This window comes from Streptomyces sp. NBC_01341 (genome assembly GCF_035946055.1).
In the GTDB taxonomy this organism is placed as follows: Bacteria; Actinomycetota; Actinomycetes; order Streptomycetales; family Streptomycetaceae; genus Streptomyces.
The window spans coordinates 6171058-6227888 of the sequence record NZ_CP108364.1 but is presented as its reverse complement, the minus strand read 5'-3'; the positions used below and the strand labels follow the sequence as shown (position 1 = coordinate 6227888).

The following is a 56831-nucleotide window of genomic DNA, read 5'->3' as shown; positions in this document are numbered from 1 at the left end:
CGGCGCTCCTCGCGAGGGTCCCCGTCCGGGCCGCGGTGGCCGCCGCGGGCAACCCGGTTCCGGAACGGATTTAGACGTTGAAGTGAAAGGCCGGTAGTGTACGCCTTTGGCCTGCCCGGAGGACCGTTACTGCGTGTGGAAGAAGTCAAACCGTTGGGTGACAACTTCGGCCAGACGTGACAATCCGGGCACCGTTGGGTAAGCAACCCAGACAAAGGCAGCGCACGACGGGCGACGCATGACCGGCAACGGGAATCTTTACCGCCGACCGGACGTTGACCGGATGACGACGACAGCGACTTCTGTCCTGTGGGCGACAAGCCCGGGAGGCACGATTCATGAGTGAGCGAGCTCTCCGCGGCACGCGACTCGTGGTTACCAGCTACGAGACGGACCGCGGCATCGATCTGGCCCCGCGCCAGGCGGTGGAGTACGCATGCCAGAACGGACATCGTTTTGAGATGCCGTTCTCGGTAGAGGCGGAAATTCCGCCGGAGTGGGAGTGCAAGGCGTGCGGCGCCACGGCACTCCTGGTGGACGGGGATGGCCCCGAGGAGAAGAAGGGCAAGCCTGCGCGTACGCACTGGGACATGCTCATGGAGCGGCGCACCCGCGAGGAGCTGGAGGAGGTGCTGGCCGAGAGGCTGGCCGTCCTGCGCTCCGGCGCCATGAACATCGCCGTGCACCCGCGTGACAGCAGGAAGTCTGCCTGACCGCGAGAACACCGCACAGCCACAAGAGCCGCGGGCCGTGACACAGAACATGTGTCACGGCCCGCGGCTCTTCGTCTCTCCGGAGCGGCTCAGCGGCTCAGCGGCTCAGCGGCTCAGCGGCTCAGCGGCTCAGCGGCTCAGCGGCTCAGCGGCTCAGCGGCTCAGCGGCTCAGCGGCTCAGCGGCGGACGGTCCGCGTCCGGCCCGTCGTCGGGGCGCGGGCCGCCGGTCGCCCCGTCCTCACGGATGACCTCGCCCTGCACCACCTTGCCGTCGGGACGGTGGATGCGGGCCTGCTGGAAGGCGTCGGAGAAGCCTCCCGGGGCCACCGTGCGCATGCGGCGCTCCAGCGAGCGCTCCGCGTAGCGGCCGAGCACGGCGCGGACCGGGGGCAGCAGGAGCAGGAGCCCCGCCGCGTCGGAGATTACTCCGGGGATCATCAGGAGCAGCCCTCCCAGCATCAGCGGGCCGTTGCCCTTGCTCCCCGTCCGGCCGGCGGGCACGTCGGCGGCGCCGGGTTGTCCGGGCATCTGCTGGAGCGTCTCGGTGAGGTTGCGGAAGGCCCGCCGGCCCGCCCTCTTGATCACCACGGCGCCGAGCACCGCTCCGGCGACCAGGATCAGCAGCACGATGAAGCCGTTCGTCGCACCCGCCACCAGGATCAGCAGCCAGATCTCCAGCACGATCCAGGCGGCGACGCCCAGCGGCAGGAGGGTACGGGCGCGTGAGCGCCGTGGACGGTTCGGAGGCGGTGTGCCGGTCGTCATGACCCCAGTGTGCCTGTACGGGCGTGCAAGCGGCGTAAGGGGGTGATCTTGAGGGCTGCGGCGGCGCGGGCCGGAGCCCTCAGGGCGTCTTGCGTCCCAGGACCTTGTTGGCCCGGCCGGTGATGCCCCAGCCGGTGACCCGCCACAGCGCTTCCACGAGGATGTCCCTGCTCATCTTGGAGTCGCCGATCTCGCGTTCCATGAAGGTGATCGGCACCTCGACGACGTGGTACCCGGCCTCGACGGCGCGCCGGGCGAGGTCGACCTGGAAGCAGTAGCCCTGCGAGGCGACCTCGTCCAGGCCCAGGCCGTCCAGCGTCGGCGTACGGAAGGCGCGGTAGCCGCCGGTGACGTCGCGCACCGAGAGGCCCAGCAGCATGCGGGAGTAGAGGCTGCCGCCGCGCGAGATCATCTCGCGGTGCCGCGGCCAGTTGACCACCCGTCCGCCGGGCACCCAGCGCGAGCCGAGGACCAGGTCGGCCCCCTTGAGTGCGGTCAGGAGGCGGGGCAGTTCCTCCGGCTGGTGGGAACCGTCCGCGTCCATCTCGACCAGGACGCCGTAGTCGTGCTCCGAGCCCCAGCGGAAGCCGGCGAGGTAGGCGGCGCCGAGCCCCTCCTTGCCCTTGCGGTGCAGGACGTGCACATGACTGTCGTCGGCCGCGAGCTCGTCGGCGGCCTTTCCCGTGCCGTCGGGGCTGTTGTCGTCGGCGACGAGGATGTCCGCTTCCGGGACGGCGGCACGCACCCGGGCGACGATGAGCTTGATGTTCTCGGCCTCGTTGTAGGTCGGAATGATCACCAAGACTCTGCCGAGCGGGCCGAACTGCCTCTGACCGCCGTCGTTCACTACTGCCCCTTAAAGTCCGTACGCAGGTGCACACCATATCCAGCGCGCGGGGGGCGTCACTCCGACGCGGTCACGGGGGTGGCGTGCGGCGTGCGGACAGATGCGTGGAACTGCGGACAGAAGATGCGGACGGGAGAACAGCACTGCGGATCGGGGCCCGGTGTCCTTCGGGCCGACCTGGGACCCGCTGGCTGCGGGTCGACCGAAAGCCGTTGTCTACTGAACCTCCGGGCCCCACCCGGGTCGCACCTGCCGTCCGGACCGAAACCTTCCCTCGCCCCCGAGGCGCGGGCGCTGAACCTGGCTGTCAGTGGTGGTGCGCCGGTGCGGCACACCACCTCATGACCCAGCGGCGTTCGACGACTGCGTGGAGGTTTGACCGGTCGGACGTCCAGTGGTGGACCCGGCCGAACCTACCGGCCTGTGGGCGCTTTCTGTCAACAGCCGCCCGACCTGCGTTTTCTTCCGAAAACCCCTGGTCAGTGGCGCGGGCTCACGGGCCGCGGCGGACTACCCGCGCCATCGATCGGCGGTACGAAATCCCAGGACGTCACTCGTTCGGCCTTACGTAGACCGTGTGTCCGAACACCACCGTGCGGAGACAGACCGGGAGCTCGGCCCCGGGCGTGAGATCGGGCAGGCCGGGGGTGCCGGAGCGGGGGTCGGTCGACCAGCGGGCGACCCGGTCGTCGGGGGCCTGGACCAGCAGTTCACCGGTACGCCAGACGGCGTAGTCGGCCGGGGCTCCCGGCACGAGCACACCCGCGTCGTCGCGTCCGACGGCACGCCACCCTCCCCGGGTGTGTGCGGTGAAGCCGGCGCGTACGGAGATCCGGTGCTCCGGCGTGCGGTGGTGTGCCGCGGCCCGCACGGTCCCCCAGGGGTCCAGGGGGGTGACAGGGCTGTCCGAGCCGAAGGCGAGGGGCACGCCGGCGCGCAGCATCGCCGCGTACGGGTTGAGGGTCCCGGCGCGCTGGGCGCCCAGGCGTCCGGCGTACATCCCGTCGGTGCCTCCCCACGCCGCGTCGAAGGCGGGCTGCACCGAGGCGGTGAGGCCCAGTTCGGCGAAGGCGGCGATGGTCTGCGGGGTCAGCATCTCCGCGTGCTCGACGCGGTGCCGTGCGGCCCTGACGCGGGCGAGCCCGAGGGTCTCGGAGGCGGCCCGGACCCCTTCCACGACCGCGGTGACCGCCGCGTCGCCGATGGCGTGGAACCCGGCCTGCAGCCCCGCCTCCGTGCACGCCGCCACGTGTGCGGCGATACCGGCGGCGTCGAGCCGGCCGGTGCCGGTGTGCGGGGCATCGGCGTACGGCTCGTGCAGCAGGGCCGTGTGCGAGCCGAGCGAACCGTCGACGAAGAGGTCACCGGCAGCGCCCACGGCACCGAGCTCACGGACGCGAAGGGCGCCCTTCGCGTCCTCGATCCGCTCGGCCCAGTAGCCGAACACCCGGGGTCCGGGCTGCTCGGCTGCGAGCTCGAGCAGCCCGGTGAAGTCGTCCTCGTCCGAGATGTCGGGGCCGGCGCACTCGTGCACGGTGCCGATCCCCAGCGACGCGGCATGAGCCAGGGCGGCCCGCTGGGCCTCCCTGCGCTGCGCGGGCGTGACGGCGCCGTGGGCCGCCGCGCGGACGGCGTGGTGGGCGTCGCCGGTCAGGGGCGCCTCGGGGTGGTACCCGGGCATCGAGGTGACACCGGGGACGAGGTCGAGGAGCGCCGTGCTCACGACGGCGGAGTGGACGTCCACGCGGGGCAGGTAGAGGGCGCGTCCGCCTGCCGCCTCGTCGAGTTCGGCGCGGGACGGGGGCCGCTGCTCGGGCCAGCGCGCCGCGTCCCACCCGTGACCCAGGATCACCCGGTCCCCCGCGTGACTGCTCGCGAAGGCGCGGACCAGCCCGAGGGCTTCGGTGAGTGCGCGGGCGCCGGAGAGGTCCAGCCCCGTGAGGGCGAGTCCGGTCGACGTGGTGTGGACGTGGGAGTCGGTGAAGGCCGGGGTGACCAGCGCCCCTTCCAGGTCGATCACCTCGTCGACGCCGCTCGCGAAGGCGTCGGCGGCCCCCTCGGAACCGACCCAGGCGACATGGCCGCGTTCGACGACCATCGCAGTGGCGAACGGGTCGGCGGGGCTGTGGACGTCTCCACCGCGCAGAAGCACGGTGCGGTGTTCGCTCTGGGGGGCGGTGCTCTCGGTCATGGGACCAGTCTCGCGCCTGCCGGAAGCGGTGCCGCCCGCGCCCCCTCCCCCGAGCGGCCCGGCGGCCGGGAGGGGACCCCTTCCAGGCGGTCCCGGACAGCGGGGACCGGGGGGCCGGGCCCCTCCGGCACGACTCAGATGCGCGGCGGACGCGCCTCGTACGGGGTGGAGAGGACGACGGTCGTACGGGTGGAGACGCCGGCCAGCGTACGGATACGCGTGAGCAGGTGCTCCAGCTCCAGGGGGGCGGAGACCCGCACCTTGAGGATGTAGTTCTCGTCCCCCGCGACGCTGTGGCACGCCTCGAGCTCCGGCACACCAGCGAGCCGTTCGGCGATGTCGTCGGGAGCGCTCGGGTCGAAGGGTTTCACCGAGATGAACGCGGTGAGGGGCAGGCCGAGCGCTTCGGCGTCGACGACCGCGGCGTAGCCGCGGATCACCCCGCGCTGCTCCAGCCTGCGGACACGCTGATGAACGGCCGAGGTGGACAGGCCCGTGGCCTTGCCCAGGTCGGTGTAGCTCATCCGCCCGTCCTTGACGAGCAACTCCACGATCTGACGGTCCAGCTCCTCCATGCGGATCAACCTATGGCCCCGAGTCCCTCCAAGCACAGCCACAGGCGGCCCGGAAGGGCTCGTTCGAGGAGCATGTGACGAATGCCACAAGTTTGCGGGTGAGTGGCGGCCTGGCTCGCGATTACGGCAGACGCGCGGGGGGAAGTGCTTGCTGTGGCCGAGGCCGTGGCGCCTGGCCGGTCCATCTGAGGGGGAAGATCCCATGCAGAGCCTGAAGCTCACCGGACGTATCGAACCGGATCCCGACGAGTACGCCGCACGTGACGAGGACAGCGCTCCCGACGCGTACGACACATTCGAGATGTACCGGGTCGTCTGCCCGGACTGTGCCCAGCCGATCGCCCTGCTGGCGGACGAGGACGTGCTTCCCGAGCACGCCCTGTGCCCCTCACCGTGGAACCCCTTCGTCCTCACCGTGTGTCCCGGGACGAACCGTGACGCCTCCCTCGCACGCCCCGCCGACGAGTCCCTCGAGGTCCAGGAGCAGGAGACGGCGCTGCTGCTGACGCTCCCCCAGGGGCTGGACTGGCGGATGCAGCCCTTCTCGCACGCCGGAGGTCCGGGCTCGCGGCCGGTGCGGTACGTGCCGCTGACCCGGCGTCACGCCGCCTGACAACCGACGCCACCCAGGGCCGGACGCACCACGACGGTCTCCGTCGGCGTGGTGCGTCCGGCCTTCGCCCCGTGACGGGCGCGGCACCCGAGGAACGGGCGCGCGATTCGGCGGGACAGTGACCCGGTGCCCGTGACGGCGTTGGTTCTGTATGACCACGCTGCGTCCAACGGCAGGCCCCGTACGTCGCCGTCTCGCCCCACCGGCGACCGGAGAATCGGTTCCGCAGGCCGGAGCCCTGTCCCGCGAGTCCGCGCGGCAGCCCGTGCCGCACCCCGCAGATCCGCCCATCTACCGCGCGATGCTGCGCCACTGGGAGAGCTCCGGCCGGACGCTGCCGGGGCGCCATGACCAGGAGTGGTACCGGATCATGACGGCCCCCCTCTGGTCGGACCGGCTCAGCGCGTCTCGGAACCCGCGAGGTGACGGGCGATGACCATGCGCTGGATCTGGTTGGTGCCCTCCACGATCTGCAGCACCTTGGCCTCGCGCATGAGGCGCTCGACGGGGAAGTCCAGCGTGTAGCCGTATCCTCCGAGCACCTGCACGGCATCGGTGGTCACCCGCATGGCCGCGTCGGTGCAGAACAGCTTCGCCATCGCCGCCTGCCGGGAGAAGGGCAGCCCCGCGTCGCGGAGGCGCGCCGCCTCCAGGTACAGCGCCCGCCCCGCCTCGATCTGCGTGGCCATGTCGGCGAGCATGAAGCGCAGCCCCTGGAAGTCCGCGACGGGCCGCCCGAACTGGTGGCGCCCGGTGGCGTATCCGACGGCCTCGTCCAGGGCCGCCTGGGCGACGCCGACGGCGCATGCGGCGATCCCCAGGCGCCCCGAGTCGAGGGCGGACAGAGCGATGGCGAAACCCTGGCCCTCCTCCCCGATCCGACGGTCGTCGGAGATCCTCACTCCGTCGAAGTGCATCTGGGCCGTGGGCGAGCCCTTCATGCCCATCTTCTTCTCGGGCAGGGCCGCGTCGAGGCCGGCGGCGTCGCCGGGGACCAGGAAGGCGGTGATGCCGCGCGGGCCCTCCACGCCGGTCCGGGCCAGCACGGTGTAGAAGTCGGCCACGCCGCCGTGCGTGATCCAGGCCTTGGTCCCGGTGAGCACCCAGCCGTCGGCGTCGCGCACGGCCTTCGTGCGGAGCGAGGCCGCGTCGGAGCCCGAGGAGGGCTCGGAGAGGCAGTAGGCACCGAGCAGTCCGCCCGCGAGCATCGCCGGGAGGTGGGCCGCCCGTTGCTCGTCGGTGCCGAATCCGGCGAGTGCGTGACAGGCCAGCGAGTGGACGCTGACGCCGAGGCCGACGGTCAGCCTTGCCGCCGCCAACTCCTCCAGCGCCTGGAGGTAGACCTCGTAGGGCTGGTCGCCGCCGCCGTGCGCGGAGTCGTAGGGAAGCCCGAGCAGTCCGGCCTCCGACAGCAGGGTGAAGACCTCGCGCGGGAAGACTCCCGCCTCCTCCTCGCCGGCCGCCCGGGGAGCGATCTCCTTCGACACGATGTCGCGGACGAGCTCGATGAGCTGCCGGGACTCCTCGGTGGGCAGTCGGCGTTCCACGGGCTGCGGGGCACGGTCGGACATGACGGCGCTCTCCTCCCTGTCGGGGGTTACGACGGTCGCGCGCGCGGGGTGTGAGCGGCTCCGCCGGACGGTCCCGGGCGATGCCCGGAAATCTACGGCTCCCCAGCCGATCCTGCCTTCCCGGATCACGGGAGGCGCTGGCCAGCGGCTGTGGCGCGTCGAGTATGCCCGATCGGAGCGCGTCCGTCACCGGGGGCCTGCGGCCTTGATCAGCGAAATTGGTCCGAACCATTGACCCAACTGGTCTAGTCCTCCTACGGTCTTCCTCACCGCCTCATCGCGTCCATGCCAAAAGCAGTGGACCAGCGGGCATCCCCACGTCCTCCCCCACGAGGAGTCACAATGAACGGACTTCACCGCCCCCGCGCACGCCTCCGGGCGCTCGCCGTACGCGTCTGCACCGCCGCGCTCGGAGCCGCCCTTCTCGGCGTCGCCGGCACAGCCCCCGCAGGCGCGTCTCCCACCTCCACCGCACCCGCCGCCGATGCGGCCCCCACCGCTGCCGGGGACAAGGTGGTCGGATACTTCACCAACTGGGGTGTCTACGACCGCAATTACCACGTCAAGAACATCGAGACCTCCGGTTCGGCCGACCGGCTCACCCACATCAACTACGCCTTCGGCAACGTCCAGGGCGGCAAGTGCACCATCGGCGACAGCTACGCCGACTACGAGAAGGCCTACACGGCGGACCAGTCAGTCGACGGCGTGGCGGACACCTGGGACCAGGAACTGCGCGGCAACTTCAACCAGCTGCGCAAACTGAAGAAGCTCCACCCCGGCCTGAAGGTCATCTGGTCCTTCGGCGGCTGGAGCTGGTCGGGCGGCTTCGGCGAGGCGGCACAGAATCCGGCCGCCTTCGCGGAGTCCTGCCACGGCCTGGTCGAGGACCCGCGCTGGGCCGACGTCTTCGACGGGATCGACATCGACTGGGAGTACCCGAACGCCTGCGGCCTGACCTGCGACACCAGCGGCCGTGACGCCTACGGCACCCTCCTGTCGGCGCTTCGCACGGAGTTCGGCGGCGACAGCCTGATCACTTCGGCGATCACGGCCGACGGCTCCGACGGCGGCAAGATCGACGCGGTGGACTACGCCGGCGCGGCCAAGTACCTCGACTGGTACAACCCGATGACGTACGACTTCTTCGGGGCCTTCGCGGCGCAGGGCCCGACGGCGCCGCACTCACCGCTGACCTCCTACCAGGGCATCCCGACAGAGGGCTTCCACACGGACGCCGCCATCTCCAAGCTCAGGGAACTGGGCGTGCCCGCCGAGAAGCTGCTGCTGGGCATCGGCTTCTACGGGCGCGGCTGGACCGGTGTCACGCAGTCCGAACCGGGCGGCACGGCGACCGGGGCCGCCCCGGGGACGTACGAGGAGGGCATCGAGGACTACAAGGTCCTGAAGAACAGCTGCCCCGCCACCGGCACGGTCGCGGGCACGGCGTACGCCCACTGCGGCACGAACTGGTGGAGCTACGACACCCCGGCCACCATCGGCACGAAGATGGAGTACAAGGCCGAACAGGGCCTGGGAGGGACCTTCTTCTGGGAGCTCAGCGGCGACACGGCCGACGGTGAGCTCATCAAGGCCATCAACTAGCCCCGACGGGGTACACGCACAGCAGGGCGGGTCAGGGGTGGGGTGCCGGGCGGGCACCCCACCCCACCCGTCATGAAGGCCGCAGCAGGTCGCGCCACGCGTGCCCGGCCCGCTCCCTGGCCCCGGCGGTTCCGGTCGGCGCGACCCGTTCACCTCACGTTCTCGCCCCCCTCACCCAAGAGCCGTGCCGTAGTCGCACACCGGCGCGATTCGAGGCCATACGATGCGCCTGCGGAGCGCGCACGGGGAACACGGGGGGAGGCGCGATGGCCGGGAGACCGCATGCCGGGATGTCCGGTGAGACGGTGCCGGAAAGAGTCCGGGGCGCCCTGCCCAAGGGCGTGGAGCTGTACCACCTGAAGCCGGACGGCAGCATCGAACTGGCGGACCGTGAGGGCAGCCGGCCCCTGGGAGCCGAGCGGGCGCTGCTCCGCTTCATCGACGACGGACAGTTCGCCCACTACCTGATAGGCGACGCGGGCACATCGCCCGAGCGCCCTTCGAACGCCACCGTCAAGCTCGGCGTCGTGGGGCCGCGCAGTGCCTTCACCCCGCACGCCCATGGCGGGGAGCACTTCGTCCTCAGCCTTGGTCACGCCGCGTGCGGCCTCCACGACGAGCACCGCGACCGCGTCACCGAAGTCCCCCTGGCGCCGGGGATGCTGATACGCATCCCCGAGATGATGCCCCACTCCTTCGCCAACCGGGGCACCGATCCGCTGACGATCCTCGCGGCCAACTCCGGATACGGGATCGACCACGAGGACTACGCCGTGACCGCCGAGGAGGCGGAGCGCCGCGCCGACGGCGGGACGACGGCGGCGGGCGGACTCACCGTGCCGACCGCCGCCGAGTACCGCGCCCTCGCCACCGCCCTGCGCGGCATCGAGCACATGCAGCGGGAACGGGGCATCCCCGGCACCACGGTCCGCGAGCGCCTGGCGGCCCGGCTGCGCCGCGTCGCGACGGCACTGGAGGTCCACCGGTGATCTGCCCGCACTGCGCGAAGAACCTGCTCCGGAAGGAGCGCACCGGCAACACCTGCTCCCACTGCCGGCGTACGTACGCGCTCGATCCCAAGACCAACTCCCTGGGCCTCCACGATCTGCGTGTACGGAGGGTCGCGGCCAAGGTGACGGCGGAGGGGAGCATCGCGGTGACGGCGGACCAGCTGTGGTACGCGCTGTCGCGTTCGCGCCTCAGGAAAGCCGGTTACACGCCGGGCTGTGCGGGAGCGGCCCTCGGATTCGGCCTGTTCACCGGGTTCTTCGGCCTGGGCTTCGAGAGCGCCTTCGTCCTGGCCGTCGCCGGCGGACTGCTCCTCGTGGGCGCGGCGTTCACGGTGGCCTGGGCGGTCGGGGTCGACCGGGGGTTCCCGGCGATGCCCCGCGCCGCGTTCGAGCCGCAGGCGCTGCGGCACTGGCGGTCGCGGTACGGCGGGCTGCCGCCGGGGATCATCGACGCCGCGCGTGCCCCGGCCGGGGACGACGGTGCGTCCGCCGCTGCTTCGCCGGGCACGGCCGTACTCCTGTGTCCCGACCCCGCCGTCAGGGTGTTTCTGGCCGCGTCGGGTCTGCCCGCCCGCTTCGGTGTCCTGCTGGCCGACGACCTGGACGCGGTCCGCGCCCTGCCGGGGGACGGGCCGGTGATCGTGCTCCGGGACGCGGACGCCTGGGGGGAGTTCTTCGTCCGGGACGTACGCGCGGCCCTGGACCGGCGCCGGGTCGTCGACGCGGGGCTGCCCGTCCGTTCCGTCGTCGCCCGTGCCGGCGCGGTGCCGTACCGCGACCGCGGCTCGGTGCCGGACCGGCGGACGATGGCACGCCTGACCGACTCCGGGGACTTCACCGGGCGGGAGCTGAAGTGGATGGGCCGGGGCTGGCGGTTCCCGCTCGTCGCGCTGCCGCCCGCCCGGCTGCTCGCCGTCTTCACCCGCGTCGCCGGACAGGCCGCCCGGACGGCGGACCCGGAGCACGCCCGTGCCTCCGGCGTGGGGTTCATGACCTGGCCAGGTCCGGAGTCCCCGGGCGCCGGGGGGCCGGGATGATCACACGGCCTCCCCGCGGAGGCGGCGCCTCCACCGGTCCGCTCACCCGGCCGGCAGCACGGCTCCTGGACGCCGCGATCACCCGGGCCGCGGCCCGTGCGGCGGGCCCCGGCGGACTCCGGTTCACAGAACGGCAGCTCTACTACGAGACCTGCCGGGTGCTGAGCCCGACGACCCTGCTCACCCGCCCTCCGCGGACTTCGGCCCCTCACCTCCGGCTGCCCGTCTTCACGCGCGCACTGGACGCGCGGGGCAGGGAGTCGGTACCCGGCCTGCTGCCAACGCCGCCGGACGTCCCGCCCCGGCTCCCGGCCGCGCGGGAGGACTCCGAGAGCGACCTCCACGCCTACGGGCTGCCCCGTCTCCTGGTCTGCCAGGACCGTTCCATCGCCCGCATGCTGCTCTCCAACCACGTCCATGTGGAGGCTGCCTGTCCCGTGATCGCGGCGGACGACGCCCCGTCTCTCGATCCGCGCGTCGTCGCGGCTCTGGAACGTGCCGAGGGCGCGACGGTCCACGTGCTGCACGACGCGAGTCCGGAGGGCGTCGGGCTGCCGGCCCGTATCAGGTCCGTGCTCGGGCCCGTGCCCGGGGTACGGGTCGCGTCGATCGGTCTCGCCCCGCGTCACGCGGCGGCGCTGCGCCTTCCCTCGGGCCGGGGTCCCGCGCCGGACCCCGGCCGTATGGTCCGGCCGCCCTCACTCAGACCCCGGGAGGCTGCCTGGCTGCTGCGCGGACGGTTCGCAGAGGCAGCCGCTGTGCCACCGCCGCGCCTGGTCCGCACGGTGCTGCGGCTCACCCGGGGGCCCCGGCCCCCGCGCACCTCGGTGTGGACGGACCTGCGCGGACTGCGCACCGCCGGCTTCCTCAGCTGGCCCGCATCGTGATCCACCGCCACCGCGCCCCTGCCGGGAGCGCCCTGACACGTTCCCGCGCGCGCAGACCCACGAGACCGCACCTGCCCGGCACACCGGAGGACCGCCCACGATGATCCGCCCCCGAGAGATCGGCTACTCCGACGAACTGCTCGCCGACGGCAGCGTCCACCGGCGCTACGAGGACGGCAGGCAGGAGTGGCGGCACCGCGAGGGCTCCTCGCGCCGCCTGGTCCGCTGGCACGACAGCACGAACGCCTCCGGCACCGACGAACTGCTCGGCGAACGCATCATCAAGCGGGCGCTCGCCGACGGCACGGTGACGTACGGGAAGGACATCGGATACGGGCGCACCCTGTGGGGCCGCGGCGAGACCCTGATGGTGAACCGGACGTCGTTCGGCGGTCGGGCGGGTGCGGTGCTCGCCGGGCTCGGTGTGGCCACCTTCGCGATCACGGCCGCCCACCTGCCGCCGCTGAGCATGAGCCCGGAGGAGGAGGAGGCCCTGCGGCAGCAGAGCCAGTCGTCCTCCTCCGGCGGCGACTCCGGCGGGGATCCGGGTACGGGCGACTGGGACGCGGGCTGGCACGACGACGACGAGGCATGGAGCGACGACGACTTCGGCTGAGCCACCGGCGAGGCCGCCGGGGCGGCGGGCGAAACGTACGTGACAGCGATCGACAAGGAGAGGAGCGGCACGTGGCGCGCTTCTGCGTCTGCCTGGCCCCGACGACTCGACAGGCCTGTGATCACGTCGAGGCGATGGGGGTTGCCGCCGCTGCGGCCGGTGTCCCCGGGGCCGGGCTCGGGCTGGTCGCCGGCGAGACGGGCCGGGCCGGGGGGCCGTTCACCGCCCATGGTCTGAGCGCGATGGGCGAGGTCACCCTCCACAACCGCCCGGTCCTCCAGGCGGCGCTGCGAGCCGAGGGAGCGCCGGCTCCCGCTCACTGTTCCGACGGCGAACTGCTCCTGCGCTGCTGGGCGCGGCTCGGTGAGGCGGGCGTGGCACTCGCGGAGGGCATGTTCGCGCTCGCCGTGCTCGAGGGTGCCGGCCTGGTCCTCGTACGCGACCACGTGGGCGCCAGGACGGTCTTCTACGCCCGCGCGGCGGGTGCCTGGGCGGCCTCGACCTCGTTGCGGACGCTGCGGCACTGGCCGGCGCTCGGCACCTCGATGAATCTCGCGGCGGTCCGGTCCTTCCTGACCTTCGCCTACCTGCCCGGCGAGGAGACGCTGCTCAGAGGCGTACGAGAAGTGCTGCCCGGACGCGTACTGCGCCTGGCTCCCGACGGCGGGGTCACCGAGTCGGTGTTCTGGGAACCCCGCGAACACCTCGGGCAGGAGGGGCCGCAGGACCCCACGCCGCACGTCCTGGCCCTCCGGTCGCACCTGGAGGCGGCGACGGCGATCAGACTCCCCGAGGCGGAGCCGGCCGCGGTCCTGCTGTCCGGCGGTGTGGACAGCTCCCTCGTCACCGCCTTGGCCGCCAAACTCCACAGCCATCCGGTGCACACGTACTCGATCAGTTTCGGCGACGGACTGCCCAACGAGCTGGGCTACTCGGGCCTGGTCGCCGCGCACTGCCACACCCGGCACCGGGTCCTCAGCGTGTCCGGCGAGGCCGTCGCCTCGCGGCTCGCGGAGGCGGCCGCCCTGCTGGACAGCCCGGTCGGCGACCCGTTGACGGTGCCGAACCTGATGCTGGCCGAGGCGGTGGCCGCGGACGGCGCGTCGGTGGTGCTCAACGGGGAGGGCGGGGACCCGGTGTTCGGCGGGCCCAAGAACCTCCCGATGCTGGTGCAGGAGATGCACCGTGAGACGGGTGCACCGTGGGACGAGGACCGGGCGACGGCGTATCTGCGCGCGTACCGCAAGTGCTGGACGGACCTCCCCGGACTGCTGACCGCGCGGGCCCTGGACGCACTGCGCGACGAACCGGTCCCGCAGCGGTTCGTCGAGCCCTACCTGACGCCCGGTCCCGGAAGCCCGCACCGCATGGACGGACTGCTCAACCAGCTCCTGCACTGCAATCTGCGGACCAAGGGCGCCCACCACATCCTGACGAAGGTGGAACGTCTGACCGCGTCCCAGGGCATCGAGGGCCGGTCCCCGCTCTTCGACCGCCGGGTGATCGACCACGCGTTCGCGACGCCGCCCGAGTACAAACTCCGCGGCGCGGCGGAGAAGTGGATCCTCAAGGAGGCGGTGCGCGATCTCCTGCCGGGCACGGTGGTCGACCGCCCCAAGAGCGGGATGCGGGTGCCGGTGCAGCAGTGGCTGGCGGGTCCGCTGCGCGATCTGGCCGGGGACCTGCTTCTGAGCGGGCAGTCGGCCGGCCGCGGCCTCTTCCGGCCCGCCACCATCCGTACGTGGATGAAGGGCGAGGGCACGCTCCTGCCGCGGCAGGGGGGCAAGTTGTGGCTGGTACTGACCCTGGAACTCTGGCTGCGGTCGTACGGACTGTGAGCGGCGCGGTGCGTGGGAAGCAGCGGGAAACGACGAACGGAGAGCGACGATGAAGACCCGACTCGACGACCCGCGCACGGGCCTGCCCCGCGGGACGGCCCTCCTGTCACGCGAACCGGAGGTCGGGGCCGCCGTGGCGGCAGGCCGCGCGGCGCTCGGGGCGTGGAGTTCCCTGACCCCGCGGGAGCGGGCCGGCCGGCTGGACCGGCTGGCGGCCCTGATCGAGCAGGACAGCGCTCGCTACGTCGCCCGGGAGCGCGCCGGGACCGGTAAGCCGGACGCGGAGACGGCCGGCGAGCTGGCGCAGGTGGCGGACCTGTTCCGCTTCTACGCGACGGCTGCGCGCGCCAGGACGGCCCCCGCCGCGGGCGCTCTGGTGGCCGGGCACGAGAGCTGGGTGCGCTGGGAGCCCATGGGCGTGGTCGGTGTGGTCGTGCCCTGGAACTACCCGTTGATGATGGCCGCCTGGCGCTGCGCCCCCGCCCTCGCCGCAGGCAACACGGTGGTCGTGAAGCCCGCCGAGACCACTCCGGACAGTGTGGAACTCCTGGCGGAGCACGCCGCCCTGGCCCTGGGCGAAGGCGTCCTCCAGTCACTTCCCGGGGACCGTCTGACGGGCCGGCTGCTGGTCGGGTCACCTGTGGACATGGTCGCCTTCACGGGCAGCGGCCGGGCGGGCCTGGACGTGACGGCACGGGCGGGGACGCGCCGGACCAGCCTGGAGCTGGGAGGCAACGCGCCGGCCCTCGTCCTCCCGGACGCTCCCGGGGACACGTTCGCGTCGCTCGCCGGGGCGGCGACGTACAACGCGGGACAGAGCTGCGCGGCCCCGGCCCGGGTCATCACCCTCACCGAGAACTACGAGGCGACGGTCACCGGGCTGGCCGCGGCGATGGGGGCGCGGCTGGCCGGCCGCGACTTCGGGCCGCTGAACAACCCGGAGCAGGCGGCCCGTTACGACGCCCTGGTCGCGGCCTCGGCGGCGAAGCGGCGGCAGGCGGCGGGGACCTCGGTCGGGCCGGGCGAGGAGGGCGGCCACTGGCGGCCGGCCCTGGTCCTGGCGGACCTGCCGGAGGACGACCCGGCCGTCGTCGAGGAGGTCTTCGGCCCGCTCCTCACGGTCCAGCACGCCCCGACGGTCGACGCCGCGCTGCGCCTCGCGAACAGCGTCCCCCAGGCCCTGGCGGCCAGTGCCTGGACGACGGACCTCGGTACGGGCCTCGATGTCGCGGGGCGTCTGGACGCGGGCGAGGTCTGGCTCAACTGCCATCTGGTGCAGACGGCGGAGCTCCCCCACGGGGGCCGTGGCTCGTCCGGCCACGGAACGGACCTGAGCGCCCTGGCCCTCCAGGAGTACCAGCGGCCCAAGACGGTGACCGTCCGCCTGCCGCCGCGCGCGGGAGAGGTGTCCCGGTAGGCGCCGGCGATATCCCAGGGAGCCTCCGAGGGCGGCGAGGCGAGAGGGCCGGAAAGAGGTCCTGGGGTCTTTCGTCTGGATCAGGCTGCATCGGGGGCCCAGCGTGATCCGAACGAGAGGCCCTAGAGGGGCGTGGCGGCCTTCAGGATGAAGAACAGGGTGACGGCCGCGTTCGCCGACGCAAGGGCGGAGAACGCCGCACCGGCCGCCGCACCCCACACGGCCAGCCCCACGGTCGTGGACAGCGGGGGCAACGCCCGGGCACAGGGCGCCGGGCCGAGCAGCGCCGCCACCCGGCGCGGGACGGGCCCGGGGGCCGCCAGCGCCGCGAACGGGGAGAGCGGGGCGCCCGGGGACAACAGGGCGGCCTTGCCGATCGCCCGGGCCACGCTGCGCCGGTCCCCCACCGCGAGCGCCGCCTCCTCGTCGGCCCAGCGCTCGCTCGTGTAGCCGACCGCCGTCCGCAGCGGGCACAGGAACGGGTTCGCGCGCGCGGCCAGTCGCACCGTCAGCAGGAAGCGGTGGTGCGCCCCGGCCAGGTGTGCCCGCTCGTGGGCGAACAGCGCGCGCCGCTCGGCCGCGCCGAGGGCGGCGAGCATGCCGGTGGTGACGACGACCCTGCCACGCGGCCCGCCGGGGAGGGCGTACGCGTACGGCGTCACGTCGGGCAGGAGTGCCACCTGCCTCGGCGGCAGCCCCGCCAGCGCGAGATGCGCCCGTCGGCGCACCAGGAAGTGGCGCGCGGCCGTCCAGCCGCAGGAGACGAACACGGCGAGCAGCAGCGGAATGGCAACCCTCCCTGCGATTTCGTCGTACGGCACGGCCTCCCGCACCTCGGGGTCGGACCACCCGTCGGGCAGGGGATTGCCGGGCAGTTGCGCGGTTCCGACCACCACCATCAGGACGAGTGACAGCGTGCTGCACACGGCGAGGACGGACGCGACACCCGAGAGGAGCCAGGTCGCGGTGCGCGGGTGCAGGTGCTGCTCGGCCAGGCGTGCGACCGGCCAGGCGCTCAGGGGCAGCACCATAGGCAGGAAGACGAAGATGCCCATGCCGTCAGTCTTCCCCTTCGTCGGCCGCCGCTGCGAGCAGATCCCTGAGCAGCCGCTCGTCGCCCGGGGGCAGCGCGGTCACGAAACTCGCCAGCACCGCCTCGCGGTCCGCCTCCGCGTCGAGCACCTTGCGCATGCGCAGGGCGGCCAGACCCGACTCGTCCGCGGTGGCGGTCCACGCGAAGGAACGGCCCGAACGCTCGCGCTCCACAACGCCCTTGACGTGGAGCCGGGTGAGGATGGTGATGACCGTCGTGTAGGCGAGACCGCCGCCGAGACGCTCCTGGACCCAGCCGGCGTTCACGGGGTGCGGGGCGCGTCGCAGCTCCGCCAGCACCTGGCTCTCGAGCTCTCCCTGCCCCCTGCGGCGGGGCTGCCGAGCGGCACCGCCCTGGTTCTGGCCGGTCATGCCGTCTCCCTCCTGCCGCGGTGCCCGGAGATGCCCGGCGCCTGGGCCGCTCATCGTACTGAGATGCGACCGGTAGTCCGCACGGTGTCCGGACCACGCCCGTCCGGCCACGGGTGGCGATGCCCCCGGTCCGGCAGGAGGAACAATGTGGGCACCGGGGATCGGAAGGCGGCCGGGCGGGCGACATCTACAGGTTCGTGGATGCGCCGCACCGGGCCGCGCGAGAATGCGTCGGGGCGCATGGGTCACATGCACGCCCATGACCGGAGGGGAAGCGCATGCAAGGGGCACAGGGGCGGGGGCGCCGTGGGCGCGGCGGGGGCCGCGGGCCGGTCCGCCTCACACGGCGCGGGAAGTATCTCGCCTGGACCGCCGCCGTCCTGGCCGTGCTGCTGGCCGGTGCCGGCGGCGCCGGGGCGTGGATCTACCGGAGCCTGGACGCGAACATCCACGCCGGCGACATCGACGGCAAGATCGGCGGGGACCGGCCGGACAATCTCAGCCCCGGGGCTCTGAACATCCTCGTCGTGGGCTCGGACAGCCGTGACGGCGCCAACGCGAAGTACGGCAAGGACCTGGACACCATGCAGTCCGACACGCTGATGGTCCTGCATCTGTCGGCCGACCGGAAATGGGGCACGGTCGTCTCCATGCCGCGTGACTCCTGGGTACCGATAGCCGCCTGCGACCGGGGCGACGGCACCACTTCCGCCCCGCACCGGGCGAAGATCAACGAGGCGTTCGCCATCGGGGGCACGAAGGGTGACGTCGGGGGCGCCGCCGCCTGCGCCATCAGGACCATCGAGCAGAACACCGGGCTGCGCATCGATCACTTCATGTCGGTCGACTTCCAGGGCTTCAAGGGAATGGTCAACGCGGTCGACGGGATCGAGGTCTGCCCCGAGCAGGCGATGCGGGACGAGAAGGCCCACCTCGACCTGGAGGCGGGCTGCCAGACGGTGAAGGACGAGGAGGCCCTCGGTTACGTCCGCACCAGGTACAGCGTCGGCGACGGTTCCGACATCGGCCGGATAGGGCGCCAGCAGGAGTTCATGGAGGCGCTGGCCGCGAAGGCACGGAAGAAGCTGACCAGCCCGGGCGCCATGTACGGCGTCCTGGACTCGGCGACCAAGTCACTGACGACGGATCCGAAGCTCGCCGGGATCAAGCCGCTGACCTCGCTCGCGTCGGACATCCGGGGCATCGCCTCCGACAGGCTGGTCTTCCTCACCGTGCCGAACTACCCGCGCGAGCTCGACGTCCCGGCGGACAAGGCGAACATCTCCTGGCAGTACCCCCAGGCACAGGATCTGTTCACCGCTCTGGCCAGGGACGAGGAGGTCGACAAGGACCGGCTGACGACACCGGCGCCCCTGGCCGCGCGAACCATCAGTGTGCAGGCGCTCAACGGCTCGGGCGAGGCCGGGGCGGCCGCCGGGGCCGCGGAGCAACTGCGCCTCGCGGGCTACTCGGTCGCCGGGACCGCCAACGCCGGGGAGACGGGCGGGAAGACCTCGGTCATCTGCCCCCCGGGCCTCGAGGAGCAGGCGCGCGCGGTGGCACAGCGGCTGCGCAGGCCGGTGAAGCCGCGGACGGACGCCGGGGCGGCGCCCGGGGTGGTCACGCTCACGATCGGCATGGACTTCGAGGGGGTACGCGGCTGACGGGCACGAAGGGGCGGGGGAAGCCGCTCCCCCCGCCCCAGCCTGCTGCGGCGCTACCCGCTCACGCCAGGCCGAGCGACCTGAGCACGCGCCGCTGACGGGCGGTCGGCGACACCGGCCAGTAGACGTAGCAGACACCGCCCGTGCCGCCCCTGACGGCGCCGTTCGCGTCGTACCGCTTGGTCCGCAGCCAGATGTTCTCCCACTCGCGCCTCGCGTAGACGTGGCGCACCGCGTCGTTGTCCGGGGACGCCGGGTCGTTGGCGATGATGTCGCCGTCGGCCGTGAAGCCGATGACCGTCATCAGGTGGCCGGACGTGCCGTAGCCGGCACCCGTCAGCTCTCCCTTGAGGAAGGACTGTGACGTTATGACCGGGATACCGGCGTCGACCAGCTTCTCCAGGTCGGCGAGCGAGTCGAGGCGGGTGACGGCGGCGCTCATGTCCTTGTACGTCGACGCGTAAGCGGCGTTGAAGGGCCAGTTGCCGCACCCGTCGTACTGGTAGTCGAAGGTGTAGCGCGCCGCGTGACAGACCTGCGGATCGTCGAGGCCGGGCTTGACCCAGGCGAGGTCCTCGGCGGTGGGACGCCGCCCCCAGTACTCGATGATCATCTGCGAGGAGGTGGGGCTGCACCACGCTTCGCCGCCGTTGTCGTACTCCGGGTACTGGCCGACGTGGACGTTCTGCGAGTAGCGGGGCACCGCCAGTTCGCGGACGACGCCGGGTGCCGTGGCGGGGACGGTGAAGCGGTCCGGGACGTCCGAGGCCATGGCGCCGATGCGGTGGACCGTGGGGGTGAGGCGGGTGCCGGGGGTCCGGTACAGGGTGAGCCGCAGACGGTACGAGACGAGACGGAGCCCGCTCGCCGCGTCGTCCACCGAGAAGGTGTCGGTCCAGACGGTGCTCTTCCCGTCCGTCTGGTCGTCGACTGAGGTCCGCCGGATGTCGGTGTCGGCCGAAGCCCACCGGCCCATGACGTACCAGGGGGTGTCCGTGCCGTCGGAGTAGCGCCCCCGCAGTTCGGTCTGGATCCAGGTGCCCTCGGGCGTGTGGGCGTTCCAGGACGCGATCACCTCGGTGGCGGGGACGTCGGAGCGGTGGAGCGGGGAGGTCCAGGTGGCGTACTCCCAGCTGCCGGTGGTGCCGGTGTGCGGGTCGGCGTAGTCGGTGCGACCGACGGGGGCGGCGATCTCCAGGCCCGCCCGGCGGCCGGCCACGGCCCGGGTACCGGCCCGGGAGCCGGAACGCCAGTCGGTGTACGTGGTCCAGAAACGGTTGTCCACGAGCGAGGCTGCCGCCGGGGAGGAGGAGGTACGGGAGACGGCGGCGCTCGCCGGGCCGGCGGAGGCGACGGCGCCTGCCCCGGCCGCGAGCGTGGCGGTGAGCACGGTCCTGCGTGAAGTCGGTCTGGTCATGGCGAGACCCCCGGTCGTGGGCGGATTGGGGCTGCGGGTGCCGATCGGTGGGCCAACTATCGCGGGTCGGGACCGGATCCGGCCAGTGATTCGGCCCGTGCCGCGTAAGCAATATTGGTCTGGTCCACTGGCGTGACCTGCGCATGCTCAGGCCCGGACGGCCGGCCCTCGTAGGGTGGAGGCATGAACGATCTGGCGGACCGCGCGCGACGGCTGCGTTCCCTCCCGCCGTCCTGCGGACCCGTGCGGCTGATCGCGGTCGACGGGCACGCGGGCTCCGGCAAGAGCACCTTCGCCGCCCGCCTGTCGGAGGCACTGGGGGACGCTCCCGTACTCCACCTGGACGACCTGGCCAGCCACGACGAGCTGTTCGCGTGGACGGACCGCCTCCGGACGCAGGTGCTCGACCCCCTCTCGCGGGGCGAGTCCGGGCGGTACGCCCCCTACGACTGGACGGCCCGCCGGTTCGGGACGCCGAGGACGCTGACCCCCGCACCCGTGATGCTGATCGAGGGCGTGGGGGCGGGCCGCGCGGCGGTGCGGCCGTTCCTCGCGGGGCTGCTGTGGATCGAAGTCAACCGTGAGGAGTCCTGGGAGCAGGGCCGGCTTCGCGACGGACCCGGGCTCGCCTCCTTCTGGGACGGCTGGACCGTCGCGGAGCGGCGGCACTTCACCGACGACCCCTCATACCCCTTCGCGACCACGGTCGTCCGGCGGACACCCACGGGGTACGCGTGGCTGGAAGGGCCTCGCGCGACTGCGGGGGCGAGTCGGATCGTCACGGAACGTGAAGACTGAGCGTTGCCCGGTCGGCCTGCCCGAAAAGCCCCGGGAACTGCGCCGACACCGCTTGACCGAGGGCCCGTACAGGTCTTACGTTCTCGATATCGGGCTCCTCGGAGCCCCAGCAGACGCGAAGCCCCCGGCCGTTCCCCCGTGGCCGGGGGCTTCGTACTGCCCGCGGACACCGCCGCACGACGCCGTGCGATCACCCTCGGTCACGATGCCGAAGCGCTGATAACGCCCTTAGCCGCTCACTCCCTGTGCAGGTACGATGCGTCTCGGTGTGGTCAATTCCCGTCCCCGACACGGTGATTAGGCGCGCTGCGCTGGGCATGCTGTGCGGGCGGGACATTCTGGGGGCACGGTTTGTGGGGGACCTGATGGACATCGGCGCACAGGGGGTGCAGGCCCCGGCCGACCTCGCCTGGCTGCGTGGGGTGGACGCCTACACCATGGGCGCGTACCCCCAGGCCGAGGAGGAGTTCCGCACCGCTGTGCGCCTCGATCCCGGCATGGCGGACGGCTGGCTCGGCCTGCACGCCCTGCGGATCGACACCACGACCGCGCTCCTGCGCATGTACCGCCACCGGGAGCGCTTCGGCGAGCAGCGCACGCGTCATCGCCGTACGCTCAACTCCTGGTACTGGCTGGGCTGGTGGGTGCAGCCCGTGCTGGAGAGCGCCCGCGACCTGCTGCTCGCGCACGCGTCGCACTGGCTGGACGGCCGTCATGTCCCGGAGCTGGACCGCGCGTTGGCCGGTCTGCCGCCCGTCGACGCGGATCCCCAGGTGCGGTTCCTGCACGCCTGCCGGTCCTACCTGGTCAAGGACTGGGAGCAGCTCGTACGGACCACGGAGCAACTCGTCGATGATCCGCTGCTGGGGATCGAGTCGGGGCTCTTCGGAGGCATGGCCCGGGTGCGCCTGGAGATGTACGGGCAGGCGGAACCGCTCCTGTCGGCCGCCCTGATGCGCTGCCGCAGCGAGCAGCCGCAGCGCAAGGAACTGCGCTACTGGCTGGCGCGGGCCCACGAGGGCACCGGGCGCAGCGCGGCGGCCCTCCCGCTGTACCGCGCGGTCCACCGGGTCGACCCGGCGTTCATGGACACCTCGGCCAGACTCGCGGCCATCTCCGAGGGGGACGGATACGACGAGGCCGTGGATCTGGCCGCCGTCTCTCTGGCGGGCTTCGGTTCGGACAGCACGGCCGCGGAGGGGCGGCCGGACGGGGACATGGTGCTGGACACGGACCTGTCCGAGGGCCGGGAGTCCTGGCTCGGCGGGGACCCGCAGCCCCTGGCCGGGGCCCCGGCGCCCGCGCCCGGGACCGGCGGGACGCGGCGGAAGACGGGGTCGGCACGGACCGCTGTGTTCCCGGCCGGCCCCAGCGATCCCGCCCTGCTTGCCGAGGCACTCTCGGAGCTGGAGCGCATGGTGGGGCTGGAACCCGTGAAGCGCCAGGTCAAGGCCCTGTCCGCACAGCTGAACATGGCGCGGCTGCGCGCCGAGCAGGGGCTGCCCGTCCAGCCGCCGAAGCGCCATTTCGTGTTCTCCGGTCCGTCGGGGACGGGCAAGACCACCGTCGCCCGCATCCTGGGCCGGGTGTTCTACGCGCTGGGTCTTCTCGGCGGCGACCATCTGGTGGAAGCCCAACGATCCGACCTGGTGGGCGAGTTCCTGGGCCAGACGGCCGTGAAGGCCAACGAGCTGATCGACTCCGCGCTCGGCGGGGTGCTGTTCGTCGACGAGGCGTACAGCCTGTCCAACTCCGGTTACAGCAAGGGCGACGCGTACGGCGACGAGGCCCTGCAGGTCCTCCTCAAGCGCGCCGAGGACAACAGGGACCACCTCGTCGTCATCCTCGCCGGCTACCCCGAGGGCATGGACAGGCTGCTCTCCACCAACCCGGGGCTCTCCTCCCGCTTCACCACCCGCGTCGACTTCCCGAGCTACCGCCCCCTCGAACTCACCGCGATCGGCGGCGTGCTGGCCGCCGAGAACGGCGACGTGTGGGACGAGGAGGCCCTGGACGAGCTGCGCAGCATCAGCGGGCACGTGACCGACCAGGGCTGGATCGACGAGCTGGGCAACGGCCGTTTCCTGCGCACCCTGTACGAGAAGAGCTGCGCCTACCGTGATCTGCGGCTGTCCGGTTACAGGGCCGCGCCGACCCGGGACGACCTGGCCACCCTGCGGTTGCCGGACCTCATGCAGGCGTACGGCGAGGTGCTCTCGGGCCGGGGCCCGGTGGACCGGGGGACCCAGGAGCCGGGGACGCTGTAGAGGAAGCCGGTCACGCCGGCGGGCTGCCCGCAGGGGCCGCCCGCCGACGTGAGGGGTCAGCCCGTGGGGGCCATGGCCTTCGGCACCTCGACGGTCCGGCGGGGCACGGAGACGTGGTGGGCCGGGTCGCGGACCTCACCCACGAGCATCTCCAGGACGTCCTCCATGGCGACGAGGCCGAGCACCTTGCCGGAGGCGTCCGCGACCTGCGCCAGGTGCGTGGCCGCGCGGCGCATGACCGTCAGGGCGTCGTCCAGCGGGAGTTCGGCCCGCACGGTCGCCATGGGACGCCAGATCTGCTGCGGGACGGCACGTTCGCCGTCCTCCAGCTCCAGGACGTCCTTGACGTGCAGATAGCCCATGAAGGGGCCACCACCCTCGGCGCACACGGGGAAGCGCGAGTAACCGGTCCTGACGGTCAGCTCCTCGATGCGGCGCGGGGTGACGGACGGGTCCACCGTCACCAGGGACGCCCGGTCGAGCATGACGTCGGTGACGTGCCGGCTGCCCAGTTCCAGAGCGTCCTCGAGACGCTCCTGGGCCTCCGGCTCGAGCAGTCCGGCGAGGCCGGAGTCCTCGACGAGACGGTTGAGCTGTTCGCTGGTGAAGACCGCTTCGACCTCGTCCTTCGGCTCGACCTTGAAGAGCCTGAGCACGAGCCGGGCACAGGCCCCGAGCGCCGAGGTGACCGGGCGGCACAGCCGGGCGAAGCCGACCAGGCCGGGGCTGAGCCACATCGCGGTCTTCTCGGGTGCGGCCATCGCCAGGTTCTTCGGGACCATCTCGCCGATGACGAGGTGCAGGAAGACCACGGAGACGAGGGCGACCGCGAAGCCGAGCGGATGCACGAACCCCTCGGGCACGTGCGCCGCGTGGAAGACCGGCTCCAGGAGGTGCGCCACGGTCGGCTCGGCGACGGCGCCGAGCGTGAGGGAGCAGACGGTGATGCCGAACTGGGCGGCGGCCATCATCTGCGGCAGGTTCTCCAGGCCGTACACGACCTGTCTGGCCCGGCTCGACCCGCTCGCTGCGAGCGGCTCGACCTGGCTGCGCCGTACGGACACGAGCGCGAACTCCGCGCCGACGAAGAAGCCGTTCGCCAGCACGAGCAGCCCCGCGAACATCAGCTGTACGAGACTCATCGCACGGCCTCCAGCATGTCCCGGGAGAGCCGTTCGGCCGTCTGCGGTATGTCCGTCAGCCGGACGAACCTGACGCGCTCGGCGCGGTAGTGGCCGACCTGGCGGACGGAGATCCGCCAGCCGGGCAGTTCCGCCCGGTCCCCCGGGGCGGGGATGCGTCCCAGCAGGTCGGCGATCAGACCCGCCACGGTCTCGTACGGTCCTTCGGGTACGTCGAGACCTATCGAGTGCAGGGTCAGGACCCTGCAGCTGCCCTCCACGTCCCAGCCGGGCCTGCCGTCGTCGGCGACGACGGGGGTGAGCTCGGGACGGTCCGCGCCCTCGGCGTCGTGCTCGTCCCTGACCTCGCCCACCAGCTCCTCGATGATGTCCTCGAGGGTGACGACGCCCGCGGTGCCGCCGTATTCGTCGACCACGACGGCGATCGGCTGCTCACTGCGCAGCCGCTGGAGCAGCTGTTCGACCGGCAGTGTCTCCGGCACCAGGAGCGGCGGCACGGCGATGCGGCCGACGGGGGTCCGCAGCCGGTCCGGTGCGGGGACGGCGAGGGCGTTCTTGAGGTGGACCATGCCGACGACCTCGTCGATGCGGTCCCGGTAGACGGGGAAGCGGGACAGTCCTGTGGCCCTGGTGAGGTTGAGGACGTCCGCCGCGGTCGCCGTCGACTGCAGCGCGCTGACCTTCACCCGCGGGGTCATGACGTGCTGGGCGGTGAGACCGGCGAGGGACATCGTCCGCACGAAGAGGTCGGCGGTGTCCTGCTCCAGGGCGCCCGCCTCGGCGGAGTGCCGCGCCAGGGAGACGAGTTCGCCGGGTGTCCGGGCGGAGGCCAGTTCGTCGGTGGGTTCGACGCCCAGCAGCCGCACCAGCCGGTTCGCGACGGTGTTCAGCACGGTGATCACGGGCCGCAGGAGGGCGGAGAAGCGGTGCTGGGGGCCGGCGACGAACTTGGCGACCTGGAGCGGCCGTGAGACCGCCCAGTTCTTCGGCACGAGCTCGCCGATCACCATCTGGACGGCGGAGGCGAAGATCATGCCGGTGACCACGCTCACTCCGGGGACCGCGCCCGTGGGCAGGCCGGTGGCGGTGAGGGGTCCGGCGAGCAGCTGGGCGAGCGCCGGTTCCGCGAGCATGCCCACGACCAGTGAGGTGATGGTGATGCCGAGCTGGGTGCCGGACAGCTGGAAGGAGAGTTCGCGCAGGGCTGCGACGACGGTACGCGCCCGGCGGTCGCCTTCGGCGGCGGCGCGCTCGGCGTCCGGCCGTTCCACCGTGACGAGCCCGAATTCGGCCGCCACGAAGAATCCGTTGGCGAGGATGAGGAGGAATGCCGCGAGGAGCAGCAACAGGGGGGTGGTCATGCCGCCGCCTCCGGGGAGGGGGCGGCGCAGGTACTACCGGACGATCCGTCCATTGCTGGAGGGAGTCACTCCTTGGGTCGCAGGAATGTGCCCCGCGGGCCCGGGAGGGCCTTCAGGTGCGGGGCGGCGGCGCACCCGGTGCACCGCCGCCATCCAGAATAATCGGGATCCGGCCGCGTGGGGCAGGGGGCTCAGCCGTTCCGGGTGGCGTCGTTCACTCCGCTGCCGTGGAATTCGACGAGGGCGCGGAGTGTTCGCGCGTCCCGGATCGCCTGTTCCCTGGCGATCCCCGGCTGGATGCCGAGGACCGGCATGCTGGTGCCGTCGCTGAGGTCGAGGAACACCCACGGGTCACCGGCGCGCAGGTTGACGCGGACGATCTCCGCCCACGCCAGCCTGCGGGTGCGGGTGATGTTGACGACCGTGACACCGTCCGCGTCGGTGGTGACACGCGGCCGGCTCAGCAGGGCGAGGACGCCGAAGAAGAGCAGCGCGACGAAGACGAAGCTGGTCCGCTCCCCCGTACCGAGGTTCTCCAGGATCATCGCGACAGCGGTGATGACGACGAACATCGCCGCTCCCACGGACAGCAGGACCACCCGGGTAAGGGTGGGCCTGAAGGTGGCCGGGAGTGCGGGGAGTTCGGGAGAACCGGGCAGGGAGGCGGACATCGCGGCGCTGTCTTCCTTCGGTTGTGCGTCGTGGAGACCGTCAGAGGCGGCAGGCGTGGATGGCGGTCGTGAGGATGGCGCGGGCGCCCAGCTCGTACAGGTCGTCCATGATCCGCTGGGCCTCCTTGGCCGCGACCATGGAGCGGACCGCGACCCAGCCCTCGTGGTGCAGCGGGGAGATGGTCGGCGACTCCAGCCCCGGGGTGAGGGCGACCGCCCGCTCCAGGTGCTCGACCCGGCAGTCGTAGTCCATCATCACGTAACTGCGGGCCACCAGGACGCCCTGCAGACGGCGCAGGAACTGCTGCACCTTGGGGTCGTCGCCGGGGGCGCCCTTGCGGCGGATCACCACGGCTTCCGACTTCATGATCGGCTCACCGATGATCTCGAGACCGGCGTTGCGCATGCTCGTACCGGTCTCGACGACATCGGCGATGATCTGCGCGACCCCGAGCTCGATGGCGGTCTCGACGGCGCCGTCGAGGTGGACGACCGAGGCCTTCACGCCCTCGTCGGCCAGGTGCTTCGCCACGATGCCCTCGTAGGACGTGGCGATCGTCATGCCGTCGAAGTCCTGGGGGCCGGTGGCCGTGCCGGGCTTCGTGGCGTAACGGAAGGTGGACCGCGCGAAGCCGAGCTGGAGGATCTCCTCGGCCTCGGCCCCGGAGTCCAGCAGCAGGTCACGGCCTGTGATGCCGATGTCCAGCCGCCCGGAGCTGACGTAGATCGCGATGTCCCGCGGCCTCAGGTAGAAGAACTCGACCTCGTTCGTGGGGTCGACGAGGACCAGTTCCTTCGACTCCTTGCGCTGCCGGTAACCCGCCTCATGGAGCATCGCCATCGCAGGCCCGGAGATTGCACCCTTGTTGGGGACGGCGATGCGCAGCATGAGGTCAGGTTTCCTTTGTGCGGAGGGAGTTCCGGGACGTTCGGGTGTGCTCAGAGGTGGGCGTAGACGTCGTCGAGGGAGATCCCGCGGGCGACCATCATCACTTGGACGTGGTACAGCAGTTGCGAGATCTCCTCGGCGGCGGCTTCCTTGCCCTCGTATTCGGCGGCCATCCACACCTCGGCGGCCTCCTCGACGACCTTCTTGCCGATGGCATGCACCCCTTTGTCCACCAGCTCGGCGGTGCGGGAGGTGGAGGGGTCGCCGTCGGCGGCCTTGAGCTGGAGCTCGGCGAAGAGCTCTTCGAAGGTTTTGTTCGCCATGATGGTCCTTAGAATACGGGGTCCCCGAGCGCTGCTCAGCGCCAGGGTTCGCTCACGGTGCGCAGCGTGGCCGCCGTGGCGACGGCCGCTGTGACCGCTTCGTGCCCCTTGTCCTCGTTGGACCCCTCGAGCCCGGCCCGGTCCAGGGCCTGCTCCTCGTTGTCACACGTGAGGACGCCGAAGCCGACGGGGACCCCGGTGTCGACGGTGACCTGGGTGAGGCCGTTGGTGACGCCCTGCGACACGTACTCGAAGTGGGGGGTGCCGCCGCGGATGATGACGCCGAGGGCGACGATCGCGTCGTAGCCCCGACCGGCGAGCACCTTGGCGACCACCGGGAGTTCGAAGCTGCCGGGGACCCGGAGCAGCGTCGGCTCGTCGATCCCGAGGTCGTGCAGGGCACGGAGGGCCCCGTCGACGAGTCCGTCCATGACCTTTTCGTGCCACTGCGCCGCGATCACCGCGACCCTGAGGTCTCCGCAGTTGCGTACGGACAGTTCGGGTGCGCCCTTGCCGCTCATGTCTCTCCTAGAAGTGTTCTGTGTGTGCTGGTGGTTACTGGTTGCCGCAGGCCGACGCGACGGTGGCGTCGAGCCAGGGCAGGTCGTGCCCCATCCGGTCCCGCTTGGTGCGCAGGTACCGCAGGTTGTGCTCCCCGGCCTGGACGGGCATGGGCTCGCGCCCGGTGATCCTGAGCCCGTGCCGCACGAGCGCGGCCGTCTTGTCCGGGTTGTTGGTCATCAGCCGGAGGCTGCGGACGCCGAGGTCGCTCAGGATCTGGGCGCCCGCCGCGTAGTCCCGGGCGTCGGCGGGCAGGCCGAGTTCCAGGTTGGCGTCGAGCGTGTCGGAACCGCGCTCCTGGAGTTCGTACGCCCGCAGCTTGGACAGCAGTCCGATGCCGCGGCCCTCGTGCCCGCGCAGGTAGACGACGACCCCGCGGCCCTCGGCCGTGACGCGCTCCATGGACGCGTGCAGCTGGGGCCCGCAGTCGCAGCGCTGGGACTGGAAGATGTCGCCGGTCAGGCACTCCGAGTGGACGCGGACGAGGACGTCCTCGCCGTCGCCGATGTCGCCGTGCACCAGCGCCACGTGCTCGACGCCGTCGGCGATGGAGCGGTAGCCGTACGCGGTGAACGGCCCGAACGTGGTGGGCAGCCGCACCTCGGCCTCACGGCGGACGGTCGGCTCGGAGGTGCGCCGGTAGGCGACCAGGTCCTCGATGGAGATGATCGTGAGGCCGTGCTTGCGTGCGAAGGGGATGAGTTCGGGCAGGCGCAGCATCACGCCGTCCTCACCCGCGATCTCCACGATGGCGCCGGCGGGACGCAGCCCGGCGAGCCGGGCCAGGTCGACGGCGGCCTCGGTGTGCCCGTTGCGGACGAGCACACCCCCGGCCTTCGCGCGGAGCGGGAAGACGTGGCCGGGGCGTACGAAGTCGCCGGGACCCGCCTTGCCGTCCGCGAGCATCCTGAGGGTGGTGGCGCGGTCCGCCGCGGAGATCCCGGTGGTCACGCCGTGGGCCGCCGAGGCGTCCACGGAGACGGTGAAGGCCGTCTGCATCGACTCGGTGTTGTGCACGACCATCTGCGGGAGTTCGAGGCGTTCGAGCTCGTCGGTCTCCATGGGCGCGCAGATCAGGCCGCGGCACTCGCTCATCATGAAGGCGACGATCTCGGGGGTCGCCTTCTCGGCGGCGATGACGAGGTCGCCCTCGTTCTCGCGGTTCTCGTCGTCGACGACCACGACGGGCCGTCCGGCGGCGATGTCGCGGATCGCCTGTTCGACGGGGTCCAGCGAGAGGTCTTCGAGGGTGTGGTCGTGCAACCAGGTGGGCTGGGCAGTCATGCCGTGGCTCCTTCCAGAGCGGGTGTCCGCGTACGCAGCCACCAGTCGCGCAGGCCCCAGAGGACGAGGGCGCCGTAGACGATGTAGATGAGACCGGAGAAGGCGAGTCCGCTGTGGAAGTTCAGCGGGACGCCGACGAGATCGACGAGCAGCCAGGCGAACCAGAACTCGACCATGCCGCGGGCCTGGGCGAGCATCGCCACGAGGGTGCCGGCGAAGATGTACGCGTCGGCCCACGGACTCCAGGAGAGGGAGGGGAAGGCCGTGAAGAGTCCTCCGACGGCCAGGGTGCCGGCGGCTGCTCCGCCGGCCAGGTACGCGCGCTCGCGCCAGGTGGCGAAGCGCACGGCGACGGAGCCGTCCTGCGCCTTCTGCCTGCCGCGCGTCCACTGCTGCCATCCCCAGACGGCGACGGCGACGACGATCAGCTGCTTGCCGACGCTGCCCGCCTGATGGACGGACAGGTTGGCGGCGACCAGCACGGCACCGGACAGGAGTTGCGCGGGCCAGGTCCAGACCGAGCGGAGCCAGCCGAGGGCCAGCGCGATCAGGCCGATGGTGTTGCCGAGCATGTCGGACCAGATGATGCGCTGTCCGAAGGCGGTGAACGCCTCCGAGTTCAACCAGTCCACCCCGCTCATGAGACCGGCTCCCCCGGCTCCGGCGGTGTGCCCGCACCGAGCAGCCGCTCGACGTACTTGGCGAGGACGTCCACTTCCAGGTTGACCGGATCGCCGGGCTGCTTGAGGCCGAGCGTGGTCAGCGCGAGGGTGGTGGGGATGAGGCTGATGGTGAAGTGGTCCGAGCCCGCGTCCACGACCGTGAGGCTGACGCCGTCGACCGTGATCGAACCCTTCTCCACCACGTAGCGGGTCAGGTTGCCGGGCAGGGAGATCTTGATGAGCTCCCAGTGCTCGGAAGGCGTGCGCTCGACGATGTGCCCGGTGCCGTCCACGTGGCCCTGGACGATGTGCCCGCCGAGCCGGCCGCCGAGCGCCATGGGGCGTTCGAGGTTGACCCGGGAGCCGGTGCCCAGCGCACCGAGGCTGGAGCGCTTCAGCGTCTCGGCCATGACGTCTGCGGTGAACTCGCCGTCCCCGGTCTCCACGACGGTGAGGCAGACGCCGTTCACCGCGATGGAGTCGCCGTGCTTGGCGTCTTCGGTGACCACGGGGCCGCGCAGGCGGAAACGGGAGGCGTCGCCGAGCGTCTCGACGGCGGTGACCTCACCCAGTTCTTCGACAATTCCGGTGAACACTCAGTTTCCCTTCCGAGCAGGGGCGGGGACGGCGGTGATGCGCAGATCGGGACCGAGACGGACGGTTTCCGTCACATCGAGGCGCAACGCCTGGGAGATGGTGGAGATTCCGGCGTCGGCGAGAGCGGCGGGGCCCGCGCCGAGGAGGACCGGGGCGAGATAGCCGACGACGGTGTCGACGGCTCCCGCGGAGACGAAGGAGCCGGCGAGGACCGGGCCGCCCTCCAGGAGCACGGAGCGGACGCCTCGCGCGTGGAGGGCCGCGAGCAGGGCCTCGACGTCCAGGCCGGGGCCGGCCTCGGCACGGGGCAGGCGCAGCACGTTCTCGGCGGGGAGGTGGTCCGCCGGGGCGTCGTCGGCGACAGCGATCAGGGTGGGGGCGGTCGCGTCGAGGACGCGGGCTCCGGGCCGTACCGCGGTGGCGCCGGTGTCGACGACCACGCGGAGCGGCTGGGTGGCTCCCTCGATGCCGCGTGCGGCCAGCTGCGGGTCGTCGCTCCGCGCGGTGCCGGAGCCGACCACGACCGCGTCGGCCTCGGCGCGCAGCCGGTGGACGTCGGCGCGGGATTCGGGGGAGGTGATCCAGCGGCTGGTGGAGTCGGCGGCGGCGACCCGCCCGTCGAGCGTCGCCGCGTACTTCCACAGGACGTAGGGGCGGCCGAGGCGTACCGAGGTGAGCCAGGCGATGTTGACGGCCTCCGCCTCGTCGGCGAGGAGCCCCTGCTCCACCTCGATCCCTGCGGCGCGCAGGGTGTCCGCGCCGCCCGTCGCCTGCGGGTTCGGGTCTCCGACGGCGTACACGACGCGACGGACGCCGGCCTCGACGAGCGCCTGGGCACAGGGACCGGTGCGTCCGGTGTGGTTGCACGGTTCAAGGGTGACGTACGCGGTACCGCCACGCGCCCTCTCGCCGGCCTCGCGCAGGGCGTGGATCTCGGCGTGCGGCCCTCCGGCGCGCTGGTGGAAGCCTTCGCCGACCTGTTCACCGGCGGCGTCGAGGATGACGCTCCCGACGACCGGGTTGGGGCTGGTGGCGCCGAGTCCGCGTGCGGCGAGTGCGACAGCCCGTCGCATGGCGGTGTGTTCGGCCGTGGTGGCCACCGGGTTCTCCTGCCTCTTGGGGCACGGACTCCGGGGCCTGTCGATGACGACAGAGAAACGGAACGCAACAGGGGGACGCCGGAAACCGAGGACGAGTGACGCGGTGCTCCCGGAGATCCGGGAAAACACGTCCGCCTACGGCGGCGTACCTGTGACGGCCCGCCGCGCACTGCCTCCCATCCGGACTTTAACCGTCGGTCCAGGAATCCCACCTGGTCAACCGGCCGCTGGATGCGGACGGGTCGCGGACTATAACCGCCGGTTCGGAATTGCACCGACCCCGGAGTGCGCTGCTACTGGTACACAACACATTGTGCCACGAACTATCTTCACCCGTACGGGTGCCCTCTGTGCGACAGCTCACAGGGGGAGGTCGGCGGCTGCCCCGGCGGCCTGCGCCCCGGGGGCGAAGAGGGCGTCCTGGGCGGCCTCACGGGCGGCGAAGAGCGCCCCGCGCAGGACCGCGCCGCCGCCCAGCGTCCCGGCCCTCACCTCCGTGCGCAGAGGTGACATCCGGGCCAGGCGGTCCTCCACACGGGCTGCGAGCGCCCGGCCGCCGGCGCGGCCGACCTCGCCCGCGAGGACGAGGCATCCGGGGTCGAGCACGGAGACGACGGAGGCGGCGCCGAGTGCGAGGCGGTCGGCGAGCGCCTCGAGGAATGCCTCGGCGCCCTTTCCGCCGGCCCCGAGTGCGGCCCTGACGGCGAAGGCGGCTGCGGGGGCCTGCTCCTGACCGCCGTTCACCGGAGGGCTCCATGCCCGGATGCCGTGATCGGCGGCGAGTGCGCAGACCGCGGCGGAGCCCGCCAACGAGTGGAATCCGCCGTCGCAGTTGACGGCGGAGGGGACCCCCGAGGTTCCGGGCACCGGCATGAAGCCGATCTCTCCCGCACCCCCCGAGGCGCCCCGGCGCAGTCGCCCGTCGAGCATGACGGCCGCGCCGACGCCGTGGCCCAGCCAGAGCAGCACGAACGTGTCCCGGTCGCGGGCCGCGCCGATGCGGTGTTCGGCGACGGCGGCGAGGTTGGTCTCGTTCTCCACGAGGACGGTCGCGGACAGCCGCCGCTGGAGTTCCTTGACCAGGCCGCGGTGCCAGGCCGGGAGCCCGGCCGTCTCCCTGAGTTCACCGGTTGCGGGGTCGATGAGGCCGGGGGCGCCGATGCCGACGCTGTGCAGCGGTGCCGTGCCCGCGGTTCTCGCGACGCGTTCCACCATGGCGGCGGCCCGCTCGACGGCGGACTGCGTGCCCGTGTCGCTGCCGATCGGCAGGGTGGCCTCGGCGAGCGTCACGCCGAGCAGATCGGCCACGGCCACGGCGACGCTGTCCGTACGTACGTCGAGGGCGGCCAGATGGGCCCGGTCGGCGACGATCCCGTAGAGCCGGGCGTTCGGTCCGCGGCGGTCGGAGCCGCTCTCCCCCACGACCCTGACCAGACCGGCGTCCTGCAGCCGCTCCACCAGATCGGCGACCGTGGGACGGGAGAGGCCGGTCATGGTCTTCAGCTGCGTGGCCGTCAGCGGGCCGTCCTGCTGGAGCAGTCGCAGGGCGAGCCGGTCGTTGATGGCCCGGGCGGTGCTCGGGGATGCGGGCATGCCGGGATCCTTCCAGATCGCTGCCGCCCCGCTTCCGTGGGGTTATTTATCAGGCAGGGTTCCTGATAGTTTACGGCCCGCACCGCGCGACGGGCGCCGGACAGGCCGGCGGACGAGCATTTCCCAGGGGAGGGGCACGGCGCATGACACAGGATTCAGCGGTCCCGGTCTTCGGCGCGGGGAGGGTCAGGCGGGCCAGATACGCGGTGGCCGCGGTCTTCGCCGTGCACGGGGCGGTGACCGGCAGCTTCGCGACCCGCGTCCCGTGGATCCAGGACCACGCCTCCGTGAGTGCGGGCCAGCTCGGCCTCGCCCTCGCCTTCCCCGCCATCGGCGCCTCGCTGGCCATGCCGCTGGCCGGCGGCGTCAGCCACCGCTTCGGAGCGCGCGCCGCCCTGCGCGGGCTGCTGGCCCTCTGGACCCTGGCCCTGGTCCTGCCGGCCCTCGCCCCGAACCTGCTCACACTCTGCGCGGCGCTGTTCGTCTACGGCGCCACCGCGGGGATGTCGGACGTGGCGATGAACGCACTCGGCGTCGAGGTGGAGAACCGGCTGGACAAGTCGATCATGTCCGGGCTGCACGGCATGTGGAGCATGGGAGCCCTGATCGGCTCGGCGGCCGGCACGGTCGCGGCACACATCGGGGCGGACGCCCGGCTGCACCACACCCTGGCCGCGCTGGTCCTGACCGCGCTCGGCCTCGCCGCCTGCCAGGGCGTGCTCGACCTGCACAGCGAGCCCGACGAGGAGCCGCCGCCGCGTTTCACCCTGCCTCCCAAGTCCGCACTGGTCATCGGCGCCGTCGGCTTCTGCGCGGTGTTCGCCGAAGGGGCCAGTCTCGACTGGTCGGCCGTCTACCTCCGGGACGTCATGGGCAGTTCCGCCGGGCTCGCGGCGGCGTCGACCACGGCCTTCGCCCTGACCATGGCCGTGGCCCGCATCGCCGGGGACAGGATCGTCGACCGGTTCGGCGCGGTGCGCACCGTAAGGACAGGCGGCTTCCTGGCCACGGCCGGCGGGCTGCTCGTGGTCCTGGCGTCCGGACCAGCCCTGGCACTCTGCGGCTTCGGGCTGATCGGCCTCGGTGTGGCGGTCGTCGTGCCGCTCGCCTTCGCCGCGGCCGGCCGCAGTGGCACGAATCCCAGCCGGGCCATCGCGGGTGTCGCCACGATCACGTACACCTCGGGGCTCATCGCACCGTCCGCCATCGGCTCGCTCGCCGAGGCGACCTCGCTGATCGTGTCCTTCGGCCTGGTGACGGTGCTGGCGTCCGGACTGGTCCTCGGCGCCGGTGTGCTGAAGGCGGGCGACCGCAAGGTCACGCAGGGCGGTGTGCCGCAGCCGGCTCCGGCCGGGAGCCCGGCCGGCGACTGACCCGATGCGGGGGCGGGTGCATCGGCCGGAACCTCCATCGGGCCCCGCAGGCCGATGCCGCCGGGGCCCGACACGAGGTCAGGGCCGTGCGGCACTAAGGTGGCCTCTGATCTTTTCCGCGGGTGGACCCATCGGGCGCACCGAACAACCGATCAGGAGCGACCATGGGCCTCGGCGTGCGCTGGACCTTGCACGGCGACGGGAAGACGCCCGCACCGGGGGCCGTGGTGCGCCCCGACGAACGGCTCTCCTGGCCCCGCACGTTCGGTCTCGGCGCCCAGCACGTCGTCGCCATGTTCGGTGCGTCGTTCGTCGCGCCCGTACTGATGGGCCTCGACCCGAACCTCGCGATCATGATGTCCGGCGTCGCGACCGCCATCTTCCTGCTCGCGACGCGCGGCCGGGTCCCCAGCTACCTGGGCTGCTCGCTCTCCTTCGTGGGCGTCGCCGCGACGATCCGCGCGAGCGGCGGCAGCAGCGCTACCGTCACGGGCGCCATCCTGGTGGTCGGTGCCGTGCTGTTCCTGGTGGGACTCACCGTGCAGCGGTTCGGCGCGCGGATCATCCATGCCGCCATGCCTCCCGTGGTGACCGGCGCCGTGGTCATGCTCATCGGTTTCAACCTGGCGCCCGTCACCGCGTCGACGTACTGGCCGCAGGACCAGTGGACGGCCCTGTTGGTGATGCTGTTCACCGGTCTGGCCGTGGTCTGCCTGCGCGGGTTCTTCTCGCGCATCGCGATCTTCCTGGGCCTGGTATTCGGATACGTGCTGTCCTGGGTGCTCGACCTGGTCTTCGGGAAGATCCATTCCCCGGCCGGCGGCGGTGAGGCCGTCGACCACTGGCGGCTGGACCTGTCCGCCGTGGCGCACGCCGACTGGCTCGGACTTCCGGACTTCCACGGCCCGAGCTTCGATTGGTCGGCGATCCTCGTCGCGCTGCCGGTCGTGATCGCCCTGATCGCCGAGAACGCCGGGCACGTGAAGGCCGTCGGCGAGATGACCGGCGAGACACTGGACGACAAGCTGGGCACCGCCATCGCCGCGGACGGCGCCGCCTCGATGCTCTCCACGGCCGTCGGCGGTCCGCCCAACACCACCTACTCCGAGAACATCGGGGTCATGGCGGCGACCAGGGTCTACTCCACCGCCGCCTACTGGGCCGCCGCGTTCTTCGCGCTGCTCTTCGGCCTCTGCCCCAAGTTCGGCGCGGTCGTCGCGGCCATCCCCGGTGGCGTGCTCGGCGGCATCACCGTCATCCTCTACGGCATGATCGGCCTGCTGGGCGCCCAGATCTGGCTGAACGCCGGGGTCGACCTGCGCAATCCGCTGAACCTCGTACCCACCGCCGCGGGCATCATCATCGGCGTCGGCGGCGTCAGCCTGAAGATCGGCGACAACTTCGAGCTGGGCGGCATCGCGCTCGGCACGCTGGTCGTGATCACCGGCTACCACGCGCTGCGCGCCTTCGCCCCGGCACACCTGAAGACCCAGGAGCCCCTGCTGGACTCGGGCACGTCCCAGTACGACGACGAGAGGCCGGCCGGGACGTCCTGACCCGCGCCCCGCCTATCCGCCGGTGGCGAGCTCGTAGGCGTAACCGGGGGTGAAGGATCCGGCGGAGCCCTTGCAGCCGTCGGACTCCCCCGGCAGTTTGATCCAGAGATAGGCGTCGATCCCGGCCTGACCGGTGTCCGTCGTCGGGGTCCTGCCGAGCGCCCGGCCCGCCGGGTCGCACCACTCACCGGCCTCCGGGGCCCCGTTGCCGTTACGGCTCGTGTCGATGACAGCTCCCAGGTCCTCGCCGCCCAGGGCGGCGAGGACCTTGCGGGCGTACGCGGTCTCGTCGGCCGTGCTGTGGAAGTTGGACACGTTGCTGAAGATGCCGTCGCCGTCCGAGGCCGCTCCCGCCTCCCGTAGTGCGGCCGCCTGCTTCGCGGCGGAGTGCCAGCCGGAGTGGCCCCCGTCGAAGTAGACCTTGGCGCGGGGGCCGGCGGCGTGCAGAGTCCGGGCCGCCCGCGCGAGGGACGCGAAGCGATCGGCCCGCCGGCCGGCCGAGAGGCAGTCCGACAGGGCGACAGCGTCGGGTTCCAGGATGACGATCACGGCTCCACCGCCGAGCCCCGCCGCGAAGTCCTCCATCCACGCGTCGTACGCGTTCAGGTCCGGCGCCCCTCCCCCGGAGGCTCCCCCGCAGTCCCGGTCGGGAATGGCGTAGGGCACGAGCACGGGCGTACGGCCTGCGGCGGCGGCCGCCGCCGTCACGGCCCGGACCTGGCGCGTCACCGCTCCCGGGTTGTACGAGGGGAACCAGACGGCGGCGGGCTGCGCCGCGATCCTGGACTCGATGAGCGGGCGCCGCGGGTCGTCCCGGTGTGCGTCCACCCAGTCCAGCACCTGTGACTCCGGGTGCCGGTAAAGCGCACCGGACGTCCCGGCGCGGGGCGAGGGCCGCTTCGGGGCCGCCGGTGCGTTGGCGCGCCGCGCGTTCGGGGCAGGGCTGGGGGCGGGGGCCGTCGACACGGTTGCCGGGACCGACACGGACGGGACCGGTACGGCGGGGAGGGGCTCCAGGACCTCGGACGCCTCCGTGCCGGGCCGCGCGCCGCCATCCTCGCCGTCGCTCCCGGTGGCGGCCATCACTCCGGTCGCGGCACCGGCCGCCACGACGGCCGAGGCGAACGCCGCCATGACGTGGCGCCGGGCGGTGCGCCTGTGCCGCCTCGCCCCGGTCCTGTTCTGTGCGCGTGCAGCCGACACCCTTGGTTCCCTCTCCCCCGGCGCCAGGTGTGCGTACGTGCCGATGCGATCTCCGGCCCGCCGGCGCCGCGGCGAGCCTATGACCCCGGCGCCGCGCACATGGAGTGGTTCGGGCAGTCCGCGGGAGGACGCGCAGGGACGGCGCGTGCCGGCGGGGCGAGCGGTCGGACGTCCTCGTTCCCGTCGCGGAGGTGCTCCGGAAGGCGGCCTCGGCGTCTGCGACCTGGGGCCCGCCCCGGCAGCCGCCGCGATCGCCGGCGGCTGCCGGGCTCCCCCGCCTGGGCCCACTGCGGTTCGCACGCGCCGGTGCGCCCACGAATCCGGTCCGGGTTCCGCACCGCTCGCGGTGGACACCTGCCGTAGCCAAGCTGCGTCCGCACGGCACCGGGAGGGGGCCCGCACGCGCCGGTCGGTCTCACCGGGATGCCGGAGGGGCGATCACACGACGAGGCGATACGGGTCCGGTCCGCCGGAGGACGGGAGCACCCCGCCTCAGCCCTCCGGGAGTTCGACGGGTGCGATCTCGTCGAAGACGTCGCCCGGTCCCGGGTTCCCCGGGTCGGTGGAACCGCCGAACTGGGCCATCACTCCCCACACGGCGTTGAGCGCCGTCTGCACGGCGCCCTCGGCCCATCCGGCGGTCCAGGAGATGTCGTCGCCGGCGAGGAACAGTCCGCGTTTGTCCGCGGGCAGCCGGTCCTGCATGAAGTGGGTGAACAGCCTGCGCTGGTAGCGGTAGTGACCGGGCAGGTTGGCCTTGAACGCGCCCATGAACCAGGGCTCGTTCTCCCAGGAGACGGTGACCGGGTTGCCGATGACGTGCTTGCGGATGTCGACGCCCGGATAGATCTCGCCGAGCGACTTGAGCATGACGTCCATGCGCTCCGCGGGAGACAGCGGCAGCCACTTCAGGCTGTCGTCGCACCAGGTGTAGGAGAGGCAGATGACGGCCGGCTTGTCGGGGCCGTCGTCGAGGAGGTACGTCCCGCGGGTCATCCGGTCCGTCAGCGTCATGGACATCGTGTCCCGGCCGGTGGGGTTGCCCTGGCCGTCGACCGCCTTGTCCAGCCAGAACGGCCGGTCGACGGGGACGAACAGCTTGGAGGACTCCATGTAGTGGGTGCGCTCCATCGCCGTCCAGTGGTCGATGGGGAAGAGGGCGTCGTCGCAGGCGATCTTGGAGAGCAGCAGCCACGACTGCCCGGTGAAGACCGCGGCCCGGTAGGTGCGGATGTCTCCCGTGGCGTCGGTGACGGTGATCCTGTTCCCGGCCGTACGGTCCAGCCGGGTGACCGCCGGACGCGGCTCTCCCCCGTGCAGGGACGACAGCGACGTCCCAGGCGCCCAGTGCACGAGCTTCTGCGGCTCACGCTCCCACAGGCGCAGCGGCAGTTGCTGGCTGCCGCCGACGATCCCCCGGTGGTGGTCGTCGGCCTCGGTGTAGACGACGCGCAGGATCTCCAGGATCGAGTTGGGGAAGTCGGTGTCCCAGCCGCCCGTGCCGAAGCCGACCTGGCCGAAGATCTCGCGGTGGCGGAAGGAGGAGAAGGAGTCCGAACCGCAGAGGAAGCCGTAGAAGGTCTGGTCGTCGAGCTTCTCGACGAGCTTCGACCAGATCTCACGGATGCGCGGCACGTCGCGCTCGCGCATGGCGCGGTTCATGTCGGAGAAGTCGGCCCCCTCCTCCAGGCAGGAGTTCCAGGCGTCCATCACCTCGCGGTACACCGGCGGCAGGTCGTCGATGGTCTCCGCGTAGTGGGACTCGCCCTTGAGGTCGACGACGGTCGAAGGCGTTGCCGGGGAGAGCGGGTTGGGGAAGGGCTTGGTCTCCAGGCCCACCAGGTCGATGTAGTGCTGGAGCGCCGTGGACGAGGGCGGGAAGCGCATGGCGCCCATCTCGGCGGTGAGCGAGGGGTCGCAGCCCTCGAAGCCGACGGTGCGCAGCCGTCCGCCGATCCGGTCCGCCTCGTAGACGACGGGCTTCAGCCCCATCTTCATCAGCTCGTACGCCGCGATGATGCCGGAGAGCCCGCCACCGATGACGGCGACCTCGGATCCGTGCTCGGTGGCCGGTATCTGGCCGATGCCCGCGGGGTGCGCGAGGAAGTCGTCGTACGCGTAGGGGAAGTCCGGTCCGAACATGGTGATCGGAGGCTGCGGCTGCGCGTCGGCGTGCTGGACGGCGTTGGGCACCGTGGACGTCATGGGGTACGGACTCCTTGCGGGGTGAGCGTGGGCTGGGGCTCGGGACGGGGTGTACGGACTAGGCGAGAGAGCCGTACAGGCCGGGACGGCGGTCGTGGAGATAGGGGTTGGCGGCCCGCGAGGCGGCCAGGAATCCGGGGTCGACGTCCCCGACGACGAGTTCCTCGCCGCGGCCGGCCCGGGCGCGGGCCGTGCCGTCAGGACCGGCCAGGCAGCTGAGCCCGGTGAACTCGAACTCGCCTTCCGTGCCGGTCCTGTTGACGTAGGCGATGTACATCTGGCTCTCGAACGCGCGGACCGGCACCACGGACTCGGCGACGAACGGGAAGGGGTGCATCAGTGCGGTCGGCACGAGCAGCAGTTCCGTCCCTGCCAGTGCGTGGGCGCGGACGTTCTCCGGAAACTCGACGTCGTAGCAGATCAGCAGCCCGATCCGGACGCCGTCGAGCTCGGCCTGGACGACGGGCAGGTCACCGGCGGTGAACCACTTCTGCTCGAAGGAACCGAAGAGGTGGGTCTTGCGGTAGTTGGCGGAGGAGGTGCCGTCGGGTCCGATGAGCTGGGCGCTGTTGAAGATCCGGTCCCCGTCGCGCTCCGGGTAGCCGTACAGGACCGCGAGACCGTGGCGTACGGCGATCTCGGCGACGGCTCGCGCACCGGGCCCGTCGGCGGGTTCCGCCAGGTCGGGGACGGCGTCGCCGACGGCGTACCCGGTGAGGAACAGTTCGGGCGAGACCAGCAGCCGGGCGCCCGCTCCGGCAGCCCGCGCGGCGGCCTCGTCCAGCACCTTCAGGTTCTCCGCGACGGCACCGGGCCGTCCGGAACTCTGGAGCAGGGCGGTACGCAAAGACGGCATGGCTGACCTCGGCGGGGCGGGCGGGGTGGGGAGACGTACTGACGGTACGGCGTGGGGAACACACCGGACAAGGCGCGAATGTTGCGCGTCCACCGTCGATGCGTTGCGCGTGGAGGCCCTGGGGCGGCGATTCGTTGCGTGGAGCGTCGCCCCAGGTCAGGCGAGTGATTTCCGTCTCCGCGGGAGCCCCGGGAGCACGGCGGGGGAGGGACGCCGTGCGCGGACCGCACGGCCCGGACCGGTGAGGGCGGCTCTCAGGCCGGCGGGGCGGAGGAGTACCGCCGCAGCAGCGGGGACAACACGAGCACGGACTTCGTGCGCTCGACGTAGGGCTCCCCCGCGATCCGCTCCAGCACCTGCTCGAAGTGGCGCATGTCCGCGGCGAAGACCTGCACGATCGCGTCGGCTTCACCTGTCACGGTGGAAGCGGACGCGACTTCCGGGTAGGCGGCGAGGCCCTGCTTGATCGCCTCGGGGGCGGTGTTGCGGCTGCAGTAGATCTCGATGAAGCCCTCGGTCTGCCAGCCGAGCGCCGCCGGGTCGACCCGGACGGTGAAACCGGTGATGGCTCCTTCGGCCCGCAGCCGGTCCACACGGCGCTTCACCGCCGGCGCGGAGAGGCCGATGAGCGTGCCGATGTCGGCGTAGGAGCGGCGGGCGTCTTCGGCGAGGGCGTGGACGATGCGTTCGTCGAGGTCGTTCAGGCGCACGTCGGGCGGATCACTTCTCTGCGGCGGACGGTTCGGGGGCGGCACGTGCCGCCCCCGAAGTAGACCACGCGCGCACTCGGGCCGGGTGCGCCCGCCGCGGAACACGGCCGGTCAGAAGGGGAACTGCGAGCGTCCGTGCTGGACCGATATCCACTTCTGGGTGGTGAACGCCTCGATCATCGAATCGCCGTTCAGCCGCCCGAGGCCGGAGTTCTTCTCACCGCCGAAGGGGACGATCGGCTCGTCGTGCACCGTGCCGTCGTTGATGTGGATCATGCCGGTGCGGATCCGCTGTCCCACCCGTACACCGCGCTCGATGTTCCCGGTGTGGACGGCGCCGCTCAGCCCGTACGGGGTGTCGTTGGCGATGCGCACGGCCTCGTCCTCACCGTCGAACGGGACGAGCAGGGCGACGGGCCCGAAGATCTCCTGGTGCAGGACGGGCGAGCCGGGGGCGAGGCCGGTCAGCACCGAGGGGCTGACGACGTTGCCGTCGGCGCGGCCGTGCAGCAGCGCCGTGGCACCCGCTTCCACCGTCTCGTCGACGAGCTTGGACACGGCGTCGGCCTGCGAGGAGTTGATCAGCGGGCCGATGTGGGTGGCGGGGTCCGCCGGGTCACCGACGCGCAGGGAGGCGACCTTGGCGACGAACTTCTCGGTGAACTCCTGCTCGACCGCGCGGTCGACCAGGATGCGGTTGGCCGCCATGCAGACCTGGCCCTGGTGGACGTAGCGGCTGAAGACGGCCGCGTCGACGGCGTAGTCGACGTCGGCGTCGTCCAGGACGATCAGCGCGCTGTTGCCGCCCAGTTCGAGCACCGCGCGCTTGAGGTTGGCGGCGCAGACCGTGGCGACGTGGCGGCCGATCGTGTCGGAGCCGGTGAAGGAGATGACCTGCGGGACGGGGTGCTCCAGCAGCGTGTCGCCGATCTCGGCGATGTCCGTGACCACGACGTTCAGCAGTCCGGCGGGCAGCCCGGCCTCCTCGAAGACCTTCGCGATCAGCGTGCCGCCGCAGACGGGGGTGTTCTGGTGCGGCTTGAGGACCACCGCGTTGCCGAGGGCCAGCGCGGGTGCGACCGACTTGAGGGACAGCAGGAACGGGAAGTTGAAGGGGCTGATGACGCCGACGACACCGACGGGCACCCGGTAGACGCGGTTCTCCTTGCCCTCGGTGGGCGAGGGGAGGATCTGGCCGGCCGGCCGCAGGGCCAGGTGCACGGCCTCGCGCAGGAACTCCTTGGCCAGGTGCAGTTCGAAGCCGGCCTTCAGCAGGGTGCCGCCGAGTTCCGCGACGATGGCCTCGCCGATCTCGGCCTCCCGCTCCTCGACGATGCGCAGCGCCTTCTCCAGCACGGCCCGGCGGGCGTAGGGGTTGGTGTCGGCCCATCCCTGCTGGGCCCGCTCGGCGGCGCGGTAGGCCTGGTCCACCTCACCCGACGTGGCCACGGTGATCGACGCGAGCTTCTCCCCGCTGTACGGGTTGAAGTCGATGATGTCCCAGGACCCTTTGCCCGGCCTCCACTCGCCGTCGATGTACTGCTGGGCCAGGTCGGTGAAGAAGGAGGACATGAGATCCCTTACCGCAGAGAGGCAGGCAGTTGAAGGAAACTCATCTTACTTATTCTGTAAGCGAGTTGAAGGCGGACAAGAACGCTCGGACACGAAAAAACGATCACGCGCACCTCGCCGACGGCCCTGCGCACAGGTGCCCCTCCCGGGTCGACCGCCCGGGAGGGGCACCTGTGACGCGACGAGCCGCCAGGGTGCGTCGGGGTCAGTTCCAGCTGGCGTGCAGCGGCTTGCCCTCCGCGTAACCGGCGGCGCTCTGCACACCCACGACGGCCTTCTCCGAGAACTCCTCGAGCGAGGCGGCACCCGCGTACGTGCAGGAGGAACGGACACCGGCGATGATCGAGTCGATCAGGTCCTCGACGCCGGGACGGCTCGGGTCGAGGAACATCCGAGAGGTGGAGATGCCCTCCTCGAAGAGCGCTTTGCGCGCGCGGTCGTAGGCGGACTCCTCCGAGGTCCGGTTCTTGACCGCGCGGGCCGAGGCCATCCCGAAGGACTCCTTGTAGAACCGCCCGTCGGCGGCCTGCTGGAGGTCACCGGGCGACTCGTACGTGCCGGCGAACCAGGACCCGATCATGACGTTGGAAGCACCGGCCGCGAGCGCCATGGCGACGTCGCGCGGGTGCCGGACACCTCCGTCGGCCCAGACGTGCTTGCCGTGCTTCTTCGCCTCGGCGGCGCACTCCAGCACGGCGGAGAACTGCGGCCTGCCGACACCGGTCATCATGCGCGTGGTGCACATGGCGCCGGGGCCCACACCGACCTTGATGATGTCGGCACCGGCCTCGATCAGGTCGCGCACACCCTGGGCGGACACCACGTTGCCCGCGACGATCGGCACGGCCGGGTCGAGCCCCCGTACGGCGGCGACCGCGCTGATCATGGATTCCTGGTGTCCGTGCGCGGTGTCCACGACCAGCGTGTCGGCCCCCGCGTCCAGGAGCTGCTTGGCCTTGCCGGCCACGTCACCGTTGATCCCGACGGCCGCAGCGATCCGCAGCCTGCCGTCGGCGTCGGTGGCCGGGGTGTAGAGCGTGGCACGCAGGGCGGCCTTCCGGGTGAGGATGCCGACCAGCCGGCCGTCCGCGTCGACGGCGGGTGCGAGCTTGCGGTTGGCGCCGTCGAGCTTGTTGAAGGCCTCGCGCGGGTCGATGTCCGCGTCGAGCACGACCAGGTCCTTCGACATGACCTCGGAGAGCTGGGTGAAGCGGTCCACGCCGGTCAGGTCGTGGTCGGTGACGACCCCGACGGGCCGGTTCTCGGCGTCGACGACGACGCCCGCGCCGTGCGCCCGCTTGTGCAGCAGGGACAGCGCGTCGGCGACCGTCTGGCCGGGGGCGAGCACGATCGGCGTGTCGAGCACGAGATGGCGCTTCTTGACCCAGCCGATGACCTCGGTGACGACCTCGATCGGGATGTCCTGGGGGATCACGACCAGTCCGCCGCGGCGGGCGATCGTCTCGGCCATCCGGCGACCGGCGATCGCGGTCATGTTGGCGACGACCAGGGGGATGGTGGTGCCGCTGCCGTCCGGCGAGGAGAGGTCCACGGCCTGCCGGGAGCCGACCGCGGAGCGGCCGGGAACCATGAAGACGTCGTCGTACGTGAGGTCGTAGTGGACCGAGGGGGCGGCCGTGTACCGACCGGTGCCGGGCTCAAGAAAACGCATAACACCCATTTTTTCATATGAAACGGTGCAGGTCGTTTCCACGAAGACACAGCGATGGACCCCCGCGTTCGTCAGTTCCTCCAAGGGAACCGCCCGGGGGCCGGGCAAGTGGAAACCTGCCTTACCCATGGACCTTACCCGAACAGGTTTCGCTCGCCCGGCGATCAGGATTCGCTTCCGAGCGATCACTATCGCTAGACCGGGTGACAGAGTGTCAGGTAGCTTGAAATCCGCAGGTCTCTACGGTAGCGGCAGCGCCGCCGATGGGCCCGGAACACCTGACACGTGTTTGACCGGAGAGGACGGGGATCCGCCTGTGGAGAACGAACTGCCTGACATCTTCTGCCCGTTCCCCCAGCGGAGCAATCCGTATGTGGGACACACCCGCGAGCACCTCAGCACCTGGATCCGGACCACCGGCCTGGTGCACCGGGAGTCCGCGAGACAGCGCTTCGAGCAGGCCGACTTCGGCGCCTTCGTGGGGATGGTCTATCCCACGGCGAACAGCGAACACCTCGACCTCGTCGCCGACTGGTTCGTCTGGCTGTTCCTCGTAGACGACCAGCTGGACGACGGACATCTCGGCCGCAGCCCCGAACGCGTACGCGACGTGGTGGAGCAGATGCGTGCCGTGGTCGAGGGAACGGCACAGCGCCCGGGTCCGGGCGAGGAGGCACCCGCCGCCCTCATCGCCCTGTTCGACCTGTGGGATCGCACGATTCCGCAGGCCGCCCCGCACTGGCGCACCCGTTTCGCCTGGCACCTCATGATGTATCTGACGACCACGACGACCTGGGAGGCGGGCAACCGCGCCAACGGCATCGTGCCGTCCGAGGCGACCTACATCGCCCGGCGGCGGCACACCGGGGCGATCCACGTGTGCATGGACCTGATCGAGATCGTGGCCGGCGTCGAGGCGCCGGAGTGGGTCCACAACGATCCCCGGTTCATCACGGCGCTGGAGGCCTCCTGCAACGTGGTGTGCTGGGCGAACGACGTCTATTCCTACGAGAAGGAGCAGGTGCTCGGCGAGATCCACAACCTCGTCCACCTGGTCCGCCACCACCGCGGCCACGGGGAGCGGCAGGCGCTCGAGCACGTGTGCGCCGAGATAGCTACCGAGACCGAGCGGTTCCTCACCGCCGAGGAGGAGCTGCTCGACATGTACCCGCGGCTCTCGGCCGTGCTCGTGCCCTACCTCGACGGGATGAGGAGCTGGATGCGGGGCAACCTCGACTGGTCCCGGCAGACTCCGCGCTACAACCCTGCGGACGTCAGCCAGTACTCGGAGCCCGGGGCGTATCTGGAGGAGACCGTCTTCGGCGTGGGCGCGGACCGCGCCGGGCACGTCGCGGGCACCGACAGCGTCCTGAACTGAACAGGGCGGAGGCCGGGCACCCCTCGGGGTGCCCGGCCTCCGCCGTGCTCGGGCTCGGTCGTCCCCCGGGCTCAGTCGTCCGGGTCGGCGCGCTCCAGGGCGGGCCGCTGCCCGGGGGCGGATTCGGTGAGGAGGAAGTCGGCGGCCGCGGTGTCCGTCACGAGGCTGGTGACGAGTCCCGAGCGCAGCACGGCGCCGATGGCCGCGGCCTTGCGCTGGCCGCCGGCGATGGCGACGACCTCGGGGATCCGGCGCAGCCTGTCGGCCTCCACCGTGATGCACCGCTCGCCGAGATCACGGCCGACCCGGCGGCCGTCCGAGTCGAAGAGGTGCGCGGACATCTCCGCGGCCACGCCGAGCGAGGCGTAATGGGCCCGCTCGTCGTCCGAGAGCATGTCGTGCACGGTGGAGATGCCGGGCTCCCAGGAGCCGATGGAGACCGCGGCGACCGTCACCTTGTCGAAGTACTCGAAGGCGCGGGCGATGCCCGTCTGGTGTCGCAGGGCGGCCGCCGTCGCCGGATCGGGCAGCAGCATCGGGGCGTAGATCGGGTGAGCCTCGCCCCCGGACACCTGAGCGGCACGGCGGACTGCCTCGACCGAGCCGCGCTCGGCCGTCCCGGCGTCGTAGACACCCGTCAGCTGCACGACCGTGCACGGCGGCAGCCGGTCGAGCGCCGCCGCCATGTGGATGGTGGAGCGGCCCCAGGCCAGCCCCAGCACGTCGCCCTCGTTGACCAGCTCGCCGAGCAGCTCTGCCGCGACCTCGCCCAGGTTCTCCGGGTCGGCGGCGTCGTCCTGCTCCTCCGCCGGGGACTCGACCACGACGGCGTGCCGCAGGCCGTAGCGTGCCCTGAGCGCGTCGGAACGCTCCGCGTCCAGCTCCGCCGGTACCCGGATCTCGATCCGCACGAGATCACGCTCGAGGGCCGTCTCGAGAACCCGTGCCACCTTGAAGCGGCTGACGCCGAACTCCTCGGCGATCTGGATCTTCGATTTTCCCTCGAGGTAGAAGCGACGCGCCATGGCCGCCGCCTGCACCAGCTCCGCGGGTCCCATCCGCATGGCTGACCGACCCGCCGAGATGCCAGACACCGCGATCTCCTCACTGCTGTTCACACGCTCGATACGCCTTCATCCTGTCAGATCCGGCGATCCTTGATCCGGCCCGTCGGGCCGCGTTCATCCGCGGTTGGTTCAGTGGCCGCACGCCCAGGGGGCGGAAGCCGTCGCCGTCTCGGCCCGTGCGCGCAGCGCCCGCACGGCCTGGGCCGGGTCCTCGGCGCCGTACACGGCCGATCCCGCGACGAACACGTCCGCGCCGGCCTCGGCGCACCGCTCGATGGTGGTGGCCGAGACCCCGCCGTCGACCTGCAGCCACAGTTCGAGGCCGTGCTTCGAGATCAGGTCACGGGTCCGGCGGATCTTCGGCAGCATGATGTCCAGGAACGACTGACCGCCGAAGCCCGGCTCGACCGTCATGATCAGCAGCATGTCGAGCTCGGGGAGCAGGTCCTCGTAGGGCTCGATGGGGGTCGCGGGCTTCAGCGCCATGGAGGCACGGGCCCCCTTGGCCCTGATCTCGCGGGCCAGGCGCACCGGTGCGGCCGCCGCCTCCGCGTGGAAGGTCACGGAGCCCGCACCGGCCTCGACGTACTGGGGCGCCCAGCGATCGGCGTCCTCGATCATGAGGTGGCAGTCCAGCGGGGTGTCCGTGGCCTTGCTCAGCGCCTCCACGATGGGCACACCGAGCGTGAGGTTGGGCACGAAGTGGTTGTCCATGACATCGACATGGAGCCAGTCCGCGCCTTCGACCGCCTTCGCCTCCTCGGCGAGGCGTGCGAAATCGGCGGACAGAATGCTGGGGTTGATCTGGGCCATGCCCCAAGCCTGCCATGCTCCGCGCCACTTCCCCGCCCCGGTGCGGCGCAAAGGCTCACGGGATCATCACGGTTCGCGCATTCCCGGCGATTCCGCGAGTCCGACGGCGGTCACAGGACCCGACGGGCCCTCCGCCGGTCAGCCCGTCCGGCGCAGCAGGGCGAGGTACATGGCGTCCGTGCCGTGCAGGTGCGGCCACAGCTGGACATCAGGACCGTCACCCAGCGCGGGCACGCCGGGCATCAGCGGGCGGGCGTCGATCCACTCCGCCTCGACGGACGGGCCGCCACGGCCCTTCAGCACGTCCTCGACGACGACCCGGGTCTCCGCGAGGTGCGGCGAGCAGGTCGCGTAACCGACGACCCCGCCGACCCGCACCGCTTTCAACGCCTCGCGCAACAGGCCGCGTTGGAGCGGGGCGAAGCTCTCCAGGTCCTCCGGGCGGCGGCGCCAGCGGGACTCGGGGCGCCGGCGCAGTGCACCGAGCCCGGAGCACGGGACGTCCATCAGGACGCGGTCGAAGGAGCCGGGCCGCCAGGGTGGCCGGGTGCCGTCGGCGGTGATCACCTGGTACGGGCCCGGGTTGCCGGCCAGCGTGCGCTCGACGAGGCGGGCCCGGTGCGGCTGCTTCTCCGCGGCGAGCAGCGTCGCGCCTCGTCCGGCGGCCAGCGCGGCCAGCAGGGCGGCCTTGCCGCCCGGGCCGGCACAGCCGTCGAGCCACCGGGTGTCTCCGCCCTCGACCGGGGCGGCTGCCAGGGCCGCGGCGACGAGCTGGCTGCCCTCGTCCTGCACGCCCGCGCTGCCGTCCCGCACGGCGGCCAGGGCGCCAGGCTCACCGCCCTCGGCCATCCGCACGGCGTACGGGGACCAGCGCCCCGGAAGGCCGTTCTCCTCGCCGAGGGCGGACAGCAGCTCGTCGGTGGTCGAGCGGCCGGGGCGCGCCACGAGCGTCACCTCGGGGCGTTCGTTGTCCGCTTCGAGCAGGTCCTCGATGCCGGCGCGGCCGCCGCCGAGGGCGTCCCACAGCGCGGAGACGATCCAGCGGGGGTGGGAGTGGACGACCGAGAGGTTCTCCTCGGCGTCCTCGTCGTACGCGGGGGCCACACGCTCCACCCAGCCGTCGAGGTCGTGTGCCGTGACCTTGCGCAGGACGGCGTTGACGAACTTGGCACGGCCCTCACCGAGGACCACCCGCGCCAGTTCCACGCTTGCGGAGACCGCCGCGTGGGTGGGGATGCGGGTGCCGAGCAGCTGGTGGACGCCCATGTTGAGCACGTCCAGCACCGGGGGGTCGACCTCGCGCAGGGGCCGGTCGATGCAGGCGGCGACGATCGCGTCGTACGTGCCCTGGCGGCGCAGGGTGCCGTAGACCAGCTCGGTGGCCAGCGCGGCGTCCCGGCCCTCGAAGTCACCCTTGGCACGTGCCTTCTTCAGGAGCGGCGGGAGGACGAGGTTGGCGTACGCGTCCCGTTCGTCGACGGCCCTGAGCGCCTCGAAGGCGAGGAAGCGCACCGGGTCCTTCTTGGGACGGCGGTGCGGCTTGGCGGGACGGCGACGCTGCTGGTCGTTCACGTGAAAGGTGCTCCGCTGATGGTGAGGGGACGAACCCGTCCAGCGTACGTCGCCCGGCGGGCCGGCCCGGTCCGGAGGTTCCCGGGGGCCGGCCGCCCCTCCCCCCGGCCCGGCGGCTCCCCCCGGGCTCGCGTACGCGGCAGTCCTCCCGGGCTCAGAGGCCCAGCAGCTCCCCGTGGGCGATGCGCACACCGCGCGCCCAGTCGGCGGCCCTCATCGGCTTCTTGCCCTGGGGCTGGACCCAGAGGAGCTCGACCGCGTGCGACCCGGTGCCCGCGTAGACGTTGTTCTTGCCCACGGACAGCTCGCCGGGGGCCAGGTCGGTGCGGTCGAGCACCGGCACGGCCTGGACCAGCTTGAGGCGTTCCCCCCGGAACAGGGTCCACGCGCCCGGCGCGGGGGTGCAGCCGCGCACCACACGGTCGACGCGGAGCGCGGGCGCGGACCACTGCACCTGGGCGTCCTCCACGGTGATCTTGGGGGCGAGCGTCACCCCCTCGCCGGGCTGCGGAACGGCGTGCAGGGTGCCGTCCTCGATGCCGTCCATGGTCGCCACGAGCAGACCGGCGCCCGCGAAGGCGAGCCGGGTGAGCAGATCACCGCTGGTGTCGGTGGGCCGGACCTCCTCGGTCAGCACGCCGTACACGGGTCCCGAGTCCAGCCCTACCTCGATCAGGAAGGTCGATGCCCCCGTGACCTCGTCCCCGGCCATGACCGCGTGCTGCACGGGTGCTGCCCCGCGCCAGGCGGGCAGCAGCGAGAAGTGCAGGTTGACCCAGCCGCGGGCCGGCACGTCCAGCGCGGTCTTCGGCAGCAGCGCACCGTAGGCGACGACGGGGCAGCAGTCGGGCGCGATCTCGCGCAGCCGGGCCAGGAAGTCCTCGTCGCGCGGCTTGACGGGCTTGAGCACCTCGATACCCGCCTCCTCCGCACGCTCGGCCACCGGGCTGGCGACCAGCCTGCGGCCCCGGCCGGCCGGGGCGTCCGGGCGGGTGACCACCGCGGCGACCTCGTGACGGTCGGAGGCGATCAGGGCGTCCAGAGCGGGGACGGCGACCTCGGGGGTGCCTGCGAAGACGAGCTTCATGGGTGGCGCACTGCCTCTCGGGCCGGAACGTGACGTGGCGAGCAGCGCACCAGTCTAGAGCCCGGGGCCGGGGGGCGTACGCACGCCCGTGCGCCCCGCGCACATGCACATACGCCCCTCTTGCGTGACCACATGGCCGGGTGACGCGTTGGTCAAGTGAGATTGACCGAAGTGGGCCGCCACCGCGCGGTCCGATCCCTTTCAACGCCGGTTCGAGAGGCTTCTTCATGGCCGACCACGCAACCCACGACGCCCAAGCGCGTGCCAGTCTGCACCTGTTGGTGCGGGACATCGAGCGGGTCAGGCGGCAGGTGGACGCCCTGCGTACCCTCACTGCGCAGCTGGGCAACGTCTACCGTCCGCGCCGCTCAGGCCCCTCCGCGGGCTTCGTCGTCTACGGCAGGGCCCCGGCACCCACGGTCCGGCTGGCCCAGGAACTGCGGGACAGTGTCGAGACGCTGGTCACCGCCGCCGTGGACTTCGACCGCTCGCTGGGCTTCTCGTGGGACGCGGTGGGTTCCGCGCTCGGTGTCACCAAGCAGGCGGTGCACCGCCGTTACGGCGCGCGCAGGAACGCCCCGCAGCAGGCTCCCGCCGAGACCCCGGACTCCGCGAGCCGCACGGTGCCGGCCTCCGGTTCCGCCGTGCCCGCCGTACCCGCCGCCCGTTCGATGCCGCCGCAGCCGTCGGACCAGCACTCCCCCGCGCGCGAGGAACTCCGGCCGGGCGCCTTCCCCGGCCCGCGCAACGGCTGACGCCGCACATCCGGGCGGCCGCCCCGCAGGCCAGCGGCCCCTGGGCCCCACGGGGACGTGCCACGAGGACGGCGGCCGCGTCAGCCGATGTCCGGCGGGTCGATCCTGATCCGCACCGGGTCACCGGCGGCGCGGGCCGTCCGGGCCGCCTGCGCGGCCTTGAGCGCGGCCGCCAGGGCCGCGCCCCGGCCCGGCGGAACCCTGATCAGCGCCCGCTCCCAGGTCTCCCCCGGCGGGGCGTCACCCTGCCGTCGGGGCCTGCCCGGCACGGCTCGTGCGACGGGTACGGGTCCGAGAACTTCGGCCTCGGCGGGCAGGTCGGCACCGGCGAGACAGGCGGCCACCGCCTCCTGCGGGCCCGTGACCGAGGCCATCCGGGAGACAGGCGGGAAGCCGAGCTCGGCCCGCTCGGCGAGCTCCCGGCGGGCGTGGCCCACCGGGTCCCAGCGGACCAGGGCCTGCACGGGCCGCAGGGTCGGCTCGGCCACGATCACCACGGTGCCCCCCTCCGGCTGCCCCCGCACCAGCGCGGCGGCCGCTGTCCAGCGCCGCAGCGCCTCCTCCCCCGCCCGCAGATCGGGGCGCCCGACCATCGCCCAGCCGTCCAGCAGGAGCGCGGCGGCGTATCCGCCCTCGGCCACCGGCTCCGCCCCGGGGGTGCTGACGACCAGGGCGGGCTGATCCGGCACGGAGTCCAGCACATGGTCCCGGCCCGACGTGCGCACGGGGACGGTGGGAAAGGCGCGCCCCAGCTCCTCGGCGGTCCGGCGGGCGCCGACGATCTGCGCGCGCAGCCGCAGGCCTCCGCAGGCGGTGCAGCTCCAGGCGGTCTCGGCCCGTCCGCACCATGCGCAGTCGAGGTCCCGCTGGTCCGGCGCCTGGAGCGGCCCCGCGCAGTGCCTGCACCGTGCGGGCTCGCGGCAGCGCTCGCAGGCCAGCCGGGGTGCGTACCCGCGGCGGGGCACCTGGACGAGCACGGGGCCGTTGCGCAGCCCCTCCCGTACGGTCTGCCAGGCGAGGCTGGGCAGCCGCGCCGAGCGGGCGGCTCCGTCCCGTGCGAGCTCCCCGTCGCCCACCGTGCGCACCAGGGGTGCGGCGATCCGCAGCTGCTCACGCTCCGCGCGCAGGGGCAGGGCCCAGCCGCTCTCGACGAGCTGCGCGGCCTCCACGGTGCAGTTCGTTCCGCCCAGCAGGAACGCGCAGCGGCCGTGGGCCGCCCGCAGCTCCAGGACCTCCCGGACGTGCGGGAAGGGGGCGTTGTCATCGCTGTGGCTGGAGTCGCCGTCGTCCCAGACCGCCACCAGGCCGAGGTCGGCGACCGGGGCGAACATCGCGGCGCGGGTGCCGACCACCGCGCGTACGGAGCCGCGGCGGACCGCGAGCCACTGCCGGTAGCGCTTCTCGGGGCCCGAGTCGGCGGTCAGGAGTGCGTGGCGGCCCTCCCCAAGCACCTCCGTCAGTGCGGCGTCCACGCGCCCCGCGCTCCGCCCGTCCGGCACGACGACGAGCGCGCCCCGGCCCGAGGCCAGGGTCGCGGCCATCGCGCGGGCGATCTCCTCGGGCCAGTGGGGTCCCGGCAGTGCCGTCCAGACCGCCCTGGGCGCACCGCCTTCGCTCAGCGCGCGGAGGAACGCGGGCCCCTGCGCGTAGCGCTTCCACGTCCCGGCGGACGGAGCGGGCGGCACGGGCAGGGGTGCGGGCGACGGCTTGGACTCCGCGCGGCCGTTCCTGGGCGGCACGGCGAGCTGCAGCACGTCCGCGAGGCTGCCGGCGTAACGGTCGGCGACGGCGCGCGAGAGCTCCAGCAGCTCCGGTCCCAGCACCGGTTCGGGTGACACCACGTAGGCGAGGGCCGCGAGTGCGCCCTGGTAGTCGGACGAGGCGCGCCGCTCGATCAGGAAGCCGTCGATGAGACCGCCGCCCTCGCGCCTCCCGCCGCGGACCTGCCGTCCGCCGGCGCCGAACCGGACCCGCACGCGCACGCCGGGCTGCGCGTCGGCGTCGAGTTCCTCGGGAACGGCGTAGTCGAAGTACTGGTCGAGGTGGAGGGCACCCTTGTTCACCAGGACGCGGGCGACCGGGAGCTCCCCGGCGAGCGGGGCTCCCCGCCAGGTCCTGGGCTTGGCCCGCGGCACCTTGGCCGCGCGCACCGCCTCCCGGATGAACGCAAGCTGCTCCGGTGCCCCGCCCTCGGGCTTGCCGGACCGCTCGTCGTCGCTGCTCACAGCTGAATTCCTACCAGATGCCACCGACAGCCGGCCCGGACGGCGATGCTGCCCCCGCGGGTTCCGGGCGAACGCTCCGGGGCCCGGACACCGTGTGGCGGTGTCCGGGCCCCGGAGCGAAGGCCGACGCGGAGCGGTACTAGAGGCCCGCGGCCGCGCGCAGTGCGTCGACGCGGTCGGTGCGCTCCCACGTGAAGTCGGGCAGCTCGCGGCCGAAGTGACCGTACGCCGCGGTCTGGGCGTAGATCGGGCGCAGCAGGTCGAGGTCGCGGATGATCGCGGCCGGGCGCAGGTCGAAGACCTCGCCGATGGCGTGCTCGATCTTCTCCGTGTCGACCGCGGCGGTGCCGAAGGTCTCGACGAAGAGGCCCACCGGCTCGGCCTTGCCGATCGCGTAGGCGACCTGGACCTCGCAGCGCGTGGCGAGACCGGCCGCGACGACGTTCTTGGCGACCCAGCGCATCGCGTAGGCGGCCGAACGGTCGACCTTGGACGGGTCCTTGCCCGAGAAGGCGCCGCCGCCGTGGCGGGCCATGCCGCCGTACGTGTCGATGATGATCTTGCGACCGGTGAGGCCGGCGTCGCCCATCGGGCCGCCGATCTCGAAACGGCCGGTCGGGTTCACCAGCAGGCGGTAGCCCTCGGTGTCGAGCTTGATGCCGTCCCCGACGAGCTGCGAGAGGACGTGCTCCACGACGAACTCACGGATGTCGGGGGCGAGCAGCGAGTCCAGGTCGATGTCCGACGCGTGCTGCGAGGAGACGACGACCGTGTCGAGGCGGACGGCCTTGTCGCCGTCGTACTCGATGGTGACCTGGGTCTTGCCGTCGGGGCGCAGGTAGGGGATGGTCCCGTTCTTGCGGACCTCGGAGAGCCGGCGGGAGAGCCGGTGCGCCAGGTAGATCGGGAGCGGCATCAGCTCGGGCGTCTCGTCGCAGGCGTAGCCGAACATCAGCCCCTGGTCGCCGGCACCCTGCTTGTCGAGCTCGTCCTCCTCTTCTCCCCGGGAGGCACCCTCGACCCGCTTCTCGTACGCGGTGTCGACGCCCTGGGCGATGTCCGGGGACTGTGCCCCGATGGACACCGAGACACCGCAGGAGGCTCCGTCGAAGCCCTTCTTGGAGGAGTCGTATCCGATCTCCAGCACCTTGTTGCGCACGAGGTTGGGGATGTCGGCGTAGGCCTTGGTCGTGACCTCACCCGCGACATGCACGAGACCCGTGGTGATCAAGGTCTCCACGGCGACGCGCGAGGAGGGGTCCTCCCGCAGGAGTGCGTCGAGAATCGTGTCGCTGATCTGGTCAGCGATCTTGTCGGGGTGGCCCTCGGTTACGGACTCCGAGGTGAAGAGACGGCGGGACACATCGCTCCCTGGGGTTGCAGCGGCTGCTGGCTGATCATTGTGGGACTGCCGGGAGCTGCGCCCGGCACATTCCGTCGACCAGTTTATCGGTCGCATCCGGTGATTGGGCCACACGTCTCGCCCCTTGGGAGGTCTGTGACCTGCGGCACCGTTGACGACGGTACGACAATCCCTCCTTTCGGGTGCAAGATATGGGCCTTTTGCTCGGTGAGCGTTCCCCCGGATGCGGAGGGGCAATCTATTCGAAGCGCGCCGCCACGAGGTCCCACACCGTGTCGGCCAGCGCTTCCTTGGGTCCGTACGGCACAGCGGTCTCGCCGCCGTCCGCTCCCAGCACGACCGCCTCGTTCTCCTCGGACCCGAACGTCTTGCGCTCCCCCACCTCGTTGACGACGAGGAGGTCACAGCCCTTGCGGCGCAGCTTCTCGCGGCCGTTGGCGAGGACGTCGTCGGTCTCGGCGGCGAATCCGACGACGATCTGCCCCGGCCGGGCCCGGTCGGCGGCTACCTCGGCGAGGATGTCGGGGTTGCGGACGAGTGCGACGGCCGCGGGCTCCTGGCCGTCCTTCTTCTTGATCTTGCCCGTGGCGTACTCGGCGGGGCGGAAGTCGGCGACTGCCGCGGCCATCACCACCACGTCGGCGTCGGCCGACGCCTCGAGCACGGCTTCGCGCAGCTGCACGGCGGTCCCGGCACGCCGGACATCGGCCCCGGCGGGATCGGGGAGACCCGTGTTGGCCTCGATCAGCGTCACCCTGGCTCCCCGGGCGACGGCGGTACGGGCCAGTGCGTAGCCCTGCTTGCCCGAGGAGCGGTTGCCGAGGTACCGGACCGGGTCGAGGGGTTCGCGGGTACCGCCCGCGCTGATCACCACATGGCGTCCGGCGAGGTCGGGGGTGCCGGGCCCCCGGGCCAGGACGCGCCGGCAGACCTCGAAGATCTCCGATGGGTCGGGCAGCCGGCCCTTGCCCGTGTCGACGCCGGTGAGCCGGCCCACGGCGGGCTCGATGACCACGCAACCGCGGCGGCGCAGCGTGGCGACGTTCTCCTGGGTGGCGGGGTGCTCCCACATCTCGGTGTGCATGGCGGGCGCGAAGACGACCGGGCAGCGCGCGGTGAGCAGGGTGTTGGTGAGGAGGTCGTCGGCGAGGCCGTGGGCGGCCCTGGCCAGCGTGTCGGCGGTGGCGGGGGCGACCACCACGAGGTCGGCACCCTGACCGATCCGCACGTGCGGCACCTCGTGCACGCTCTCCCAGACGTCCGTCGACACGGGGTTCCCCGACAGGGCCGACCAGGTGGCGGCCCCGACGAAGTTCAGCGACGCCGGGGTCGGCACGACCCGCACCTCGTGGCCGGACTCGGTCAGCCTGCGCAGCAGCTCGCACGCCTTGTACGCGGCGATGCCTCCGCTGACCCCCAGGACGACCTTCGGCTTGTCCACTGCGTCTCCCCGCACTCGTGTCTCTGGCGCACCCCGCCTCCGGCGGCCCCGTGGCGTACGGACTCCATGCTGCCTCACGGCGCACGCCGCCCCGCGGCGGGCCCGGTGCCGGACACACCACAGGCCCGGCGGTGACGACCGCCGGGCCTGTGGTGAAGGTGCGTTTCTGACTGCCGCCTGCTTACTGCGCGGGGCCCTCGATGGCCTCGGAGGTCAGCAGGCCCGCGTTGATCTCGCGGAGCGCGATCGAGAGCGGCTTCTCGTGCACGTGGGTGTCGACGAGCGGACCGACGTACTCGAGGAGGCCTTCACCGAGCTGCGAGTAGTACGCGTTGATCTGGCGCGCGCGCTTGGCGGCGTAGATCACAAGGCTGTACTTCGAGTCGGTGGCCTCGAGGAGCTCATCAATCGGCGGGTTGATGATGCCCTCGGGCGTGGTGATGGAAGAGGACACTCTCTGCCTTCCGAAGGGGATAGAGATCAAAGAGATCTTTGATCATGCTG

General features: G+C 72.0%; 50 protein-coding genes and 1 riboswitch (1 of these 51 running past the window's edge). Of the genes, 17 read left to right on the top strand and 33 right to left on the bottom strand.

From position 1 onward, the window contains the following. Both OG206_RS27515 and OG206_RS27510 read left to right on the top strand, forming a co-directional pair. On the top strand, positions 1-74 hold the end of the coding sequence (locus OG206_RS27515; RefSeq protein WP_327120722.1) for an MFS transporter. 1291 nt of this gene lie to the left of the window's left edge; the window shows 74 of its 1365 coding nt (coding positions 1292-1365); the start codon falls outside the window, past its left edge; the stop codon is at positions 72-74. A gap of 264 nt (positions 75-338) precedes the next feature. Next, positions 339-713 (top strand): RNA polymerase-binding protein RbpA, encoded by a 375-nt coding sequence (locus OG206_RS27510; protein WP_266363297.1) that lies wholly within the window; start codon positions 339-341, stop codon positions 711-713. Positions 714-882: 169 nt separating this feature from the next. Here the strand turns inward: OG206_RS27510 and fxsA are convergent, their stop codons facing one another. The 4 genes from fxsA to OG206_RS27490 all read right to left on the bottom strand — a co-directional run bounded on the left by fxsA (position 883) and on the right by OG206_RS27490 (position 5092). Then, complete coding sequence (gene fxsA, locus OG206_RS27505; protein ID WP_327120716.1) at positions 883-1479, bottom strand: FxsA family membrane protein; 597 nt, start codon at positions 1477-1479, stop codon at positions 883-885. A gap of 79 nt (positions 1480-1558) precedes the next feature. After that, complete coding sequence (locus tag OG206_RS27500; RefSeq protein WP_327120714.1) at positions 1559-2326, bottom strand: polyprenol monophosphomannose synthase; 768 nt, start codon at positions 2324-2326, stop codon at positions 1559-1561. A gap of 550 nt (positions 2327-2876) precedes the next feature. Next, positions 2877-4517 (bottom strand): amidohydrolase, encoded by a 1641-nt coding sequence (locus OG206_RS27495; RefSeq protein ID WP_327120712.1) that lies wholly within the window; start codon positions 4515-4517, stop codon positions 2877-2879. 134 nt (positions 4518-4651) lie between these two features. Then, positions 4652-5092, bottom strand: coding sequence for an Lrp/AsnC family transcriptional regulator (locus tag OG206_RS27490; protein WP_327120710.1), 441 nt, complete (start codon positions 5090-5092; stop codon positions 4652-4654). Positions 5093-5294: 202 nt separating this feature from the next. Between OG206_RS27490 and OG206_RS27485 the strand changes: the two genes are divergently transcribed. Then, positions 5295-5705 carry a hypothetical protein gene (locus OG206_RS27485; protein WP_327120708.1) on the top strand — a complete coding sequence of 137 codons (411 nt, stop codon included), beginning with the start codon at positions 5295-5297 and terminating at the stop codon, positions 5703-5705. A 398-nt stretch (positions 5706-6103) separates the two neighbouring features. Here the strand turns inward: OG206_RS27485 and OG206_RS27480 are convergent, their stop codons facing one another. After that, positions 6104-7276: an acyl-CoA dehydrogenase family protein gene (locus tag OG206_RS27480; RefSeq protein ID WP_327120706.1), complete on the bottom strand. Its 1173-nt coding sequence runs from the start codon at positions 7274-7276 to the stop codon at positions 6104-6106. Positions 7277-7618: 342 nt separating this feature from the next. On the opposite strand from OG206_RS27480, the gene OG206_RS27475 reads away from it, so the two are divergent. The 7 genes from OG206_RS27475 to OG206_RS27445 all read left to right on the top strand — a co-directional run bounded on the left by OG206_RS27475 (position 7619) and on the right by OG206_RS27445 (position 15686). After that, entirely contained in the window at positions 7619-8881 is a 1263-nt protein-coding gene (locus OG206_RS27475; protein WP_327120704.1) for a glycoside hydrolase family 18 protein, read from the top strand. A 266-nt stretch (positions 8882-9147) separates the two neighbouring features. Next, positions 9148-9870 (top strand): cupin domain-containing protein, encoded by a 723-nt coding sequence (locus OG206_RS27470; RefSeq protein WP_327120702.1) that lies wholly within the window; start codon positions 9148-9150, stop codon positions 9868-9870. Further along, the gene (locus tag OG206_RS27465; protein WP_327120700.1) at positions 9867-10928 is read left to right on the top strand and encodes a hypothetical protein; all 1062 of its coding nucleotides are present in this window, start codon (positions 9867-9869) and stop codon (positions 10926-10928) included. The genes OG206_RS27470 and OG206_RS27465 overlap by 4 nt, the downstream gene beginning before the upstream one ends. Then, a complete protein-coding gene (locus tag OG206_RS27460; protein ID WP_327120698.1) occupies positions 10925-11815 on the top strand; it encodes a hypothetical protein in 891 nt (296 codons plus the stop codon). The genes OG206_RS27465 and OG206_RS27460 overlap by 4 nt, the downstream gene beginning before the upstream one ends. A gap of 100 nt (positions 11816-11915) precedes the next feature. Then, on the top strand, positions 11916-12431 hold the full coding sequence (locus OG206_RS27455; RefSeq protein ID WP_327120696.1) for a hypothetical protein: 516 nt from the start codon (positions 11916-11918) through the stop codon (positions 12429-12431). Between the two features lie 71 nt (positions 12432-12502). After that, the gene (locus OG206_RS27450) at positions 12503-14269 is read left to right on the top strand and encodes an asparagine synthetase B family protein (protein WP_327120694.1); all 1767 of its coding nucleotides are present in this window, start codon (positions 12503-12505) and stop codon (positions 14267-14269) included. Positions 14270-14318: 49 nt separating this feature from the next. Continuing rightward, positions 14319-15686: an aldehyde dehydrogenase family protein gene (locus OG206_RS27445; RefSeq protein ID WP_327120692.1), complete on the top strand. Its 1368-nt coding sequence runs from the start codon at positions 14319-14321 to the stop codon at positions 15684-15686. 122 nt (positions 15687-15808) lie between these two features. Here OG206_RS27445 and OG206_RS27440 read toward each other — a convergent pair whose 3' ends face one another. Beyond that, positions 15809-16741 (bottom strand): M56 family metallopeptidase, encoded by a 933-nt coding sequence (locus tag OG206_RS27440; protein ID WP_327120690.1) that lies wholly within the window; start codon positions 16739-16741, stop codon positions 15809-15811. Positions 16742-16745: 4 nt separating this feature from the next. After that, entirely contained in the window at positions 16746-17150 is a 405-nt protein-coding gene (locus tag OG206_RS27435) for a BlaI/MecI/CopY family transcriptional regulator (RefSeq protein WP_327120688.1), read from the bottom strand. Between the two features lie 278 nt (positions 17151-17428). Between OG206_RS27435 and OG206_RS27430 the strand changes: the two genes are divergently transcribed. Beyond that, positions 17429-18814 carry an LCP family protein gene (locus OG206_RS27430; RefSeq protein WP_327120686.1) on the top strand — a complete coding sequence of 462 codons (1386 nt, stop codon included), beginning with the start codon at positions 17429-17431 and terminating at the stop codon, positions 18812-18814. Between the two features lie 61 nt (positions 18815-18875). Here the strand turns inward: OG206_RS27430 and OG206_RS27425 are convergent, their stop codons facing one another. Further along, positions 18876-20231 carry a peptidase C39 family protein gene (locus tag OG206_RS27425; protein WP_327120684.1) on the bottom strand — a complete coding sequence of 452 codons (1356 nt, stop codon included), beginning with the start codon at positions 20229-20231 and terminating at the stop codon, positions 18876-18878. Between the two features lie 183 nt (positions 20232-20414). On the opposite strand from OG206_RS27425, the gene OG206_RS27420 reads away from it, so the two are divergent. Together OG206_RS27420 and OG206_RS27415 are read left to right on the top strand one after the other, a co-directional pair. Further along, positions 20415-21029, top strand: coding sequence for a uridine kinase family protein (locus tag OG206_RS27420; protein ID WP_327120681.1), 615 nt, complete (start codon positions 20415-20417; stop codon positions 21027-21029). Positions 21030-21394: 365 nt separating this feature from the next. Beyond that, positions 21395-23296, top strand: a complete 1902-nt coding sequence (locus OG206_RS27415) for an AAA family ATPase (RefSeq protein WP_327120679.1) — start codon at positions 21395-21397, stop codon at positions 23294-23296. A 56-nt stretch (positions 23297-23352) separates the two neighbouring features. Here the strand turns inward: OG206_RS27415 and OG206_RS27410 are convergent, their stop codons facing one another. The 11 genes from OG206_RS27410 to OG206_RS27360 all read right to left on the bottom strand — a co-directional run bounded on the left by OG206_RS27410 (position 23353) and on the right by OG206_RS27360 (position 33479). Further along, positions 23353-24438, bottom strand: coding sequence for a hemolysin family protein (locus OG206_RS27410; RefSeq protein ID WP_327120677.1), 1086 nt, complete (start codon positions 24436-24438; stop codon positions 23353-23355). Then, entirely contained in the window at positions 24435-25799 is a 1365-nt protein-coding gene (locus tag OG206_RS27405; protein ID WP_327120675.1) for a hemolysin family protein, read from the bottom strand. Before OG206_RS27405 ends, OG206_RS27410 begins: the two co-directional genes overlap by 4 nt. Positions 25800-25990: 191 nt before the next feature. Further along, positions 25991-26470: a PH domain-containing protein gene (locus OG206_RS27400; RefSeq protein ID WP_327120673.1), complete on the bottom strand. Its 480-nt coding sequence runs from the start codon at positions 26468-26470 to the stop codon at positions 25991-25993. Between the two features lie 40 nt (positions 26471-26510). Next, positions 26511-27359: an ATP phosphoribosyltransferase gene (hisG, locus tag OG206_RS27395; RefSeq protein WP_327120671.1), complete on the bottom strand. Its 849-nt coding sequence runs from the start codon at positions 27357-27359 to the stop codon at positions 26511-26513. A gap of 50 nt (positions 27360-27409) precedes the next feature. Further along, positions 27410-27682 carry a phosphoribosyl-ATP diphosphatase gene (locus OG206_RS27390; RefSeq protein WP_031097852.1) on the bottom strand — a complete coding sequence of 91 codons (273 nt, stop codon included), beginning with the start codon at positions 27680-27682 and terminating at the stop codon, positions 27410-27412. Between the two features lie 35 nt (positions 27683-27717). Further along, positions 27718-28203: a 6,7-dimethyl-8-ribityllumazine synthase gene (gene ribH, locus OG206_RS27385; protein WP_073751806.1), complete on the bottom strand. Its 486-nt coding sequence runs from the start codon at positions 28201-28203 to the stop codon at positions 27718-27720. Positions 28204-28237: 34 nt separating this feature from the next. Next, a complete protein-coding gene (locus OG206_RS27380) occupies positions 28238-29527 on the bottom strand; it encodes a bifunctional 3,4-dihydroxy-2-butanone-4-phosphate synthase/GTP cyclohydrolase II (RefSeq protein ID WP_327120667.1) in 1290 nt (429 codons plus the stop codon). Continuing rightward, complete coding sequence (locus OG206_RS27375) at positions 29524-30168, bottom strand: nicotinamide mononucleotide transporter family protein (protein ID WP_327120665.1); 645 nt, start codon at positions 30166-30168, stop codon at positions 29524-29526. Before OG206_RS27375 ends, OG206_RS27380 begins: the two co-directional genes overlap by 4 nt. Then, positions 30165-30785: a riboflavin synthase gene (locus OG206_RS27370; protein ID WP_327120663.1), complete on the bottom strand. Its 621-nt coding sequence runs from the start codon at positions 30783-30785 to the stop codon at positions 30165-30167. The genes OG206_RS27375 and OG206_RS27370 overlap by 4 nt, the downstream gene beginning before the upstream one ends. Beyond that, positions 30786-31859: a bifunctional diaminohydroxyphosphoribosylaminopyrimidine deaminase/5-amino-6-(5-phosphoribosylamino)uracil reductase RibD gene (gene ribD, locus OG206_RS27365; RefSeq protein WP_442805965.1), complete on the bottom strand. Its 1074-nt coding sequence runs from the start codon at positions 31857-31859 to the stop codon at positions 30786-30788. A gap of 189 nt (positions 31860-32048) precedes the next feature. Next, positions 32049-32179, bottom strand: a riboswitch (FMN riboswitch). Between the two features lie 67 nt (positions 32180-32246). Next, positions 32247-33479, bottom strand: coding sequence for an ROK family transcriptional regulator (locus OG206_RS27360; protein WP_327120659.1), 1233 nt, complete (start codon positions 33477-33479; stop codon positions 32247-32249). Positions 33480-33622: 143 nt separating this feature from the next. Here OG206_RS27360 and OG206_RS27355 point away from each other — a divergent pair, with 143 nt between their 5' ends. Beyond that, positions 33623-34852 (top strand): MFS transporter, encoded by a 1230-nt coding sequence (locus tag OG206_RS27355; RefSeq protein ID WP_327120657.1) that lies wholly within the window; start codon positions 33623-33625, stop codon positions 34850-34852. 164 nt (positions 34853-35016) lie between these two features. After that, positions 35017-36408 (top strand): uracil-xanthine permease family protein, encoded by a 1392-nt coding sequence (locus tag OG206_RS27350; protein WP_327120655.1) that lies wholly within the window; start codon positions 35017-35019, stop codon positions 36406-36408. Between the two features lie 12 nt (positions 36409-36420). Here OG206_RS27350 and OG206_RS27345 read toward each other — a convergent pair whose 3' ends face one another. From OG206_RS27345 to OG206_RS27320, 6 genes are all read right to left on the bottom strand, one after another. Next, complete coding sequence (locus OG206_RS27345; RefSeq protein WP_327122420.1) at positions 36421-37542, bottom strand: glycoside hydrolase family 6 protein; 1122 nt, start codon at positions 37540-37542, stop codon at positions 36421-36423. 561 nt (positions 37543-38103) lie between these two features. Then, complete coding sequence (locus OG206_RS27340; protein ID WP_327120653.1) at positions 38104-39816, bottom strand: flavin monoamine oxidase family protein; 1713 nt, start codon at positions 39814-39816, stop codon at positions 38104-38106. A 58-nt stretch (positions 39817-39874) separates the two neighbouring features. After that, on the bottom strand, positions 39875-40672 hold the full coding sequence (locus tag OG206_RS27335; RefSeq protein WP_327120651.1) for a carbon-nitrogen hydrolase family protein: 798 nt from the start codon (positions 40670-40672) through the stop codon (positions 39875-39877). 254 nt (positions 40673-40926) lie between these two features. Then, positions 40927-41382, bottom strand: a complete 456-nt coding sequence (locus OG206_RS27330; RefSeq protein WP_327120649.1) for an Lrp/AsnC family transcriptional regulator — start codon at positions 41380-41382, stop codon at positions 40927-40929. 111 nt (positions 41383-41493) lie between these two features. Next, on the bottom strand, positions 41494-42954 hold the full coding sequence (locus tag OG206_RS27325) for an aldehyde dehydrogenase family protein (protein ID WP_327120647.1): 1461 nt from the start codon (positions 42952-42954) through the stop codon (positions 41494-41496). Positions 42955-43159: 205 nt separating this feature from the next. Beyond that, entirely contained in the window at positions 43160-44626 is a 1467-nt protein-coding gene (locus OG206_RS27320; RefSeq protein ID WP_327120645.1) for a GuaB1 family IMP dehydrogenase-related protein, read from the bottom strand. Between the two features lie 316 nt (positions 44627-44942). Here OG206_RS27320 and OG206_RS27315 point away from each other — a divergent pair, with 316 nt between their 5' ends. Then, positions 44943-46004, top strand: a complete 1062-nt coding sequence (locus OG206_RS27315; protein ID WP_327120643.1) for a terpene synthase family protein — start codon at positions 44943-44945, stop codon at positions 46002-46004. 71 nt (positions 46005-46075) lie between these two features. Here the strand turns inward: OG206_RS27315 and OG206_RS27310 are convergent, their stop codons facing one another. The 4 genes from OG206_RS27310 to fmt all read right to left on the bottom strand — a co-directional run bounded on the left by OG206_RS27310 (position 46076) and on the right by fmt (position 50543). Beyond that, positions 46076-47062, bottom strand: a complete 987-nt coding sequence (locus OG206_RS27310) for a sugar-binding transcriptional regulator (RefSeq protein WP_442805964.1) — start codon at positions 47060-47062, stop codon at positions 46076-46078. 138 nt (positions 47063-47200) lie between these two features. Then, on the bottom strand, positions 47201-47884 hold the full coding sequence (gene rpe, locus OG206_RS27305) for a ribulose-phosphate 3-epimerase (RefSeq protein ID WP_327120639.1): 684 nt from the start codon (positions 47882-47884) through the stop codon (positions 47201-47203). Between the two features lie 138 nt (positions 47885-48022). Beyond that, complete coding sequence (locus OG206_RS27300; protein ID WP_327120637.1) at positions 48023-49456, bottom strand: RsmB/NOP family class I SAM-dependent RNA methyltransferase; 1434 nt, start codon at positions 49454-49456, stop codon at positions 48023-48025. 154 nt (positions 49457-49610) lie between these two features. Continuing rightward, entirely contained in the window at positions 49611-50543 is a 933-nt protein-coding gene (gene fmt / locus OG206_RS27295) for a methionyl-tRNA formyltransferase (protein ID WP_327120635.1), read from the bottom strand. Between the two features lie 227 nt (positions 50544-50770). On the opposite strand from fmt, the gene OG206_RS27290 reads away from it, so the two are divergent. Next, complete coding sequence (locus OG206_RS27290; RefSeq protein ID WP_327120633.1) at positions 50771-51298, top strand: hypothetical protein; 528 nt, start codon at positions 50771-50773, stop codon at positions 51296-51298. Between the two features lie 80 nt (positions 51299-51378). On the opposite strand, the gene OG206_RS27285 is transcribed toward OG206_RS27290, so the two are convergent. The 4 genes from OG206_RS27285 to rpoZ all read right to left on the bottom strand — a co-directional run bounded on the left by OG206_RS27285 (position 51379) and on the right by rpoZ (position 56781). After that, positions 51379-53523, bottom strand: coding sequence for a primosomal protein N' (locus OG206_RS27285; protein ID WP_327120631.1), 2145 nt, complete (start codon positions 53521-53523; stop codon positions 51379-51381). Between the two features lie 139 nt (positions 53524-53662). Continuing rightward, positions 53663-54886, bottom strand: a complete 1224-nt coding sequence (gene metK, locus OG206_RS27280) for a methionine adenosyltransferase (RefSeq protein ID WP_327120629.1) — start codon at positions 54884-54886, stop codon at positions 53663-53665. Positions 54887-55124: 238 nt separating this feature from the next. Continuing rightward, positions 55125-56327, bottom strand: a complete 1203-nt coding sequence (gene coaBC, locus OG206_RS27275; RefSeq protein WP_327120628.1) for a bifunctional phosphopantothenoylcysteine decarboxylase/phosphopantothenate--cysteine ligase CoaBC — start codon at positions 56325-56327, stop codon at positions 55125-55127. A 181-nt stretch (positions 56328-56508) separates the two neighbouring features. Beyond that, the gene (gene rpoZ / locus OG206_RS27270) at positions 56509-56781 is read right to left on the bottom strand and encodes a DNA-directed RNA polymerase subunit omega (protein ID WP_003970369.1); all 273 of its coding nucleotides are present in this window, start codon (positions 56779-56781) and stop codon (positions 56509-56511) included. Between the last annotated feature and the right edge of the window lie 50 nt (positions 56782-56831).

Coding starts and splice junctions, on each gene's coding strand:
- OG206_RS27335 (WP_327120651.1), bottom strand. CDS start 40,672: ATGCCGTCTTTGCGTACCGCCCTGCTCCAGAGTTCCGGACGGCCCGGT.
- OG206_RS27430 (WP_327120686.1), top strand. CDS start 17,429: ATGCAAGGGGCACAGGGGCGGGGGCGCCGTGGGCGCGGCGGGGGCCGC.
- fxsA (WP_327120716.1), bottom strand. CDS start 1,479: ATGACGACCGGCACACCGCCTCCGAACCGTCCACGGCGCTCACGCGCC.
- OG206_RS27345 (WP_327122420.1), bottom strand. CDS start 37,542: ATGGCGGCGTTCGCCTCGGCCGTCGTGGCGGCCGGTGCCGCGACCGGA.
- OG206_RS27470 (WP_327120702.1), top strand. CDS start 9,148: ATGGCCGGGAGACCGCATGCCGGGATGTCCGGTGAGACGGTGCCGGAA.
- OG206_RS27460 (WP_327120698.1), top strand. CDS start 10,925: ATGATCACACGGCCTCCCCGCGGAGGCGGCGCCTCCACCGGTCCGCTC.
- OG206_RS27355 (WP_327120657.1), top strand. CDS start 33,623: ATGACACAGGATTCAGCGGTCCCGGTCTTCGGCGCGGGGAGGGTCAGG.
- OG206_RS27510 (WP_266363297.1), top strand. CDS start 339: ATGAGTGAGCGAGCTCTCCGCGGCACGCGACTCGTGGTTACCAGCTAC.
- OG206_RS27425 (WP_327120684.1), bottom strand. CDS start 20,231: ATGACCAGACCGACTTCACGCAGGACCGTGCTCACCGCCACGCTCGCG.
- OG206_RS27350 (WP_327120655.1), top strand. CDS start 35,017: ATGGGCCTCGGCGTGCGCTGGACCTTGCACGGCGACGGGAAGACGCCC.
- ribH (WP_073751806.1), bottom strand. CDS start 28,203: ATGAGCGGCAAGGGCGCACCCGAACTGTCCGTACGCAACTGCGGAGAC.
- OG206_RS27475 (WP_327120704.1), top strand. CDS start 7,619: ATGAACGGACTTCACCGCCCCCGCGCACGCCTCCGGGCGCTCGCCGTA.
- OG206_RS27485 (WP_327120708.1), top strand. CDS start 5,295: ATGCAGAGCCTGAAGCTCACCGGACGTATCGAACCGGATCCCGACGAG.
- OG206_RS27360 (WP_327120659.1), bottom strand. CDS start 33,479: ATGCCCGCATCCCCGAGCACCGCCCGGGCCATCAACGACCGGCTCGCC.
- OG206_RS27445 (WP_327120692.1), top strand. CDS start 14,319: ATGAAGACCCGACTCGACGACCCGCGCACGGGCCTGCCCCGCGGGACG.
- fmt (WP_327120635.1), bottom strand. CDS start 50,543: ATGAAGCTCGTCTTCGCAGGCACCCCCGAGGTCGCCGTCCCCGCTCTG.
- OG206_RS27435 (WP_327120688.1), bottom strand. CDS start 17,150: ATGACCGGCCAGAACCAGGGCGGTGCCGCTCGGCAGCCCCGCCGCAGG.
- OG206_RS27340 (WP_327120653.1), bottom strand. CDS start 39,816: ATGACGTCCACGGTGCCCAACGCCGTCCAGCACGCCGACGCGCAGCCG.
- OG206_RS27380 (WP_327120667.1), bottom strand. CDS start 29,527: ATGACTGCCCAGCCCACCTGGTTGCACGACCACACCCTCGAAGACCTC.
- OG206_RS27415 (WP_327120679.1), top strand. CDS start 21,395: ATGGACATCGGCGCACAGGGGGTGCAGGCCCCGGCCGACCTCGCCTGG.
- OG206_RS27455 (WP_327120696.1), top strand. CDS start 11,916: ATGATCCGCCCCCGAGAGATCGGCTACTCCGACGAACTGCTCGCCGAC.
- OG206_RS27320 (WP_327120645.1), bottom strand. CDS start 44,626: ATGCGTTTTCTTGAGCCCGGCACCGGTCGGTACACGGCCGCCCCCTCG.
- OG206_RS27420 (WP_327120681.1), top strand. CDS start 20,415: ATGAACGATCTGGCGGACCGCGCGCGACGGCTGCGTTCCCTCCCGCCG.
- OG206_RS27490 (WP_327120710.1), bottom strand. CDS start 5,092: ATGGAGGAGCTGGACCGTCAGATCGTGGAGTTGCTCGTCAAGGACGGG.
- OG206_RS27400 (WP_327120673.1), bottom strand. CDS start 26,470: ATGTCCGCCTCCCTGCCCGGTTCTCCCGAACTCCCCGCACTCCCGGCC.
- rpe (WP_327120639.1), bottom strand. CDS start 47,884: ATGGCCCAGATCAACCCCAGCATTCTGTCCGCCGATTTCGCACGCCTC.
- OG206_RS27290 (WP_327120633.1), top strand. CDS start 50,771: ATGGCCGACCACGCAACCCACGACGCCCAAGCGCGTGCCAGTCTGCAC.
- OG206_RS27440 (WP_327120690.1), bottom strand. CDS start 16,741: ATGGGCATCTTCGTCTTCCTGCCTATGGTGCTGCCCCTGAGCGCCTGG.
- OG206_RS27325 (WP_327120647.1), bottom strand. CDS start 42,954: ATGTCCTCCTTCTTCACCGACCTGGCCCAGCAGTACATCGACGGCGAG.
- OG206_RS27410 (WP_327120677.1), bottom strand. CDS start 24,438: ATGAGTCTCGTACAGCTGATGTTCGCGGGGCTGCTCGTGCTGGCGAAC.
- OG206_RS27480 (WP_327120706.1), bottom strand. CDS start 7,276: ATGTCCGACCGTGCCCCGCAGCCCGTGGAACGCCGACTGCCCACCGAG.
- OG206_RS27310 (WP_442805964.1), bottom strand. CDS start 47,062: ATGGGACCCGCGGAGCTGGTGCAGGCGGCGGCCATGGCGCGTCGCTTC.
- OG206_RS27375 (WP_327120665.1), bottom strand. CDS start 30,168: ATGAGCGGGGTGGACTGGTTGAACTCGGAGGCGTTCACCGCCTTCGGA.
- OG206_RS27495 (WP_327120712.1), bottom strand. CDS start 4,517: ATGACCGAGAGCACCGCCCCCCAGAGCGAACACCGCACCGTGCTTCTG.
- OG206_RS27405 (WP_327120675.1), bottom strand. CDS start 25,799: ATGACCACCCCCCTGTTGCTGCTCCTCGCGGCATTCCTCCTCATCCTC.
- hisG (WP_327120671.1), bottom strand. CDS start 27,359: ATGCTGCGCATCGCCGTCCCCAACAAGGGTGCAATCTCCGGGCCTGCG.
- OG206_RS27390 (WP_031097852.1), bottom strand. CDS start 27,682: ATGGCGAACAAAACCTTCGAAGAGCTCTTCGCCGAGCTCCAGCTCAAG.
- ribD (WP_442805965.1), bottom strand. CDS start 31,859: ATGCGACGGGCTGTCGCACTCGCCGCACGCGGACTCGGCGCCACCAGC.